Source organism: Mycobacterium sp. 852014-50255_SCH5639931, assembly GCF_001665605.1.
In the GTDB taxonomy this organism is placed as follows: domain Bacteria; phylum Actinomycetota; class Actinomycetes; order Mycobacteriales; family Mycobacteriaceae; genus Mycobacterium; species Mycobacterium paraffinicum.
This window is the reverse complement of the sequence record NZ_LZSV01000039.1, coordinates 1-56,018: the sequence shown is the minus strand read 5'-3', so window position 1 is coordinate 56,018 and position 56,018 is coordinate 1. Positions and strand designations below refer to the sequence as shown.

Genomic DNA, 56,018 nt, shown 5'->3' with positions numbered 1-56,018 from the left:
GACCTCGACAAGTTCCTGGAATGGAAGGACGGCGTGATCCGCCCGGAGGGGGATTCCGGCTTCGACCGCCGCCACGACAGCTCCGCAGCAGTGGCGCAACAGATCTACGACTACTTCGACCGTGCCATCGACGACCACATCGCCAGCCCCCGCGACGACGTGCTGTCGGCGATGATCGCCGCCGACATCGCCGGGCAGCCGCTGTCGCGCGAAGAACTCCTGGACATCTGCTTCCTGTTCCTGATCGCCGGCCTGGACACGGTCACCGATTCGCTCGACTGCTTTTTCGTGTACCTCGCGCGCCACCCCGACCACCGTCGTCAGCTGGCCGAGCAGCCCGACGTGTTGCCCGGCGCCATCGAGGAGTTGCTGCGCTGGGAGACACCGGTGCCCGGCGTCGCTCGAGTCGCCATCCAAGACGTCGAGGTGGGCGGGTGTCCCATCAGCAAGGGCGAACGGGTCAGCCCGCTACTGGGCGCCGCCAACACCGACCCCGCCGAGTTCACCGACCCGGAGCTGGTGGACTTCACCCGCAACCCGAACCGGCACCGCGCATTCGGCGGCGGCCCGCACCGCTGCCTCGGCTCGCACCTTGCCCGCATGGAGCTGCGGGTGGCGTTACGCGAATTCCACCGGCGCATACCGGATTACGAGATCAAGCCCGGCACCCAGCTGACCTACACCGCCGCGCTGCGTTCGGTGGAGTCGCTGCCGCTGGTGTTTCCGGCGCCATGACCCGGATACTCGTCGACGCCGACCGTTGCACCGGGCACGGGCGCTGCTACACCCTGGCGCCCGACGTCTTCGACGCCGATGAGGTCGGCCACTCAGTCGTGCTCGTCAACGAGGTGTCCGGCGAGCTCGAGGCGCAGGCCGTCACCGCGGAGCAAAACTGCCCCGAAGGCGCCATCTCCCTAACCCGTTGAAGCAGAACGTGACTCCGGTGGCCGCCGCGCCGTCAAACGAGCGGATGATCGCCGGGGTCGCCGCCGCGGCCGTCGCGCTCGGGGTAGCCCAGCTGGTGGGCATCCCATTCGGTGCGCGGGCCGACGCGCGGGCCGCGATCGGCGCGGCCGTCGTCGACCTGACACCGGGCCCGGTCAAAGAGTGGGCGATTCAGACCCTGGGCTCGCTGGACAAACTCTTCCTAGCCGTGGCCGTGCTGGTGGCGATCGCCGCAATCGCCGCCATTACCGGCACGTTCGAGACCCGGCGCCGTCCAATCGGTAGCGCCGTGATCGCCGCGGCGGGCGCACTCGGATGCGTCGCGGTGCTGTCGCGGCAGGGCGCGACGGTGCTTGACACGATCCCGACCATCGCGGGCGCGGCCTGCGGCGTCGCGGCCCTGCGCCTGCTGACCCGTCGTTTTCGGCCGGTCCCCGAAGACACCGGCGACCACGACGAGCCGGATACCGGCAGGCGCAGGTTGGTCGTGCTCGGCGTGCTCGGATTCGGAGTCGTGAGCGGCGTGGCGGGCGCGGTCATCACGCGGTTGGTGCATTCGGTGGCCGCGGACCGCACCAGCTTCACGCTGCCCAGACCGCGCACCTCGGCGCCCCCGATACCCACCGATGTGCAGCCGAAAGGCGTTGCGCTGCCGAGCTTCGTCACCCCCAGCGCCGACTTCTACCGGGTGGACACCGCGCTCACCGTTCCCCAACTCAGCCACTCCGACTGGCGGCTGCGCATTCACGGCATGGTGAACCGGGAAGCCACCTACACCTTCGCCGACCTCGCCGGCTTTGACGTGGTCGAAAAGGTGACGACGCTTACCTGCGTGTCCAATCCCGTTGGCGGCAAACTCATTTCGACCGGGGTCTGGATGGGCTATCGAATGGCCGATCTGTTGGCCGCGGCCGGTGTGCGTCCGGAGGCCGACATGGTGCTGTCGACGTCGATCGACGGGTTCACCGCCGGCACGCCGGTGGATGCGCTCACCGATGGCCGCGACGCGCTGCTGGCGGTCGCCCTCAACGGTGAGCCCCTGCCGATCGAGCACGGCTATCCGGCCCGGCTGATCGTGCCCGGGCTCTATGGGTACGTGTCGGCCACCAAGTGGGTCGTCGACATGGAGCTGACCCGCTTCGACAAGGCGGAGGCCTACTGGACGCGGCAGGGCTGGGCACCGCGCGCACCCGTCAAGACCGAGTCGCGGATCGACGTGCCGAAAAGCGGTCAGCGGGTGCCGGTGGGTCCCGTGGTTTTCGGCGGTGTCGCGTGGGCGCAGAATCGCGGCGTGCGGCTCGTGGAAGTCCGCATCGACGACGGCGCGTGGCAGGCCGCCGAACAGGGCACGAGCTACTCCAACGAGACGTGGCGGCTGTGGAGCTTTCCCTGGCAGGCGACGAGCCCTGGGCAGCACACCATCACGGTACGCGCCACCGACAACACCGGAGCCACTCAGACTGCGGATCGGGCCGCGACGGTCCCCGACGGCGCCACCGGCTGGCACACGGTGGACTTCACCGTGACGGGGACGTGACGGACTATTTTGACGAGAGTTTCCGCCAGCTGACTACCGCGATCACGATGCCGATCACCGCCGTGATCGGACCGATGACCGACCACGTCGTGGTGTTGCTCATCGGGCTACCACCAAGCACCCCGAATCCCTGAAGTGCCCAGATCAAACCGAACAAGGCGACGATCAAACCGAAGGCTAATGTCGCGACGAATGTCCTTCTCATAGGCGGATGGTACGACCAGGCTCACCGGCGGGCCAGCGCGTGCCATGCCATGTCGACGATGGCGGCGCAATAGTCGTCGTCGACGGGGACGTCGGAGTACAGGGCCCGAATGTTGAGCGGCGCCAGCAGGATCTGAACCGCCGCCAGGGTGTTGACGCCGTCGCGCAATTCGCCCCGCCCCCTGGCCCGGTCCACGACCGCGCGCATCGCAGCGAAATGTGCCCGCCAGAACCTCACGCGGGTGAGTTCGTCGTGCCCCCCACGGCGGTCCATCACCAGCGCGCGCAACAGTGTGCAGCCGACTTCAGTGTTGATCCGATTGGTCACATTGCGGGCCAAGGCCTCTAAGTCTCCCCGCAATGAGCCGGTGTCGGTTCCCGAACTCACCTTCTCGACATCGGAAAGAACCGCGTCGACGATGAGTTGGCGCCGATCTGCCCAGTACCGGTACACCATCGCGGGGTCCAAGTGATGCCGCTCGGCCAACGCCTCGATGCTGAACCGCTCGACGCCCCATCGGGTCAACTCGTCGAGCACGGCCGGCATCACCAGCGCCCGAACGTCCGCAGGAATCGAATCTCCTGATGGTTGAGACGGCCGCATGAGTTCTCCTTGACGCCTACAGGTAGCCCGTCTGGTTCACCAAACGCACAGAAGAGGCCCCGTCAGAATAGAACTCCGCAATGCTCAGAGACGCGAGGTCGAGGTGCAACCGGTACAGGATTCCCGGCCCCGCCTCCAGCGCGAGCCGCAGCAGCATCTTGATCGGCGTCACGTGGGACACCACCAGCACCGTCGTGCCCTGGTGCGCGGCGATGATGCGCTCGCGGGCCTTCAGGACCCGGTCGAGCACGTCGTCGAAGCTTTCACCGCCCGGCGGGGTCGTGCCGGTGTCCCGCAGCCAGCGCCCGTGCAGCTCCGAGTCACGCTCGGCGGCTTCGGCGAACGTCAACCCCTCCCAGGCGCCGAAGTCGGTCTCGATCAAGTCGTCGTCGACGGTCACGTCCAGGCCGAGCGCCTTGGCGGCCCTGGCCGCGGTGTCGTAGGCCCGCTGCAGCGGTGAGGCGAACACGGCCGAGATTCCCCCGCGCTGCGCCAGATAACGCGCCGCGGCATCGGCCTGCCGGCGCCCCACTTCGGTCAGGGCCGGGTTGCCGCGGCCCGAATAGCGGCGCTGCGCCGACAGCTCGGTCTGGCCGTGTCGCAACAACAGCAGCCTGGTCGGCGTCCCGCGCGCGCCGGTCCATCCGGGCGCCTGCGGGGATGGCGAGGACTGCGCCGCAGCGGTTTTCGCGGGCTCGGCCGCGGCCTGCCCGGGATCCTCCCCGGGGTCGCTGGCGGCGGCCGCGTCCATCGCCTCGTTGGCCAGCCGATCGGCGTACGAGTTGCGGTCCCGCGGAATCCACGTGTAGCCGATCCGATCGAACCGCGCCGCCAGCTTTCGGGCCTGGCCGTGCAGCTCGACCAGGTCGGGATGCTTGACCTTCCACCGCCCCGACATCTGCTCCACCAGCAGCTTGGAATCCAGGAAAACCGCGGCCTCGGTCGCACCAACCCGCAGGGCGTCGTCCAAACCGGCCAGCAGGCCACGATATTCGGCCACGTTGTTCGTGGCCCTGCCGATCGCCTGCTTGCTCTCCGCGAGCACCGTGGAGCGGTCCTCCGTCCACACCACGGCGCCGTATCCGGCCGGGCCGGGATTGCCGCGCGACCCCCCGTCGGCCTCGATCACCACCTTCACTGGTCGAACCCCTTGACCCGCAACAGGATCGCGCCACACTCCGGGCACCGCACCACGTCGTCTTCGGCGGCGGCGGAGATCCGCGACATTTCGCCGCGGTCGATCTCGAGGCGGCAGGCACCGCACCGGCGCCCGAGCAACGGCCCGGCGCCCGGGCCTCCCCCGGCGCGCTGGCGTTCGTACAACGCGGACAGGGCGGGGTCCAGCGTCGCGCTCAGCGTTTCGCGCCGCGACGAATGAGCCTGCCGGGTCTCGCTGATTTCGGCGAGCGCGGCGTCGAGAGCCCGCTGGGCTTCGGCCAATTCGGCCTCCAGCGCTTCGACCTTGCCCTGTCCGTCATCCAGCTGGGACTGCAGCTCCTCGCGGCGCTCCATCACATCGAGCAGCGAATCTTCCAGGCTGGCCTGGCGGCGCGTCAGGGTCTCCAGCTCGTGCTGCAGATCCGACAGTTGCTTCGCGTCGGTGGCACCGGACTGTAGCAACGACCTGTCGCGGTCCTCGCGCTGCCGGACCGCCTCGATTTCGGACTCGAACCGCGACACCTGAACGTCGATGTCCTCCAACGCGATCCGAATGGCGCCCAACCGGTCACCGGCGGCGCTGAGTTCCTCCTGCAGCCGCTCGCAGGCCTGTTGCTCCGCCAGATGGCTGGCCCGGTGCGTGATGCGGGACAGCTCGGCATCCAGCTTCGACAGCTCGAGCAGCGAACGCTGCTGAGCGACTTCGGCCTTCATCAGTGGTCACCCTCCATTTGCCCCATATTCCATGGGTCGGTGCGAATCGTGCATACCCGCACCGGCAGCGCGGCGCCGAAACGGGACCGCAGCAGGTCGGCGGCCTGGTCGCACCAGGGGAATTCACTCGCCCAGTGCGCCACGTCGATCAGCGCCACGCCGGAGGCCCGGCGATGCTCGTCGGCCGGATGGTGCCGCAGGTCGGAAGTCAGGTAAGCCTGCACGCCCGCGCCGGCCGCCGCCGCGAGCAGCGAGTCCCCGGCGCCGCCGCAAACGGCGACCCGGGATACCGGCAGGTCGGGATCGCCGGCCGCGCGCACGCCCCACGCCGTGCGCGGCAGGGCGGCTTCGACGCGGGCCACGAAGTCGCGCAGCGGTTCGGGCCGGGGCAGGGCGCCGATGCGGCCCAACCCGGCGTCACCGGGTGGGGGCAGCAACGCGAAGACGTCGAACGCGGGCTCCTCGTAGGGGTGGGCGGCGCGCATGGCCGCCAGCACGGAGGCCCGGATCCGAGCGGGCGCGACGACCTCGAACCGGTCCTCGGCCACCTTCTCGACGGCTCCGACGCTGCCCACCGCGGGCGACGCCCCTTCGTGCGGCAGGAACTGCCCGATGCCGCTGACGCTCCAGCTGCAGTGCGAGTAGTCGCCGATGTGCCCGGCGCCCGCCTCGAACACGGCCGCCTGCACCGCTTCCGCGTTGTCGCGCGGCACATAGATGACCCACTTGTCCAGGTCGGGCGCGGCCGTTCGCGGCTCCAGGGCGGCTTCGACAGTGAGGCCGAGGGCCTGGGCCAGCGCATCGGACACGCCCGGTGAGGCCGAGTCGGCGTTGGTGTGCGCGGTGAACAGCGAACGCCCCGTTCGGATCAGGCGGTGTACCAGCGCGCCTTTGGGGGTGCTGGCCGCCACGGTGTCAACCCCGCGCAGCAGTAAGGGGTGGTGGGCCAGCAGCAGGTCACCCTCGGGAACTTCGTCGACGACCGCGGCCGTCGCGTCGACCGCCACGGTCACCGACTCGATCGCATCGTCGGGGTCGCCGCACACCAGGCCCACCGAGTCCCACGATTCGGCGAGCCGCGGCGGGTAGGCCTCGTCCAGCACGTCGACGACGTCGGCCAGCCGCACGCTCACCGGCGCACCTCCGCGATGGCCTGAACCAGCAGCGGCCACTCCCGGCGCACCGTGGCCCGCAGGTAGCGCTCGTCCAAGCCGACGAACGTATCACAGCGACGGATGGCAATCCCCCTGTCCTGCAAGGTTTTTCGAATCTCAACGGCGTCCGCCCTGCGGAACAGCACGAACGGGGCCCGGCCGTCGACCACCTCGGCGCCGACCGACGTCAGGCCGGCCACCATCTCGGCGCGCAACTCCGCCAGGCGCATGGCACCGGCCGCCGCCTCGGCGACGGCCTGCCGGCCGCAACACGCCGCGATCGCCGCCAGTTGCAGCGTCCCCACCGGCCAGTGGGCACGCTGAGAGGTCAATCGGGTCAGCAGTTCCGGGGAGCCCAGGGCGTAGCCCACCCGCAATCCCGCCAGCGCCCACGTCTTGGTCAGGCTGCGCAGCACCAGCACGTCGGGTAGCGAGTCAGCGGCCAGCGACTCCGGTTCGCCCGGGATCGAATCGGCGAACGCCTCGTCGACCACCAGGATCCGGCCGGGCCGGCGCAACGCGAGGAGCTGCTCGCGGGTGTGCAGCACCGAGGTGGGATTGGTGGGGTTGCCCACCACGACCAGGTCGGCGTCGTCGGGAACGGTCACCGCGTCCAGGCCGAAGGGCGGCTCGAGCACCACGTGGTGCACGGGCACCCCGGCCGCGCTGAGGGCGTCCGCCGGCTCGGTGAACGAGGGCGCGACGATCGCCGCCCGCGCCGGACGCAGGTTGCTCAGCAACGCGAACCCCTCCGCGGCCCCGGCCAGCGGCAGCACCTCGTCGCGTCGTCGGCCGTGCCGCTCCGCGACCGCGTCCTGCGCCGAGCGCACGTCCTGGGCGCTCGGGTAGCGCCCAAGATCGGGCAGCCGCACGGCCAGCCGCCGCACCAGCCATTCGGGCGGTTGCGCGTGACGGACGTTGACGGCGAAATCCAGCATCCCGGGTGCGACGGCCTGATCACCGTGATAGCGCGTCGCAGGCGGGCTCAGGTTCAGACTCGCCATCCGAGAAACACTAGTGGGCTGCTTGGGCGCGTGGCAGCGACACCGTCACACCCGGACGCGACCATCGAGGACAATGGTGAGGTGACAGGCACAACGTCCACCGATCGCCCTTCGCCCGGCCGCACCACCGAGCTGGTGATCTTCGACCTCGACGGCACCCTCACCGACTCCGCGGAGGGCATCGTGGCCAGCTTTCTGCATGCGCTCGAGCACGTCGGCGTCGCGGTGCCCGACGGTGACCTGGTGGCGCAGATCGTGGGCCCGCCGATGGAAGACACCTTCCGGTCCATGCTGGGCGAGGACGCCGAGCAGGCGATCACCGCCTTCCGCGCCGAATACGGCAGCCGGGGCTGGTCGATGAACACGCTGTTCGACGGCATCGAGCCGCTGCTGGCCGATCTGAGCGCCGCCGGTGTCCGGCTTGCCGTGGCCACCTCGAAGCTGGAACCGACGGCCCGGCGCATCCTGGCCCATTTCGGGCTCGACCGGCATTTCGAGGTGATCGCCGGGGCCAGCCCCGACGGCTCCCGCAAGACCAAGGTCGACGTGCTGGCGCACGCATTGGAGCAGTTGCAGCCGCTGCCCGAGCGGGTGCTCATGGTCGGCGACCGCAGCCACGACGTGCACGGCGCGGCCGCGCACGGCATCGACACGGTGGTGGTGGGCTGGGGCTACGGGCGGGACGATTTCGCCGACGGGTTCAGCGTCACCGGCGTGACGCACGCCGCGACCATCGACGAGCTGCGGGCGGCGCTCGGTGTCTGAGCCGCTGCACGTCACCTTCGTCTGCACGGGGAACATCTGCCGGTCGGTAATGGCCGAGAAGATGTTCGCCGACCAGCTGCGCCGCCGCGGCCTGGCCGACGCCGTTCGGGTGACCAGCGCGGGCACCGGCAACTGGCACGTCGGCCAATGCGCCGACGACCGGGCGACCGAAGTGCTGCGCGCCCATGGCTACTCCACCGACCACCGCGCCGCTCAGGTCGACGCCGACCATCTGGCGGCCGACCTGGTGGTGGCGCTGGGCCGCAACCATCTTCGGATGCTGCGCGAGCTGGGTGTCGACGACGAGCGGGTGCGAATGTTGCGGTCCTTCGACCCCCGTTCGAGCGCCCACGCCCCCGACGTCGAGGATCCCTACTATGGCGACGCGCAGGACTTCGAGGATGTGTTCGCCGTCATCGAGGCCGCGCTGCCCGGCCTGCACGCCTGGGTGGACGACCGACTCGACGGGAACGGATCGCCCTGATGCCCCGGGTGATGCGTCGGCTGACGTTCCTGCTGCGACCCGGCTGGATCGCGCTGGCGCTGGTGGTCATCGCCTTCACTTACCTGTGTTTCACGGTGCTGGCACCCTGGCAGCTGGGCAAGCACAACCGGACGTCGCGGGAGAACCGTCAGATCGAGTATTCCCTCAATACCGACCCCGTTCCTCTTAAAACGCTGCTGCCGCAACAGGATTCGTCAGCCCCGAACGCGCAATGGCGCCGCGTGACGGCCACCGGGCACTACCTGCCCGACGTTCAGGTGCTCGCCCGGTTGCGGGTGATCGAGGGCAAGCCGGCGTTCGAGGTGCTGGCACCGTTCGTCGTCGACGCCGGACCCACCGTGCTCGTGGACCGGGGCTACGTGCGGCCCGAACAGGGATCCCATGTCCCGCCGATCCCCCGCCCGCCCCGGGACACGGTCACCATCACCGCGCGGCTGCGCGACTCCGAGGCAATCGCGCCGGGCAAAGACCCCTTCACCCAAGACGGTGTGCAGCAGGTGTACTCGATCAGCACCGCACAGGTCTCGTCGCTGACCAAGGTCCCGCTGGCGGGCTCGTATCTCCAGTTGACCGAGGACCAGCCCGGCGGGCTCGGCGTGATCGGCGTGCCCCACCTGGACGCCGGGCCCTTCCTGTCCTATGGCATCCAGTGGATTTCCTTCGGCATCGTCGCGCCACTCGGGTTGGGCTACTTCGTATATTCCGAGATCCGCGCGCGCCGCCGGGAAAAGCAACAGCATCCCGCGGCCGAGGCGGCGCCGGGTCCGGAGGCCCCGAAGACCGTGGAGGCGAAACTCGCCGACCGCTACGGCCGCCGCAGGTAACACAGCAGCACCGCCAGCAGCGCGGCACCCGCTTGGACCGTCCGCGACAGCGCCACCGCACGGCGCAGGTCGGCCACCGTCGGCTCGCGGCCGTCGCCCAGGGTCGGCCGGATCTGCAACTCGTGGCGGTACTGGGTGGGGCCGCCGAGTCGCACCCCCAGCGTCCCGGCGAAGGCCGCCTCGACGACACCGGCGTTGGGGCTGGGGTGACGGGCGGCATCACGGCGCCAGGCCCGTACCGCACCCGAGGGCGACCCGCTGACGAAAGGCGCGAACATCACCACCAACACCGCCGTCGCCCGCGCGCCCACGTAGTTGGCCGTATCATCCAATCTCGCTGCGGCCCAACCGAATCGGGTGTAGCGGGCCGATCGGTAACCGATCATCGAGTCCAGCGTGTTGACGGCGCGGTACGCCAGCACCGCGGGCGTCCCGCCCATCGCCGCGCACAGCAGCGGCGCCACCTGGGCGTCGGACGTGTTCTCCGCGACCGATTCCAGCGACGCACGCGTCAGGCCGGCGCCGTCCAGCCAGGCCGGGTCGCGCCCGCACAGCGACGGCAGCAGCCGGCGCGCGGCCTCGATGTCCCCCCGCTCCAGCAGTTCCGCCATCGCCAAGCCGGTGCGCGCCAAGGATGTCCCGCCCACCGATACCCAGGTGGCCGCTGCGGTGGCGGCGATCGACCAGGGCGGGCCACCGCGATCGGCGGTCCGTTGCAGCGCGGCGCCGAGCACGCTGACGGCCCCGACCAGCACGCCGACGTGCACCACCCCCGCCATTCTGCTGTCGCGGTAGGTCACCTTCTCCAACTCGGCGGCGGCCCGCCCGAAGGCCGCGACCGGATGCCCCCGCACCGGGTCGCCCAGCGCGACGTCGGCCAGGTAGCCGGCCAGCACGCCGGCCAGCCGGGTCCGCGTCGCCCACACCCTGGCAGCGTCTCACACGGAGCGCGCCGGTTAGACGATCAGCGCGGCCTACGCCATCGCGAAGATGGCCGCGACGATCACCGCGGCGATCAGCACGACGATCACCCACCACATCAGCAGGGATGACTCGAACGCGCCCGTCGACATTGCCGCCCGGTGGCGCGGCGGCCCGGAAGCCGGGACGCCGAATTGGGTACTCATCTGCCCAGGCGTGCCCGTTTTCGGCCGGTTCTAACGTCTCGGCTGCGGTACGTGGTTCACTCGACGACATGGCGTCGTCCGCGATGAAGCGGCCCGCGACCCGGGTCGCCGACCTGCTGAACCCGGCGGCACTGTTGCTCCCGGCCGCGAACGTGATCATGCAGTTGTCCCTGCCCGGCGTCGGGTACGGCGTGCTGGAAAGCCCGGTGGACAGCGGCAACGTCTACAAGCATCCGTTCAAGCGGGCCCGCACCACCGGCACCTACCTCGCGGTCGCCACCATCGGGACCGAGTCCGACCGCGCGTTGATCCGCGGTGCCGTGGACATCGCGCACCGGCAGGTCCGCTCCACGTCGTCAAGCCCGGTGTCCTACAACGCCTTCGACCCCAAGCTGCAGCTATGGGTGGCCTCGTGCCTGTACCGCTATTTCGTCGACCAGCACGAGTTCCTCCACGGCCCGCTCGACGACGACACCGCCGACGCGGTCTACCTCGACGCCAAGCGGCTGGCCACCACGCTGCAGGTGCCCGATCGCATGTGGCCGCCGGACCGGGCGGCGTTCGACGAGTACTGGAAGCGCACCCTCGACGAGCTGCGCATCGACCCGCCGGTGAGGGAGCATCTGCGCGGCGTGGCGTCGCTGGCGTTCCTGCCGTGGCCGTTGCGCGTCCTGGCCGGCCCGTTCAACCTGTTTGCGACGACTGGGTTTCTGGCTCCGGAGTTTCGCGCGCTGATGCGGCTGGACTGGTCGCAACGCCAGCAGCGCCGGTTCGAGTGGCTGCTGTCCGCGCTGCGGCTGTCAGACCTCTTCCTGCCGCACGGCGTCTGGCTCCTCGGGTACCAGAGCTACTTGTGGGACATGCGATTTCGCGCGCGACGGGGTTGGCGGATCGTCTAGGAGCGCACAGTCGCAAAAAACGTGCGGACGTCCTCGACGAACAGCTCCGGTTGTTCGAACGCGGCGAAGTGCCCGCCGCGGTCCATCGTCGTCCAGTGCGTGATGTTGTAGACCGGCTCGCACCAGCTTCTGGGCGCCTTCAGCAGCTCGCCCGGGAAGGCCGCGACGCCCGTGGGCATTTCGACGCGATCCATCTGCCCCCACACCCGGAAGCTCTCCCAGTACAAGCGGGCCGACGATGCGCCGGTATCGGTCACCCAATAGACCATCACGTTGTCCAGCAGCTCATCGCGGGTGAACACATTCTCCGGATGACCGTCGCAATCTGCCCACGCCCAGAACTTTTCGACGATCCACGCCAACTGCCCCACCGGCGAATCGGCCAGCCCGTAACCCAGCGTCTGCGGCCGGGTGGACTGCTGCTTGGAATAGCCGGTGCCCCACTTCCGGTGCTCGGCGAGCGCGGCAAGTGCCCGTTGCTCCTCTTCCGTCGGGTTCTTCAGGGACTCCGGCGTGGGCCGCCCGATCGGCATGTTGAGGTGAATGCCCGCGCAGTGACCGCCGTTTCGGCCGATCTGCGTGGTCACCGCGGCGCCCCAGTCGCCACCCTGCGCGCCGTAGCGGTCGTAGCCCAGGCGCAGCATCAGCGTCTCCCAGGCCTCGGCGATCTTCTCCACACCCCAGCCCGTGCGCGTCGGTTTGCCGGAAAACCCGTAGCCCGGCAGCGACGGGCAGACCACGTGGAAGGCGTCCTCGGCGCGCCCGGACGCCGGGTTCGTCAGCGGCTCGATCACCTTGTGGAACTCCACGATCGAGCCGGGCCAGCCATGGGTGATCAACAGCGGGAACGCGTCGTCGTGCGGCGACCGCTGGTGGATGAAATGGATGTCGAGCCCGTCGACCTCGGTGATGAACTGGTCGAAGCGGTTCAGCGCCGCCTCGCGGGACCGCCAGTCGTATTCGTCGGCCCAATAGCCGGCCAGGTCGCGGGTGTAGGCCAGCGGCATGCCCTGGCTCCAGTCGTCCACGCATTCGGCTTCCGGCCAGCGGGTGCGGGCCAGCCGCGATTGCAGGTCTTCCAGGACGTCGTCGGGGATATCGATGCGAAACGGTTCCACGGGTTCACCAGCCACGCCCCTGAGGCTGCCACACCGCCGCGGGCCACAGAAGTCCGCCATCAACCCAGCCATGTGCCATCATTCGGGCGTGTCCCTTCGTGCCCGCGCCGCGGCCGCCTGGCACATCCTCGGGCCGGGGTTCGTCACCGGATCGTCTGACGATGACCCATCGGGCATCCAGACCTATAGCCAAACCGGTGCCCAGTTCGGCTATGCCCAGCTGTGGGTCGCCGCCTGGACCTACCCGTTCATGGGCGCGATCCAAGAGATTTGCGGACGGATCGGCATGGTCACCGGCCGCGGCCTGGCGGCGGTCCTGCGCGAGCACTATTCGCGCCGCGTGCTCTACGTGGCCGTGTCGCTGTTGCTGATCGCCAACACCGTCAATGTCGGGGCTGACCTCGGCGCGATGGCGGCGACCGGTCAGTTGCTCGTTCACGCCCCGCTGTTGGCGTGGTTGGCGGTGATCGTCGGGATTTCGCTGGCGCTGCAGATTTCGGTGCCCTACCCGGCGTACGCGCGGTTCCTCAAGTATGCGTGCCTGAGCCTGTTGGCCTACGTGGTGGCAGCGTTCGTCGTCCACCATCCGTGGTGGCCCACGGTGGCGCTCAGCGCGTTCACCCCGCATGTCGAATGGTCGCGCGACTACGCGCTCAACATCGTGGCAGTGCTGGGGACCACGATCACGCCTTACTGCTTTTTCTGGGAGGCCGACCAGGAGGCAGAGGAGGATTTCGCCCGCGGCCGGATGCAGTTCTACGGCAAGGGCGTGCCGGTCGTGCTCGGAAGCGACATCCGCGAAATGCGGGCCGACACCGCCGTCGGGATGGGCTTCTCCAACATCGTGCAGTTCTTCATCATCCTGACGTGCGCGTCCGTACTGCACCCGGCGGGCGTGCTATCGGTCGACACCCCCGAGCAGGCAGCACTGGCTCTGCGGCCGCTGGCCGGCGATCTGACCTACCTGCTGTTCGCGGCCGGGATCATCGGCGTCGGCTTCCTGGCCGTGCCCACGCTGAGCGGCTCGGCCTCCTACGCGTTATCGGAAGCGCTGGGCTGGAAAGCGGGCCTGGGCTACAGATTCCGCGAGGCGCGCGCCTTTTACTTGGTGATCGCCATGGCGACGCTCGTGGGAGTGGCGCTGAACTTCATCGGGATTCCCCCGTTCCGGATGCTCTACTACGCCGCCGCGGTCAATGGCGTGCTTGCCCCACCCTTGATGGCGATGATCACGCTGGTCGGCAACAACCGGGCAATCATGGGCCGGCACACCAATAACTGGTTCGCCAACGTCATGGGATGGGCAATCGTCGCGATCATGGGCGTGTGCGCCCTGGCCCTGATCGCGTCGCTGCTCCTCGGGCCGTGAGCGAGTAGAAAGCCGACGGGTTCGATGGTGGGCGCGGACGGTATCGAACCGCCGACCGCTGGTGTGTAAAACCAGAGCTCTACCACTGAGCTACGCGCCCGTGCCCGAGGCAGGCTACACGCACAACGCCCGAGTACCCAAAACTCTCAGCCCCGCAAAGCCGCCAGCGCGTCGGTCCAGAGCCGCTGGTTGCGGGATTCGCCGGGTTGTTTCATCTCCGCGAACCGGATCACGCCGGAGCGGTCGATGACGAAGGTGCCGCGATTGGGGTAGCCGGCCTCGTCGTTGAACACGCCGTAGGCCTGACTGACTTCGCCGTGCGGCCAGAAGTCGGACAGCACCGGGAACGTGAACCCGCTCTCCAGCGACCAGATCCGGTGCGTGGGCGGCGGTCCCACCGAGATGGCCAGCGCCGCGCTGTCGTCGTTCTCGAAGTCGGGCAGGTGATCGCGCAGCTGATCCAGCTCTCCCTGGCAGATGCCGGTGAAGGCCAGCGGGAAGAACACCAACAGGACGTTCTTGGCGCCGCGGTAGGCGCTCAGGCTGACACGCTGTTGGTTCTGGTCGCGCAGTATGAAGTCCGGGGCGGTGGCGCCAACGGGCAGCATCAACGCTTCCCGGCTCGCGACTTCGGCTGCACCAGTCGGCTGGCGCTCCAGTCGCCCAGGTTGACCGAGGAGGTCGGCATCAGGCCGGCGGTGGGGGCGGCCTCGGCGATCTCGGCGGGCAGCACGTGGCCGGGCTTGCCGGTCTTGGGGGTCAGCACCCAGATCACGCCGTCCTCGGCCAGCGGGCCGATCGCGTCCATCAGGGTGTCCACCAGGTCGCCGTCCCCGTCGCGCCACCACAGCAGCACGACGTCGACCACCTCGTCGGTGTCCTCGTCGAGCAACTCGGCGCCGCACGCTTCCTCGACGTCAGCGCGGATTTCGTCGTCGGCGTCCTCGTCCCAGCCCCATTCCTGGACAACTTGGTCTCGTTGGATGCCCAGTTTGCGAGCGTAGCTCGAGGCGTTATCCGCCGCGACCACCGTAAAGCCTCCTTAAAACGTCCAGCGCCGTGCGATGGGCATTATCGTCGCACAGCCGCAACCGCGTCGACACTCGCGCCTCACGAGGCGCCTCAGAAGGACGCCAGGCAAAGTTTCAGTGCCTTCGTCTTGGCGTCGTTGAGCCGGTCCACCCGCCTGTTGAACTCCCCCGTCGGCGCGTGGGTGCCGATCGCGTTGGCCACCCCGCGAGCCGCGTCGATATACGAGTTGAACGCGTCCTTTAGCTCCTGGGACAGCGCATCGTTGAAGCTGTTGGTCACCGTGTCAGCGCTGTTGTTCAGCGCGTCGATGGCGGGGCCCTCAGTGGGACCGGTGCCGCGGCCGGCGTTGAACGCGCCGACGAAGATGTTCACCTTGTCGATCGCGTCCTTGCTCGTGGTGGCCAGCGTGTCGCACGAGGTGCGCACCGCCCGGGTGGTCAGCGACTGCTGGCGCTGAGACTCGCGGACCCGCGACGTCGCCGACGACGCGGACACCGACGCGGACACCGACTGCCGGTAGGCCGGGGCCACCTGGGTGTCGGGTGCGGCCGTGCCGTTGGTGACGGTGGTACACCCCACGATCCCCATCAGCGTCGCCGCAATACACCCGAGCGCCAGAGCGCCTCGCCTGGGAGAGCTCCCCGCAAGAACGGCACGCCATCCGATGAGCACGGCTCCTGACGTTACCGGTTGGCTTTGCCGATCGTCCCGCTACGCACGAGTTCGTGTCCGCCGGGTGAACCCGCGCCGGCTACCGACGTCGGCTAGCCCCGCCGAACGCTGGTGCGGCACGATAGAGGGAGACGGTGCACAGCACCCCGAGGGCACAAGCCCCGACAACTACAGGAGCAGTGCGTTGACAACCGAGTTCGCACGCCACGATCTGGCCAAAACCCCTAGCAGCGCAAGCGAACCCGACCGCGTTCGGGTGATTCGCGAAGGTGTCGCGTCGTACCTGCCCGACATCGACCCCGAAGAGACCTCGGAGTGGCTGGAGTCGTTCGACGAACTGCTGGAGCGCTCCGGGCCGGCGCGGGCGCGCTACCTGATGCTGCGGCTGCTCGAACGGGCCGGCGAGCAGCGTGTCGCCATCCCGTCGCTCACATCAACCGATTACGTCAACACGATCCCGACGGAACTGGAACCGTGGTTCCCCGGCGACGAGGACGTCGAACGGCGCTTCCGGGCGTGGATCCGGTGGAACGCCGCCATCATGGTGCACCGCGCCCAGCGCCCGGGAGTCGGCGTGGGCGGCCACATTTCGACCTACGCGTCCTCGGCCGCGCTGTATGAGGTCGGCTTCAACCACTTCTTCCGGGGCAAATCGCATCCCGGCGGCGGCGACCAGATTTTCATCCAGGGCCACGCGTCCCCGGGGATTTATGCGCGCGCGTTCCTCGAAGGCCGGCTCAGCGAGGATCGGCTCGACGGCTTCCGCCAGGAACACAGCCATGCCGGCGGCGGGCTGCCGTCCTACCCGCACCCGCGGCTGATGCCCGACTTCTGGGAGTTCCCCACCGTGTCCATGGGCCTGGGCCCGCTCAACGCCATCTACCAGGCGCGGTTCAACCACTACCTGCATGACCGGGGCATCAAGGACACCTCCGACCAGCACGTGTGGTGCTTCTTGGGCGACGGCGAGATGGACGAGCCGGAGAGCCGCGGGCTGGCGCACGTGGGGGCGCTCGAGGGCCTGGACAACCTGACGTTCGTCATCAACTGCAACCTGCAGCGCCTCGACGGCCCGGTGCGTGGGAACGGCAAGATCATCCAGGAATTGGAGTCGTTCTTCCGCGGGGCGGGATGGAACGTCATCAAGGTGGTCTGGGGCCGCGAGTGGGACGCCCTGCTGTACGCCGACCGCGACGGCGCGCTGGTGAATCTGATGAACACCACCTGCGACGGCGACTATCAGACGTACAAGGCCAACGACGGCGCCTACGTGCGCGACCACTTCTTCGGCCGCGACCCGCGCACCAAGGCGCTCGTCGAGAACATGACCGATTCGGAGATCTGGAATCTCAAGCGCGGCGGCCACGACTACCGCAAGGTGTACGCGGCCTACCGCGCCGCCGTCGACCACAAGGGCCAGCCGACGGTGATCCTGGCCAAGACCATCAAGGGCTACTCGCTGGGTGCGCACTTCCAGGGCCGCAACGCCACGCACCAGATGAAAAAGCTTGCGCTGGAAGACCTTAAGTGGTTCCGGGACTCCATGCGGATCCCGATCAGCGACGCGCAGCTGGACGAGGACCCCTACCTGCCGCCCTACTACCACCCCGGTCCGGACGCCCCGGAGATCCGCTACATGCTCGACCGTCGCCGCACCCTGGGCGGCTTTCTGCCCGAGCGCCGCACCAAGGCCAAGGCGCTCAAGCTGCCCGGCCGCGACATCTACTCCGCGCTGAAGAGGGGATCGGGCACCCAGGAGGTCGCCACCACCATGGCGACCGTGCGCACCTTCAAGGAAGTGTTGCGAGACAAGGAGGTTGGCCCGCGAATCGTGCCGATCATTCCCGACGAGGCGCGCACGTTCGGCATGGACTCGTGGTTCCCGTCGCTGAAGATCTACAACCGCCTCGGCCAGCTGTACACCGCCGTCGACGCCGAGCTGATGCTGGCCTATAAGGAAAGCGAAGTCGGGCATATCCTGCACGAGGGCATCAACGAGGCGGGCTCGGTGGGCTCGTTCATCGCGGCCGGCACGTCGTATGCGACGCACAACGAGCCGATGATCCCGATCTACATCTTCTATTCGATGTTCGGGTTCCAGCGCACCGGTGACGGGCTGTGGGCCGCCGCCGACCAGATGGCCCGCGGCTTCCTGCTCGGGGCCACCGCGGGGCGCACCACGCTGACCGGCGAGGGCCTGCAGCACGCCGACGGCCACTCGCTGCTGCTGGCCAGCACCAACCCGGCGGCGGTCGCCTACGATCCCGCGTTCGCCTACGAGATCGCCTACATCGTGGAAAGCGGGCTGGCGCGGATGTTCGGGGACAACCCCGAGGACGTGTACTTCTACATCACCATCTACAACGAGCCGTACGTGCAGCCGCCGGAGCCGGAGAACTTCGATCCCGAGGGCGTGCTGCGGGGCATCTACCGCTACCGCGCCGCGACCGAACAGCGCGCGAACACCGCCCAGATCCTGGCCTCCGGGGTGGCGATGCCGTCGGCGCTGCAGGCGGCCGAGATGCTGGCGGCCGAGTGGGACGTCGCCGCCGACGTCTGGTCGGTGACCAGCTGGGGTGAACTCAACCGCGACGGCGTGGCTGTCGAAAAGGCGAAGCTGCGCCACCCCGACCGGCCGGCCGGGACCGCCTACGTGACCCAGGCGCTGTCGGGCGCCGGCGGCCCGGTGATCGCCGTGTCGGACTGGATGCGTGCCGTGCCCGAGCAGATCCGGCCGTGGGTGCCCGGCACCTTCGTCACCCTGGGCACCGACGGCTTCGGTTTCTCGGACACCCGGCCCGCCGCGCGGCGCTACTTCAACACCGACGCCGAGTCGCAGGTGGTCGCCGTGCTGGAGGCGTTGGCGCGCGACGGTGAAATCGACCCGTCGGTGCCGGTCGCGGCCGCCCGCCAGTACAGAATCGACGACGTCCAGGCCGCGCCCGAGCAGACGTCTGACCCCGGGGTGGCCTAGAGCGGGCCATGCCCCGCCAGCGTCTCTCGCCGCCGCAATGCCAGGCAAGGCGCGAAACCGCCCGTCTCTTTGGCGGATAGGTCCAAAATATGGCGTAGGTTTTAGGGGTGAATGACAACCCGTTCGCCGGCCCCTTCGCCAAGCAGCCCCGGTCGCCGCTCGAACTGCTGGACACCGTGCCGGATTCCGTCCTGCGCCGGTTGAAGCAGCACTCCGGCCGGCTGGCCACCGAAGCGGTCTCGGTCATGCAGGACCGGTTGCCGTTCTTCGCCGACCTGGAAGCCTCCCAGCGGGCCAGCGTGGCCCTGGTGGTGCAGACGGCCATCAACAACTTCGTCGAGTGGATGCAGGACCCCCACAGCAACGTCAGCTACACCGCACAGGCCTTCGAGCTGGTGCCCCAGGACCTGGCCCGCCGGATCGCGTTGCGGCACAGCGTGGACATGGTGCGCGTCACCATGGAGTTCTTCGAAGAGGTGCTGCCGCTGGTGGCCCGCTCCGAGGAGCAGTTGGCCGCCCTGACCGTGGGCGTCCTGAAGTACAGCCGCGACCTCGCCTTCACCTCCGCCTCGGCCTACGCGAACGCGGCCGAGGCGCGCGGCTCCTGGGACAGCCGGATGGAGGCCAGCGTCGTCGACGCGGTGGTCCGCGGCGACACCGGCCCCGAGCTGTTGTCCCGGGCCGCGGCGCTCAACTGGGACACCACCGCCCCCGCGACGGTCGTGGTCGGAGTCCCCGCGCCGGGCCCCGGCGGGTCGACCGGACCCGGCGACGACCAGCGGGCCAGTCAGCACGTTCGCGACATCGCCGCCCGGCACGGCCGCGCCGCCCTCACCGATGTGCACGGCACCTGGCTGGTCGCTGTCGTGTCGGGCCAACTGTCGCCCACCGACAAGTTTCTCGGCGACTTGCTGGACGCGTTCTCCGACGGCCCGGTGGTCGTCGGGCCGACGGCGCCCATGCTGACCGCGGCGTACCACAGTGCCAGCGAGGCGATCTCCGGGATGAACGCCGTCGGCGGCTGGCGGGGGGCACCCCGGCCCGTGCCGGCGCGGGAACTCCTGCCCGAGCGCGCCCTGATGGGGGACGCCTCGGCGATCGTGGCGTTGCACACCGACGTCATGGGGCCGTTGGCCGCGGCGGGCCCCACGCTCATCGAGACTCTTGACGCTTACTTAGATTGTGGCGGCGCGATTGAAGCTTGTGCCAGAAAGTTGTTCGTTCATCCAAACACGGTCCGCTACCGGCTCAAGCGGATCACCGACTTCACCGGACGCGATCCCACGCAGCCCCGCGACGCATATGTGCTGCGAGTGGCGGCGACGGTCGGCCAGCTCAACTACCCCACAGCTCCCGCTAGCGTCGGCACCAACGCGATGCCTCCGGTTCCGCTGCCGGTCAGGGCGGCTATCGGGGGTCAATCCGAGGCGTAGTGACCCAGGCCACAGGTCGCGGCGCGGTATCGAACATGTAGCTTACGGAGCTATTTTGTGGGGACTACACAAAAACCTAAGACGAGGTTCATAATCTGTTACACCCGCCAAAACCGTTTCCACAGTGTTCTCTTAAACACGTGATTGCATTGCTTGCGCCCGGACAGGGTTCACAGACCGAGGGGATGCTCTCGCCGTGGCTCGACCTGCCGGGTGCCGCGGACCAGCTCGACTTGTGGTCGAAGGCCAGCGGCCTCGACCTGGTCCGGCTGGGCACCACCGCGTCGACCGAGGAGATCACCGACACCGCGGTCACCCAGCCCCTGGTCGTCGCCGCCACCCTGCTGGCCCACCAGGAGCTCACCAAGCGCGGCCTGTTGTCCTCCGAAACCAAGAATGCGGAACTCATCGTGGCGGGCCACTCCGTCGGCGAGATCGCGGCCTACGCGATCGCCGGTGTGATGGCCGCCGATGACGCTGTCGCGCTGGCCGCCACCCGCGGCGCCGAAATGGCCAAGGCCTGCGCCATCGAGCCGACCGGCATGTCCGCGGTGCTCGGCGGCGACGAGGCCGAGGTGCTGGCCCGTCTCGAGCAGCTCGACCTGTTCCCCGCCAACCGCAACGCCGCCGGCCAGATCGTCGCCGCCGGCCCGCTGACGGCGCTGGAGAAGCTGGCCGAGGACCCGCCGGCCAAGGCCCGGATCCGCGCCCTCGGGGTGGCCGGGGCGTTCCACACCAAGTACATGGCTCCGGCCCTCGACCGCTACGCCGCCGCGGCGGCCGCCGTCGCGACCGCCGAGCCCACCGCCACGCTGCTGTCCAACCGCGACGGGCAGCCCGTCGCGTCGGCGGCGGCGGCGATGGACGCGCTGGTCGCCCAGCTCACCCAGCCGGTGCGCTGGGACCTGTGCACGGCAACCATGCGTGACAGGGAAATCACGGCGGCCGTGGAGTTCCCCCCTGCGGGCACTCTCACCGGCATCGCCAAACGCGAACTTCGGGGGGTTACGACCCGCGCCGTCAAGGCACCCGCAGACCTGGACGCACTGACCGAACTCTAGAAGCCGCATCCAGTACAACCACATACCGCTCTAAAGAACGTTCTGCTCGACTAACACAACACATTACGAAGGGAAGACGCTGTGGCCGTCACTCAAGAAGAAATCATTGCCGGTATCGCGGAGATCATCGAAGAGGTCACCGGTATCGAGCCGTCCGAGGTCACCCCGGAGAAGTCGTTCGTCGACGACCTGGACATCGACTCGCTGTCGATGGTTGAGATCGCGGTTCAGACCGAGGACAAGTACGGCGTGAAGATCCCGGACGAGGACCTCGCCGGTCTGCGCACCGTCGGTGACGTCGTCGCCTACATCCAGAAGCTCGAGGAAGAAGACCCCGAGGCCGCCGCAGCGCTGCGCGCCAAGCTGGAGTCGGAGAACCCTGACGCCGTTGCCAACGTCAAGGCGAGGCTGGAAGCGGACAAGTGAGCAAGCCTTCCACTGCTAATGGCGGTTACCCCAGCGTTGTGGTGACCGCCGTCACGGCGACGACATCGATCGCGCCGGACATCGAGAGCACGTGGAAGGGTTTGTTGGCCGGCGAAAGCGGCATCCGCGTCCTCGAAGACGAGTTCGTCACGAAGTGGGACCTGCCCGTCAAGATCGGCGGTCACCTCAAGGAGCCCATCGACGAGCACATGAGCAGGCTCGACCTGCGGCGTATGTCCTACGTCCAACGGTTGGCCAAGTTGCTCGGCACTCAGCTGTGGGAGTCGGCCGGCAGTCCGGAGGTCGACCCCGACCGGTTCTCGGTCGTGGTCGGCACCGGGCTCGGTGGCGCCGAAAGGATCGTGGAGACCTACGACCTGATGAACGAAGGCGGCCCCCGCAAGGTGTCGCCGCTCGCCGTTCAGATGATCATGCCCAACGGCGCCGCGGCGGTGGTGGGCCTGCAGCTCGGTGCCCGCGCCGGGGTGATCACCCCGGTATCGGCCTGTTCGTCGGGCTCGGAAGCGATCGCCCACGCCTGGCGGCAGATCGTCATGGGTGACGCCGACTTCGCCGTCTGCGGCGGTGTCGAGGGTCCCATCGAGGCGCTGCCCATCGCGGCGTTCTCCATGATGCGGGCCATGTCCACTCGTAACGATGAGCCCGAACGTGCGTCGAGGCCCTTCGATAAGGACCGCGACGGCTTCGTGTTCGGCGAGGCCGGGGCCATGATGATCATCGAGACCGAGGAGCACGCCAAGGCCCGCGGTGCCAAGCCGCTGGCCCGGTTGATGGGTGCCGGCATCACGTCGGACGCGTTCCACATGGTCGCGCCGGCGGCGGACGGCGTGCGCGCCGGCCGGGCTATGCAACGGTCGCTCGAGTTGGCGGGGTTGTCCCCCAAGGACATCGACCACGTCAACGCTCACGGGACGGCGACGCCGATCGGCGACACGGCCGAGGCCAACGCCATCCGGGTCGCCGGCTGCGAGCGAGCAGCGGTGTACGCGCCGAAGTCGGCGCTGGGCCACTCCATCGGCGCGGTCGGCGCGCTGGAATCTGTCCTCACGGTATTGAGCCTTCGGGACGGCGTGATACCGCCAACACTGAATTACGAAACGCCAGATCCGGAGATCGACCTTGATGTGGTCGCGGGCGAACCTCGCTACGGCGACTTCCGTTACGCGATCAACAACTCGTTCGGCTTCGGTGGCCACAATGTGGCGCTCGCCTTCGGGCGGTACTGAGCACGGCGTCCGGCGACGATGCGGGCCGCGAGCGGCCCGAGGAGAAGCGGGACAAGTACGGAAGGAACCTTCGCAAGAACCATGACAGAGCTGGTTACCGGGAAAGCGCTCCCGAACGTGGTCGTCACGGGCGTGGCCATGACGACCGCAGTCGCACCCGACGCGGAGAACACGTGGAAGTTGTTGCTTGACGGCCAAAGTGGAATCCGCACCCTAGAGGACCCGTTCATCGAGGAGTTCGACCTGCCGGTCCGCATCGGCGGGCACCTCGTCGAGGAGTTCGACAGCCACCTGACGCGCATCGAGTTGCGTCGTCTGTCATATCTGCAAAAGATGTCCACCGTGCTGGGCCGGCGAGTATGGGAGAACGCCGGGTCGCCCGAGGTGGACACCAACCGGTTGATGGTGTGCATCGGCACCGGGATGGGCTCGACCGAGGAGCTCATCTGGGGTTATGACTCGCTGCGCGAGCGCGGTACCAAGGCGTTCAACCCGCTGGGCGTGCAGAAATACATGCCCAACGGGGCGGCCGCGACGGTCGGCCTGGAGCGGCATGCCAAGGCCGGGGTATGCGCCCCGGTTTCGGCGTGTGCGTCGGGCGCCGAAGGTATCGCCCAGGCCTGGCGGCACATCGTGTTCGGCGAGGCCGACATCGCGATCTGCGGTGGCGTGGAAACCAAGATCGAGGCAGTGCCGATCGCGGCGTTCGCCGCCATGCGGATCGTGTTGTCCACGACGAACGACGACCCGGCCGGCGCCTGCCGCCCGTTCGACAGGGACCGCAACGGATTCGTATTCGGCGAGGCCGGCGCACTGATGGTGATCGAGACCGAGGAACATGCGAAGGCCCGTGGCGCCAACATCCTGGCTCGGGTGATGGGAGCCAGCATCACATCGGACGGCTTCCACATGGTGGCGCCGGATCCCGATGGCGAACGCGCCGGCCATGCGATCTCGCGAGCGATCCAGCTCGCGGGCATCACTCCCAGCGATGTCGACCACGTCAACGCCCACGCCACCGGTACCCAGGTCGGCGACGTGGCCGAGGCCAAGGCCATTAACAATGCCCTGGGCAGCCACAAGCCGGCGGTCTATGCGCCCAAGTCCGCTCTCGGTCACTCGGTCGGCGCGGTGGGCGCGGTCGAGTCGATCCTGACGGTGCTCGCCCTGCGGGACCAGGTGGTTCCGCCGACGCTGAACCTGGAAAACCTCGACCCCGAGGTCGATCTGGACGTGGTGGCGGGTAAGCCGCGTCCGGGCAACTACGAGTACGCCGTCAACAACTCGTTCGGATTCGGCGGGCACAACGTCGCTATCGCCTTCGGGCGGTACTGATCACCGCTTCCTCACCAGAGAGCACACCCGGAACAAGGAGACCTGCGATGACAATCATGGCCCCCGCGTCGGTCGGCGAGTCGCTCGACCCCAGGGACCCGTTGCTGCGTCTGAGCAACTTCTTCGACGAGGGCAGCGTCGAGCTGCTGCACGAGCGTGACCGCTCGGGTGTGCTTTCGGCGTCGGGCACCGTGAACGGTTTGCGCACCATCGCCTTCTGCACCGACGGAACCGTGATGGGCGGTGCCATGGGCGTCGAGGGGTGTGCCCACATCGTCAACGCCTATGACACCGCCATCGAGGAGCAGAGCCCGATCGTGGGCATCTGGCACTCCGGCGGGGCGCGCCTGGCCGAGGGTGTGAAGGCGTTGCACGCGGTCGGGACGGTGTTCGAGGCGATGATTCGCGCGTCCGGATATGTCCCGCAGATCTCGGTGGTCGTCGGTTTCGCCGCCGGGGGCGCCGCCTACGGCCCCGCGCTGACCGACGTCATCGTGATGGCGCCGGAAAGCCGGGTGTTCGTCACCGGGCCCGACGTGGTGCGCAGCGTCACCGGGGAGGACGTGGACATGGCGTCCCTCGGCGGCCCGGAGACCCACCACAAGAAGTCCGGCGTGTGCCACATCGTCGCCGACGACGAGCTCGACGCCTACGAGCGTGGCCGCCGGCTGGTCGGATTGTTCTGCCAGCAGGGTCATTTCGACCGCAGCAGGGCCGAGGCCGGCGACACCGATATCCACGCGCTGCTGCCCGAATCGGCTCGGCGGGCCTACGACGTGCGTCCGATCGTGACCGCGATCCTGGACGACGAGACGCCGTTCGACGAGTTCCAGGCCAACTGGGCACCGTCGATGGTGATCGGGCTGGGCCGGCTGTCCGGCCGCTCGGTGGGCGTCCTGGCGAACAACCCGTTGCGACTGGGTGGCTGCCTGAACTCCGAAAGCGCCGAGAAGGCAGCACGATTCGTGCGTCTCTGCGACGCGTTCGGCATCCCGCTGATCGTCGTCGTCGACGTGCCCGGCTACCTGCCCGGCGTCGACCAGGAGTGGGGCGGCGTGGTGCGCCGCGGCGCGAAGCTGCTGCACGCGTTCGGCGAGTGCACGGTTCCGCGCGTCACGCTGGTCACCCGAAAGACTTACGGCGGGGCCTACATTGCGATGAACTCCCGGTCGCTCAACGCGACGAAGGTGTATGCCTGGCCCGACGCCGAGGTGGCCGTGATGGGGGCCAAGGCCGCCGTCGGCATCCTGCACAAGAAGAAGCTGGCCGCCGCGGCCGATCACGAGCGCGAAGCGCTGCACGACCAGCTGGCCGCCGAGCACGAGAAGATCGCCGGTGGTGTGGACAGCGCCATCGAGATCGGTGTGGTCGACGAGAAGATCGACCCCTCGCACACCCGCAGCAAGCTCACCGAGGCGCTGGCGCAGGCGCCGGCTCGCCGCGGTCGGCACAAGAACATTCCGCTGTAAGCCACCTTCTAGGCCGAGCAGACACAAAATCGCACGCGCGGTGCCCGCGCAGTGCGATTTTGTGTCTGCTCGCGAAAGCTAGCGACCCAGGATCGTGGTAAGCGCCTGGCGCAGTTCGCCTTCGGGGTCCTCAGGCAGCGTATCGGCACGCCAGCCGACGAAATCGTCCGGACGGATCAACAGCGCACCTTCGGGAGCGAGTCCGGTGACTGCCGACCACTCGTCGCTGTGGATGCGATGCGCGGCGACCGATACCGAAGCCGCAGCGGCACACCAGCGTTCGTCGCCGGTGAGCACGGTGAATCCGGGCCCGAGCAGGTCGAGCGTCGACACACCGTCGCGCACCCACACGTGGGGAACCCGGGTGCCGGGCTGAGCGCGCAACTCCGAGACCAGTTGCAGGGTGTCCGGCTTTGCCGGTCCGTTCACCACCGCCGCCGAGCGGTATTGGTAACCGATGAGCAGTTCGAACATCGAGCACTCCTCGTCGGCCGGCAATCGCGGTCCGTCCTCGCTCAAGGGCAGCACGGCGAGCGTCGGGCCGGTCAGCGACTGCCGGGCGGCGAACCGCCCCACCGGGTGCCGCTCGGCCTGGTAGGTGTCCAGCAGCGCCGGTTCGGCGGTCCCGTCCAAAACGGCCGCCAGCTTCCAGGCCAGGTTGTGCGCACTCTGGATCGCGGTATTGGCTCCCCCGGCCTTGAACGGCGGCATGGTATGCGCCGAATCGCCGACGAGAAAGGCTCGGCCACATCGGAATTGGTCGGCCACCTGCTCATAGGGCTGCCAGGCCGCGACCTCGATGACGTCGATCTCGATCCGCTCGCCGATCGCGCTGGTGAGCACATCCCGGCAGCGTTGCGGCGTGAACTGCTCCGCCGACTCACCCTTGCGGGGGAAGTACATGGTGATGAACATCCCCAGGTCGCCGTCGACCAGCAGAAAGATGCCGTCCACGTCAGCGTTCTTGACCTGCACGGCATCCCCATCGGCCAAGTGCGAGACGAACTTCGTCCAGGGGGCCCGGAAGTAGATGAACACGACGAAGATCGGTAACGCGCCATAACCAGACGTGTTGATGCCCAACCAGTTCCGGACCGGGCTGTGCACGCCGTCGGCGCCGACGAGGTAGTCGGCGCGAACAGTCTCGGACTTCCCGGTGTCCCGGTCGCGGACCACCGCGGTGACGCCGGCCCCGTCCTGCTCGAGCGACACCACTTCCGTCCCGTACTGCACCTCGCTTCCCCGCCGCCGCGTTTCGCCGAGCAGAATCGGCTCCAGCCTGCTCTGCGGGCAATACTGCGCGGCGGGCTCCGGGCTGAGCCCGTCGAGTCCCGCGAAGATCGCGTTGACGTCGATGGCCAGTCGTTCCTCGGCGCTGTTGAGCGTGGGCCTGACCGTCAGGGCCGAAACATGGTCGGCGACCGCATGTACCTCGTCGCCGAGCCCCAGGCCGCGCAGGATTTCCAGGCTGCGGAAGCTCAGATTGCGGGCCTTCGGATAGATGAAGGTCTCGCGCCGCTTCTCCACCAGCAGCGAATGGATCCCGTGTTTGGCCAGCAGCGCGGAGGTGGCCAGACCGGCGGCGCCGGCACCGACGATGAGCACGGGAACGCGGATGGTCGTCATCTACAAAATGGTAGTCGCTGTCATTCGATATTTACAGTCAGATCGCTCCGCCTCGGCGTGTCGTGGAAAATGAGGTCGTGACTCTCCCGGCGGCGATGATGGACGTCGCGTTCGACGAGGCGCGGGCCGGGCTGGCGGAGGGCGGCATCCCGATCGGTGCCGCGCTGTTCACCGCCGACGGCGTGCTGCTGGGGCGCGGCCGCAATCGCCGTGTGCAACAAGGCGATCCGTCGCTGCACGCCGAGGTCGACGCGTTTCGCGCGGCCGGCCGGCAGCGCGACTATCGCTCCACGGTCATGGTGACGACGCTCTCGCCCTGCTGGTACTGCAGTGGGCTGGTGCGGCAGTTCAACATCGGATCGTTGCTGGTCGGCGAATGCCGGACGTTCAGCGGCGGACACGACTGGCTGGCCGACAACGGGGTTGAGGTCACGGTGCTCGACGACGACCGCTGCGTGGCGATGATGTCGGCGTTCATCGCCGAGCACCCCGACCTGTGGCACGAGGACATCGGCCTGGCGCCCTAGCCGAATTGCGCCACGAACTCCTCCGCAACGGCCACCGTCCGCTCGCGATCGGATTCGACCAATCCGATGCGCGTCCGCCGATCCAGGATGTCCGAGACATCCAGCGCGCCCTCATGGGTGATCGCGTACTCGAATTCCGCACGGGTCACGTCGATGCCCTCGGCGACCGGCTCGCCCGGACGCTTGCAGCTGGCGGCGGCGGCGACCCTGGCCGCCTCGGCGCCGTAGCGCTGCACCAGCGACACCGGCAATCCGGCAACCGAACCCGGGCCGACCGACCCCGGGTTGGCGGGCGCGCCGATCAGCGGCAGGTTGTGGGTCCGGCACTTCGCGGCGCGCAGGTGCCGCAGGCTGATTGCGCGATCCAGCACATCCTGTGCCATGTAGCGGTATTCGGTCAGCTTGCCGCCGATCACGCTGATGATCCCGGACCCCGACTCCACGACGGCATGCTCGCGCGAGACGTCGGCGGTGCGGCCCTCCCCGGTGTCGATCAGCGGCCGCAGGCCCGCGTACGCACCGATGACGTCGGCGGGGCCGAGCGCGACCCCCAACGCGGTGTTGACCGTCTCCAACAGGAACGTGACCTCGTCCGCCGACGGCGTCGGCACGTCCGGGATCGGGCCGGGAGCGGCTTCGTCGGTCAGCCCCAGGTAGACCCGGCCCAGCTGCTCGGGCATGGCGAACACGAACCGGTTGAGCTCGCCGGGTATCGGAATCGTCAGCGCCGCAGTGGGATTGCCGAAGGCTTTGGCGTCGAACACCAGATGGGTGCCGCGGCTGGGTCGCAGCCGCAACAGGCCGTCGATCTCGGCCGCCCACACCCCGGCCGCGTTGATGACGGCCCCGGCCGAGACATCGAACGACTGCCCCGTGCGCTGGTCGGTCAGCCGCACCGAGGTGCCGGTGGCCTTCGACGCCGCCACGTACGTCAGGATCCGCGCGCCGTGCTGCGCCGCGGTGCGCGCGACCGCGGTGACCAGGCGGGCATCGTCGATCAACTGCCCGTCGTAGGCCAGCAGGCCCCCGTCCAGCCCGTCACGACGAACGGTGGGCGCCATCTGCACGACGCGCTCGGGCCCGATTCGGCGCGACCGCGGCAGCGTCGCCGACGACGTGCCCGCGAGCATCCGCAGCGCATCCCCCGCCAGGAATCCCGCGCGCACCAACGCGCGCTTGCCCCGCCCCATGGACGGCAGCAGCGGAACTAGTTGCGGCATCGCATGAACGAGATGAGGGGCGTTGCGGCTCATCAGGATTCCGCGTTCGATGGCGCTGCGCCGGGCGATCCCCACGTTGCCGGTCGCCAGGTAGCGCAGGCCGCCGTGCACCAACTTGGAACTCCAGCGGCTGGTGCCGAAGGCCAGGTCGTGCTTTTCCACCAGCGCAACCCGCAACCCCCGCGACGCGGCGTCCAAAGCGATGCCGGCGCCGGTGATGCCGCCGCCGATCACGACGACGTCCAGCGGTTCGCCGTCGGCCAGCGCCGTCAGGTCGGCCGCGCGGCGGGCGGCGTTGAGCGCGGTGGGGTCGGGTATCACGACAGGTATCCGTTCAGCGAGTAGGCGAGTTCGCCGGCCAGCGTTTCGGCGTCCAGGAGCGGTTCGACGATCTGCGCCGACTGAATGGTCGACTGGGCGATCAGCAACACCATGGTTGCCATCTGGACCGGGTCACCGGCGCGGACGCTGCCACTGCGCTGGGCGACTCGCAGCCGGGCGGCGAGGGCGTCGATCAGCATGTGCTGGCTGGTCCCGAGGCGCTCGGTGATGTAAATCGGCGCGAGCTCGGAATGCAGCACGGACATCACGAGGCGGTCCCGGCGCAGCAGATCGGCCACCGTAACGATCTGTCGGACAAGCGATTCCCGGTCGTCACCGAGCAGGGGCGCGTCACGCATCACCTCGGTGACGTGCCGGGTCAACAGCGCCGCCACGATCGACTGAGTGTCCGGCCAGCGCCGGTACACCGTGGGCCTGCTGACGCCCGCGCGTCGAGCGATCTCGGCCAGGGTCACCCGGTCCACCCCGAAATCGACCACACAGCTGGCTGCTGCCGCGAGGATGCGCTCTCCAGTGTCGACCTGAGAGCGAGCGTTACTGATTGACAGCATGTGTAATACTGTAACGCATGACGCAACCCGAGGGCCTCCTCCCCCCAATGAAGTGGAACGCTTGGGGCGGCCCCGCCGCGGCCAAGCCGCTCTCCGAGGGGATCCGGGCGCTGTTGAAACAGGCTGTGGGCGTGGAGGATTCCGGCGCCGCCGAGCTGGCGCCCGACCAGGTGCGGCTCCGCCCGTCGGCGTTGGCGCAGGCGCACCGCGACGGGCTGGGCGAGATCGTCGGTGCCGCGTACTGCCGCACCGACGACCGGGATCGGCTGCTGCGCGCCGGCGGCAAGTCCACGATCGACCTGCTGCGCCGCAAGGACGCGGGGGTACAGGACGCGCCCGACGCCATCCTGCTGCCCGGCGACGAAGACGCCGTCGCCACGGTCCTGCGCTACTGCTCCCACCACCGCATCGCCGTCGTTCCGTTCGGCGGCGGCACCAGCGTGGTCGGCGGTTTGGATCCCATTCGCGGCGAGTTCCAAGCCGTCGTGTCCCTCGACCTGCGCCGCCTGGACCAACTGATCTCGCTCGACGAGGTCTCGGGCCAGGCCGTGTTCGGGGCCGGCGTCACCGGCCCGGAGGCGGAACGCTTGCTTGGCGCTCAAGGCTTTTCACTCGGGCATTTCCCGCAGAGCTTCGAATACGCGACGATCGGCGGCTTCGCCGCGACGCGCTCGTCCGGGCAGGACTCGGCGGGCTACGGCCGATTCAACGACATGGTGCGCGGCCTGCACGTGGTCACCCCGGTGGGCACCCTGGACGTGGGCCGCGCGCCCGAGTCCGCCGCCGGGCCCGACCTGCGTCAGATGATGATCGGCTCGGAGGGCGTCTTCGGGGTCATCACCCGGGTGCGGCTGCGGGTGCACCGCACCCCGGAAGCCGTCCGCTACGAGGCGTGGTCCTTCCCCGACTTCCAGACCGGGGCCGCGGCCCTGCGCGCCGTCACGCAAACGGCCACCGGCCCCACCGTCATCCGGCTTTCCGACGAGGCCGAGACGGGAGTCAACCTGGCCACCACCGAGTCGATCGGCGAAAGCCAGATCACCGGCGGCTGCCTGGCGATCACGGTGTTCGAGGGCAGCAGGGAACATGTCGAGAGCCGCCACGCCGAAACCAGCGCCCTGCTGGCGGCGCAGGGCGGAACGTCGCTGGGCGAAGCGCCTGCGCGGGCCTGGGAGCACGGACGGTTTGGCGCACCGTATCTGCGCGACTCGCTGCTGTCGGCCGGCGCACTCTGCGAGACGCTCGAGACCGCCACCGACTGGTCCAACATTCCCGCACTCAAAGCCGCTGTGGCGCAAGCGCTTACCGATGCGCTGGCCGATACCGGCACGCCGGCGCTGGTGATGTGCCACATCTCGCACGTCTACCCCACCGGGGCGTCGCTGTACTTCACCGTCGTCGCCGGCCAGCGCGGCAATCCGATCGAGCAGTGGAAGGCCGCGAAAAAGGCCGCTTGCGACGCGATTATGGCCACCGGCGGCACGATCACCCACCACCACGCGGTCGGTGCCGACCACCGGCCCTGGATGGCCGACGAGGTGGGCGAGCTGGGGGTGCAGGTCTTACGCGCGGTCAAGGCGACCCTGGACCCCGCCGGAATCCTCAACCCCGGCAAGCTGATTCCATGAATCGGCGCGAGATCGCGAAAGTGATCGCGCTGACCAATCCGGTCTCCGGGCACGGCGCCGCGATCCGGGCGGCGGAGCGTGCGATCGCGCGGCTGCACCACCACGGTGTCGAGGTCGTCGAGATCATCGGCGACGACGCGCAAGACGCGCGCTACCTGGTGAGCGCGGCACTGGAGAAGGGCGCCGACGCGGTGATGGTGACCGGCGGTGACGGCGTCGTCTCCAACGCGCTGCAAGTGCTCGCGGGCACCGACGTTCCGATCGGCATCGTGGCGGCGGGGACGGGTAACGACCACGCCCGCGAATTCGGGCTTCCCACAAAGGATCCGGAAGCCGCCGCGGACATCATCGTCGACGGCTGCACGGAAACCATCGACCTGGGCCGGATTCGCGACGAGAACGGGGCCATCAAGTGGTTCGGCACGGTGGCGGCCACCGGATTCGACTCCCTGGTGACCGATCGGGCCAACCGGATGACCTGGCCGGACGGGCGGTTGCGGTATTACATCGCGATGCTCGCCGAGCTATCGCAGTTGCGGCTGTTGCCGTTTCGCATGGTCCTCGACGGGACCCGAGAGATCGATGCCGACATCACGCTGGCGGCCTTCGGCAATACTCGCAGCTACGGGGGCGGCATGCTGATCTGTCCCCACGCCGATCACACTGACGGTCTGCTCGACATCACCATGGTGCACTCGGCGTCGCGGACGAAGCTGGTCCGCCTCTTCCCCACCGTGATGAAGGGCACCCACGTCAACCTCGACGAGGTGAGCACGACTCGGGCCCAATCCGTTCACGTCGAGTGCCCGGGCATCAACGTCTACGCCGACGGCGACTTCGCCTGCCCGCTACCCGCCGAGATCAGCGCTGTTCCGGGCGCGCTGCGGATCCTGCGCCGAGCCGAGGACCGATAGCGGCTAGCCGACTCCCCGGCTGAGCCAGGTCACCTCGCCGACCTCGCCGCCGTCGCGGTACGCCTCGAGGGCGTCGTCCCACGCCGTGCCGAGGACCGTGTCCAGCTCGGCGGCCAGGGTATCGGCGCCCTGCGCCATCAGCGCCCGCAGCCGCATCTCCCCGACCATGACGTCACCGTTGGCGCTCATCGCCCCGCTCCAGAGGCCGAGCTGCGGGGTGTGGCTGAATCGCTGGCCGTCCACTCCCGGGCTGGGGTCCTCGGTGACCTCGAACCGCAGCACCGACCAGGAGCGCAAGGCGTTGGCCAGCCTGGCGCCGGTGCCGACCGGCCCGACCCAGTTGGTGACCGCGCGCAGTTGCCCGGGCATGGCCGGCTGCGGCGTCCAGGTGAGGTTCGCCCTCGCCCCAAGGGTCGACGACAACGCCCACTCGACATGCGGGCATACCGCCGCCGGCGAGGCGTGCACGTACACCACGCCAGTCGTCACGTCGGCGAATTGATTCGACGCACGCATATCCTGCTCCTTCGGTTCCACGAGGGACGTCTTCCCCAACGACCTGGTGGGACCTGTAGGCAGGATCTGCTAACTATTTGTGTGTCGTGCGTGTCTATTGTGCCTTGTGATGCCCGTGTTGCGCTAGTGTGCATTTTCCATTAGCCGTATTCGGCTATCACGGCATCGGAAAGCGCAGGCCAGGGCCGCAGCGCCCACTCCCCGAAATCGCGGTTCGTGAGGGCCACCAGCGCCAGGTCACGTTCGGGATCTGCCCAGATGAAGCCGCCCGCCTGGCCGAAATGGCCGTACGTTCGCGGCGAGTTGCGCGCGCCGGTCCAGTGCGGCGATTTGGCGTCCCTGATCTCGAAACCCAGCCCCCAGTCGTTGGGCCGCTGCACGCCGTAGCCGGGCAACACCCCGTCCAGGCCCGGAAATTGCACCGTGGTCGCCTCGGCGTGCAGTTCGGCCGAGACGGTCGACGGGCGCAGCAGGTCGACGGCGAAAGCCGCCAGGTCCGCCACCGTGGACGTCGCCCCGAACCCGGCAGCCGGCGCGCCACCGTCCAACCGGGTGGCGGCCATGCCCAGGGGTTCGCAGACCGCTTCGGCCAGGTAGCTTCCGAACTCGATGCCGGATTCGCGCTCCACGACCTGGGCCAACACGGTGAAGCCGTGGTTGGAGTAGATGCGCCGCGCCCCGGGGGCGGCCAGCACGTGATCGTTCTGCAGAGCCAGGCCCGACGCGTGCGCCAGCAGGTGGCGGATCGTGGCCCCCGGCGGGCCGGCAGCGGTGTCCAGGTCGACGACACCCTCTTCGACCGCTACGTGCACGGCGCGGGCGACCAGCGGCTTGGTCACCGAAGCCAGCTCGAACACCCGCTCGATGTCGCCGTGGCTGGCCAGCACCCCGTCGGGTCCGATCACCGCCGCGGCGGCGACCTCGACCGGCCAATCAGCGAGCGCGTCGAGGGCCGCCATCACTTCCGAGCGATGTAGTAGTTGTTGATCGGGTCGGACTCGATCTCTGCCACCCGCACGTCGTCGAACCCGGCATCGCCGAGCATCTCGGTGGCCAGCTGTGTCCCCCAGGCGGTGCCCAGCCCGGCGCCGTCCAGCGCCAGCGACACCGTCATGCAGTGCATCAGCGAAGTGGTGTACAGGTAGGTGCTCATCGGGATGCCGACGTTGTCCTCGAGCCGGCTCGACGCCTTGATGTCGGCCATCAGCAGGACGCCGCCGGGACGCAGGGCGCGGTGGATGTTCTCCAACACCTGCGCCGGGTGGGCCTGGTCGTGGATGGCGTCGAACACGGTGATGACGTCATAGGCGTCCCGCTTGTCCAGCTCCGCCAGGTTGTGGCGTTCGAAGGTCGCGTTCGCCAGACCGAGGTCGGCCGCCTCGCGGGCGCCGACGGCGATCGCCTCGTCGGAGAAGTCGATGCCGGTGAAGCGGCTGGCCGGGAACGCCCGCGCCATCACGTTGACCGCGTGGCCGCTGCCGCAGCCGAAGTCCGCCACGTCGGCCCCCGAGCGCAGGCGTTCGACGAGACCGTCGACCAGCGGCAGCACCACATCGACCAAAGCGTTGTCGTACACCACGCTGCTCTGCTCGGCCATCAGCGCGTGGAACCGGGGGAACTCGCTGTAGTGCAAGCCGCCGCCCTCGCGGAAGCAGCCGATGATTTTCTGTTCGACTTCGGCGAGCTGCGGAACGAACAGGGCCACCAGGGCCAGGTTGTCCGGCCCGGCCGCCCGGGTCAGCACGCCGGCGCGGTGCGCGGGCAGCGAATAGGTGGCGGAGTCGGGGTCGTACTCGACGACGCGCCCGGTCGTCATGCCGGCCAGCCACTCGCGCACGTAGCGCTCGTTGAGGCCGGCCGCTTCGGCGATCTGCGCGCTGGTGGCGGAAGCCAGGCCCGCCATCGTGTCGAGCAGGCCGGTCTGGTGCCCGATGCTCAGCAGTAGCGTCAGGCCGGCGCCGTCGATGGCCGCGGCGATTCGTCCGCTGAACTCGTCACTGGATTCCGAGGCGATCTCGGGTGCCGTCATGGTCAGCGACGGTACACCGTAGGTTGATGGCCATGAGTCAGACAGTGCGCGGCGTGATTTCACGAAAGAAGGGCGAGCCCGTCGAACTGGTGGACATCGTCGTCCCGGACCCCGGGCCCGGCGAAGCCCTGGTCGACATCATTGCCTGCGGGGTGTGCCACACCGACCTGACCTACCGCGAGGGCGGCATCAACGACGAATACCCCTTCCTGCTCGGCCACGAGGCCGCCGGCCGGGTCGAGGCGGTCGGCCCCGGCGTGACCGCGGTCGAGCCCGGTGACTTCGTCATCCTGAACTGGCGGGCCGTCTGCGGCCAGTGCCGGGCCTGCAAGCGCGGCCGCCCCCACCTGTGCTTCGACACCTTCAATGCCGCGCAGAAGATGACGCTGACCGACGGCACGGAGCTGACCCCCGCGCTGGGCATCGGGGCGTTCGCCGACAAGACCCTGGTCCACGCCGGCCAGTGCACCAAGGTCGATCCCGCCGCCGACCCCGCCGTCGCCGGCCTGCTCGGCTGCGGGCTGATGGCCGGCATCGGCGCGGCGATCAACACCGGCGGCGTCACCCGCGACGACACCGTCGCGGTGATCGGCTGCGGCGGCGTCGGCGATGCCGCGATCGCCGGTGCCGCGCTGGTCGGGGCCCGGCGCATCATCGCCGTCGACACCGACGACACCAAGCTGGACTGGGCCCGCGAGTTCGGCGCCACCCACACCATCAACGCCCGCCATGCCGACGTCGTGGAGGCGATCCAGGACCTCACCGACGGGTTCGGGGTCAACGTCGCCATCGACGCCGTCGGCCGGCCCGAAACCTGGAAGCAGGCCTTCTACGCCCGCGACCTCGCGGGAACCGTTGTGCTGGTGGGTGTTCCGACGCCCGACATGAAGCTCGAGATGCCGCTGATCGACTTCTTCTCGCACGGCGGGTCGCTGAAGTCGTCGTGGTACGGCGATTGCCTGCCCGAACGCGACTTCCCCACCCTGATCGACCTCTACCTGCAGGGCCGGCTGCCCCTGGAGAAGTTTGTCTCCGAGCGAATCGGGCTAGACGACGTCGAGGAGGCTTTTCACAAGATGCACGGGGGCAAGGTGTTGCGTTCGGTGGTGGTGCTCTGATGGTGAACATCGAGCGGGTGGTGACCCACGGCACCTTCGAACTCGACGGCGGCAGTTGGGAAGTCGACAACAACATCTGGCTGATCGGCGACAACTCCAACGTGGTGGTGTTCGACGCCGCCCACGACGCGGCGCCGATCGTCGAGGCCGTGGACGGCCGCCACGTGGTCGCGGTGGTGTGCACGCACGGTCACAACGACCACGTGACCGTCGCGCCGGAACTGGGCAAGACCCTCGACGCGCCGGTTCTGCTGCATCCGGCCGACGAGGTGCTCTGGCGAATGACGCATCCGGACAACGACTTCCGCTCGCTATGCGACGGCGAGACGCTGAGCATCGGAGGGACCGAGCTGCGGGCAATGCACACCCCGGGCCATTCCCCGGGTTCGGTGTGTTGGTATTCCCATGACCTGGGCGTCGTGTTCAGCGGGGACACCCTGTTCTCCGGCGGCCCGGGCGCGACCGGCCGCTCGTATTCGGATTTCCCGACGATCCTGCAGTCCATTTCCGAGCGGTTGGGCAAGCTGCCCGGCGAGACGGTGGTGCACACCGGCCACGGCGACAGCACCACCATCGGCGACGAGATCGTCCACTACGAGGAGTGGGTGGCCCGCGGCCACTGAGCCCGCGCCCGCGCCGTAGGGCCACGGCCGTCACACCAGCACCAGTTCGGCACCACCATGCGGTCGAGCGTCGTCGATCGGCCGGAAACGGACGCGTGCCTCACTGTCGCGGCAGATTGGCGGCCACCACCGCGCGGCGCCGGGTACGGCCCAACCACAAACCGGACATGATCGAATCGGCCAGCCCCACCACGAACAGCCCGACGAACAGCCACACCAGAAAGTCCACGGAACTCTTGTGCCCGAAGGCCAGTCGCGGGTTGATATAGCCGTTGACCTGCCCGTCGGTCGTGATGTTGTAGGTGCCGCCGGCCGCAATCCGAGCCACCCACACCCGCACGTGCGCGTCGTTGTTGACCGTCGTTGTGCTGCCGATGCTTTCGGTCACCACGGGCTGCGCCACGCCGTCGGGTGGCGCGAGGGTGACCCCCAGCGGCGGCACGGGCAGCCCGCGGTCGGGACTGCTGATGACGACGGTGTGCAGGCTGATGGTGACGTCACCGGCGGGCAGGTAGAGGCTGCCGGAGCCCGGGACCGGCACCTCGCCGTACGCGTTGTACTTGTCCAGGAAGAACGCGTTGAGCACCAGGGCGACGATGAAGCCGCCCACCGACACGACCATCAGCGTGACGGCGGCGGCCAGCGAGATCTTGGCGAGCCGCCTGCTGTTCATCCGAGCAGTGTGGCACCGCGGGCCGGGCGCTGCCAGCGTACGAGCGCAACGCCGAGGACGACGAAGGCCAGTATCGGTACCCAGTCCCCCAGCCGTTGGTAGGGCGTGACACGCGATCCCAACGGCACGCTCACCACGGTCACGCCCCGGAAGTCCGACGGGCACCACGCCAGCCGGTGGCCTCGCGCGTCGAAGGCCGAACTGTCGCCGGACAATCCGGCGTGCACGGCCGGGCGGCCCGCCTCGACGGCGCGCACCGCCACCTGGGCGGCCAGCTGCGGCTGCGCCCAAGTCCCCTGGTACGACGACGTGGAGCTCTGATACACCAGCAGCTCCGCACCGAGTCGCGCCTCCCGGCGGGCTAGGTCGGAGAACAGGGTCTCGTAGCTGACCAACGGGCCGATCCCCAGTGCGCCGGCGTGCAACATGACGGGCCCGGTCCCACGTTGCCGGTCCTCGGCTGCGGCCCTGCTGTGGCGGGTGATCCAGCCGAAAAGCGGTCGCAGCGGCACGTATTCGCCGAACGGCACCAGCCGGGTCTTCCGGTACGTGCCCAACGATCCGCCCGGCCCGATGAGGACCGCCGACTTGTAGATCCCGCCGCCGGGCGCGGGCGCGTCGACGTTGACCAGCAGGTCCGCCCCCACCCGCCGGGACAACTCGGCAAGCCGCGCCAAAACCTCCGGGTGACCGGCGAGATCGGAGCCCACGCTGCTTTCACCCCAGACCACCAAGTCCGGACGCTGAGCCGCAACCGAAGCGGTGAGCTCCTCGGCGAGGGCCTGGCGCGCGCCCGAGTCGGCGATGTCGCCCGGTTGCACCAGCGCCACCCGCACCGCGGCGCCGCCCGCGGGCGACGGGCCCAGCAGGTACCAGGCCGGACCAAGGGCCGCGCAGGCCGCCGCGCATCCCAGCGCGACGAGCCGGCGGGATATCTCGCGGTGCACCACCACGCCCACCAGAGCCGTATTGACGGCCGCCACAAGGAAACTCGTCAACCACACCCCGCCCAGCGACGCCGAGGCCAGCGTGACGGGCTGAGCGGACTGCGACGCGCCCAGCGACGCCCACAGGCCACCCAGCGGCGGCCACGACCGCACGGCCTCGGCCGCCACCCACGCGCAGGGCAACACCACCACCGCGGCGACCGTCCGCCCCGGGCCAACGGGCGCGGACAGCAATCGATGCGCCAACCACCCCCACGGCAGCCAGAGCGCACCGAAAGCGACGGCCATCACCGCGAGCAACGGGCCGACGAACGTCAGCAGCCAGTACTGGGTGGCCAGCACGAATCCGGCGACGCCGAGCCAGGCCCGCACGCAAGCCTGAACCGGCGTTGAAGCGGCCCGCACCAACAGGAGCAACGGCACCAGACCGAACCAGGCCAGCCACCACCACGACGGCGCGGGAAAGGCGAGCGCGGGCAGCGCGCCCACGACCAACGCGGCCGCCCAGCCACGGATGCGCTGTCGACGAGCCGACACAAAGAGCACACTATGACGGGGCGCACACGAAGGGAGCGATACGTATGGCCAACGATCTTGTCGCCACGGTGCCCGATCTGTCGGGCAAGCTGGCAATCGTCACCGGCGCCAACAGCGGCCTGGGGTTCGGACTGGCCAGGCGTCTCGCGGCCGCCGGTGCCGACGTCGTCATGGCGATCCGCAACCGCGCCAAAGGGGAAAAGGCGATCGCGGAGATCCGCGACACCGTCCCCGACGCCAAGCTGACCATCAAGTCGCTGGACCTGTCGTCGCTGGCCTCGGTCGCCGCGCTGGGGGAACAACTCAACGCCGAGGGCCGCCCCATCGACATCCTGATCAACAACGCCGGCGTCATGACCCCGCCGGAACGCGACACCACCGCCGACGGTTTCGAATTGCAGTTCGGCAGCAACCATCTCGGGCATTTCGCCCTGACGGGGCACGTGCTGCCGCTGCTGCGCGCGGCGGGCAAGGCGCGCGTCGTCTCGCTGAGCAGCCTGGCCGCCCGCCAAAGCGGCAAGATCCACTTCGACGACCCGCAGTTCGAGAAGTCCTACGCGGCCATGTCGGCATACGGCCAGTCGAAGCTGGCGGTCCTGATGTTCGCCCTCGAGCTGGACCGGCGCAGCCGCGCGGCCGGCTGGGGCATCATGTCCAACGCCGCGCATCCCGGCCTGACCAAGACCAACCTGCAGATCGCCGGACCCTCGCACGGGCGCGAAAAGCCCGCGCTGATGGAGCGGCTGTACAAGGCGTCCTGGCGCTTCACGCCGTTTTTGTGGCAGGAGATCGACGAGGGCATCCTCCCGGCGCTCTACGCGGCCGCCGCGCCGCACGCCCAGGGCGGCGCGTTCTACGGGCCCCAGGGCTTCTACGAGGCCACCGGCGGCGGGGTGCGGCCGGCCAAGGTGCCCGCGCCAGCCCGCAACGAGGCTGACTGTCAACGACTTTGGGAGCTCTCCGAGCAGCTCACCGGCGTCAGCTACCCGAAGCCGACCTGACGACTATCGTTGGGACATGCGGCCTGAGCCTCGGATGCCCGAATCGAGCATTGTGGTCCGGCCGGAGCCCGTTTATACGCAGTCGTCGCGGCTGCAGGCCGCCGGGTTGGGCCCGGCCATCGCGTTGTTCGAGCGGGCCGCCGAGCAGGTGCCGCTACCCAAGCCCCCGCAGCCCATCGTCATCGCCGACTACGGCGCCGCCAACGGGCACAATTCGCTCAAGCCGATGTCGGCGGCGATCGCGATCCTGCGTCGGCGCACCCGGCACGACCACGCAATCCTGGTGGCGCACACCGATATTCCCGACAACGACTTCTCGGCGCTGTTTCACACCCTGTCCGACGACCCGGAGAGCTACCTGCACCTGGACGCGGCGACGTTCGCGTCGTCGATCGGCCGGTCGTTCTACGACCAGATCGTGCCGTCCAAGACCGTCAACCTGGGCTGGTCGTCGTGGGCGGCGCAGTGGCTGAGCACGATGCCCGCCGAGGTGCACGATCACTTGCACATCTCCTACAGCCACGACGACGCCGCGCGCGCGGCGTACGCCGAGCGGGCGGCCCTGGACTGGCACAACTTCGTGGCGTTCCGCGGCCGCGAACTGGCCCCCGACGGGCGCCTGGTGGTGATGACGATCGCCCTCGACGAGGACGGCACATCCGGCTTCCCGACGCTGCTCGACGCGATGATCGAGGCGCTGCATGCACAGGTCCGGGACGGGCTGCTGCACCAGGAGGAGCTGCGCCGGATGACCATTCCCACATTCGCCCGCAGCGAGAAGGACTTTCGCGCCCCGTTCGCGCCCAGCGGACGCTTCGAAGGCCTGACCATCGACCATCTCGAGATGTTCAACGCCGAGGATCGATTCTGGGTTCGGTTCCAGGCGGACCGCGACGCCGAGGCCTTCGGCGCTCAGTGGGCGGCCTTCGCCCGGGCGGCGCTGTTCCCCGCGCTGGTGCGCGGGCTGGATGAGGGAGTGCGCGACGCGCGGGCTGGCGAATTCGTCGACCAGCTTCAGGGCGCGGTCGCGGCGCAACTGTCAAGCGCACCCGAGCCGATGCGGATTCCTCTGGCGCTGGTCGAGCTGGTCAAGCGCGAACGATCCCTCTCGTGAGAGTTTCGACACAACGCCGCAACGGGTAACCCCTGCAAATCGCGACCTGCGATGGCGAGGGGGTAGACGCATGAGCGTGCAGGACGATAAATCGGCCGACCAGCACACCGATCAGGAACCGGATCAAGACACCGATCAGAAGCTGACGGAAAAGCCGGAGCCGGACGAGGACGACAAAAAGAAGGCCTCCGAGATGATGGAGGCCTACAAGGAGAAGCCCACCATCGTGCTGCCCGGCACCGGCGGCAGCGTTTCGGGCACTGCGGTCAACGACTGGTTGGACGAGGACGGCAATCCCAGGCACGAAGTCCCCGACAACGCCGGTTCCGGTGACCAGGCCAAGGCCGACGAAGGCCAAGCCGAAGCCGACGAGGGTCGCGACGAGCAAGCTCTGAAGGACCAGATCGAGAAGGACAAGGCCCTGAACGAGAAGCTCAAAGAGGCCGCGAAAGCGGAGAACAAGGGCGAAAAGGACTGACCTACCGGGTCGTTCCCAGCTGAGGGCCCAATTGGGGGATGCCGCTGATGCCCAAGTCGCCCCCGATCCCTTGAATGAGTTGATTGATCCGGTCCAGCCCCGGGATGGATTCGTTCAGGCCGGGCACCGGCGGGACGGGCGGTACCTGCGGAATCGCCGGACGCGCGGGCGCGGCCGCCAGCGGCGGCGCATGCTGCGGTTTCGCTGACGGGACGCTGGTAGACGGCGTCTCGGTCTGGGCGGGCGGATTGGTATCCGTCGTCGACGGCGCGGGTGCCTCTTCGCTGGGCGGGGGCGCCTGAGCGGTCGCGGTGTTGGCCGGCGGAGCGGGGACCGGACTGCTGGTCACGCCCGGCGCCGGGGTCGTCGCCGATTTGTTCGCCGAGGTCAGGCCGATCGTGACTGCGGTCCCGACGAGCGCCACCCCCGCGGCCGCCCCGACAATTGCCGCCAGCACCGGCAGGCGAAACAGGCGGCGCTTGCGCGTCGCGCTCGCGGAATCGGCAGCGGGTTCGTCGGCGACGGCGGGCTCCACCTGCGCGGCGGTCGCCGCTTGGGGTTGGTTGCCGGTCTGCGACCACGCTTGCACGGGCGCGGCGCCGGCTGTCGGCCAGGCGGGCGCCGCCTGCGCCGTCGCGGTCGCTTCGGGCGGCCGGGTGCTTGGGACCGCCCGCGCGGTCGCCGTGGCGGGCGCGGCCGGGGCCGACGCCGTCGCGGCGCTCTCACCGGGCCCATGCGCCGCCCGCAACGCGGCGCCGGTGGCCGCCGTCAGCTGCGGGCGCGGCGTGGTGATGACCGGGACGCGGAAGTACTGCGACAGCGTGGTGGTTATCGCGGGGATGTTCGCTCCACCGCCGGTGGACACCACCGCTACCAGGTCCTGAATGCCATTGCGCGCCAACGCGTTTTCCAACACGGCCACGAACCTGTCCAGCGGGGTGCGGATCGCCTCGTCAAGCTCGTCGCGGGTGACGCGGACTTCGCCGGTCAGCCCGTCGCTCAGCGTGGCCGCCGTGGTCGAGGACAGCTCCTCCTTGGCGCTTCGGCACGCGGTGCGCAGCCGGCTCAGCGAGCCGATCGCCACGGTGCCCGCCGGGTCGAAGGCGGCGGTGCTCGGCATGTTGGAGATGACGGCGCTCAGCAGGGCCTGGTCGATCAGGTCGCCCGAGAAATCGTGCAGCCGCAGGGTCGGGGCCAGCGCCTGATAGTCACCGTCGGCGCGCATGAACGTGACGCTGGTGCCGCTGCCGCCGAAGTCGCACACCGCCACCGTCCCGTGGGCCGGTATGCCGGGGGCGGTTCGCACGGCCAGCAGCGTCGCCGCGGCGTCGGGAATCAGCATCAGCGGCCGCGCCCGGTTGGACCATTCGGCCACCGAGCTCAGCGCGGTGCCCACCGCGTCGACCGCCGGCGACGGCCAGTGGGCGGGATAGGTGACGGCGACGCTCTCGGGCAGGGTGCGCCCGCCGGTCACGCTGTAGGCCAGCGCCCGCATGGCGTCGGCGATCAATTCCTCGCTGCGGCGTACCGACCCGTCGGCCGCCACCACTCCGCGGGGATCGGAGATGCGATTGACGAACCCGGTGATCACCAGGCCGGGCTGGTTGAGCCGCGGGTTTTCCGCGGGGATGCCGACCTCCGGCGCGCGCTCCGGATACAGCGTCAGGACGGGCTTGCGGGTGATGGCCTTCTCGGCGGCGACCGCCGCCAGGTTGGTAGTCCCGATCGACAGGCCCAGCGCGGTCCCAGCTCCATTGGCCATATGTCCCAACCCCAACTTCAGCAACTCGCAAACCAGGCTAGCCGTTAGTGTGCCGCCGAAACCTGTACCGAGTCTCTGCGGCACCTATGTGCACGCTGTGCGCCGGTCACCGGATGTTGCCCGCCCCGGCGATTAGGGGCAGGTCAAGCGGCGTGATCCAGCCCGGCCGCAGCTCGTTGACGGCCGGCACGGCGTTGAGGGCCCGCATCCCGGTCGCCAGGCAGCCGGCCGTGGCCGCGTCGCGGCCCGAGCCGTCGGTGAACCGGAACGCCGTTTCCTGGAAGACGCTCGGCGTGCCCTCGATCTCCACCCGGTAGACGTCGTTGTCGTGGCCGGAGGGCCAGTCAGGGGCGGCGTCAAGGCCGATCCGGTTGACGTGTTCAAGCTGAATCCTGGTCTCGCCCTTGTAGATTCCGTTGATGGTGAACCTGACGGCCGCCACGTGCCCGGGTTTGATGACGCCCTTGACGGTGTTGCGCTCGGTGGGCGTCACCCATTTGTCCCACGTGGTGGTGATCTCGTCGAGCATGATGCCGGCCGCGTGGGCGATCATCGGGACCGTGGCGCCCCACGCGAAGATCAGCATGTTGGAGTCCTCGAGCAACGGGCTGTATTCGGGCTCGCGGCCGATGCCCATCTCGACTTCGTAATCGCCCTCGTAATTGGTGTAGTCCAGCAGTTCGGACGCCCGCACCCGGCTCACCTCCGAGCACAGGCCCATCAGCGTCATGGGGAACAGGTCGTTGGCGAATCCGGGGTCGATGCCGGTCGTGAAGCAGGACGACTCCCCCAGCTCGCACGCCTCGGTGATGGGCGCGATCCACTGCGGCGGGTTGAGGTGCATGGTCGGCCACACCCACGGGGTCATCGCCGTCGAGCACACGTCGATGCCCGCGCGGAGGAAGCGGGTGATCAGCGCGATGTTCTCCTTGGCGTGCATCGCGGTCGGGCCGTAGTGCACCAGCGCGTCGGGCTTCAGCGCGATCAGGGCATCGATGTCGTCGGTGGCGATGATGCCCGTCGGCCCGGGCAGCCCGCCGATGTCGCCGACGTCGCGCCCGACCTTGTCGGGATTGCTGACGCCGACCCCCACCAACTCGAACAGCGGATGCTTGACGATTTCGGCGATCACCATCTTGCCGACGAAGCCGGTGCCCCAGACCACCACACGCTTTGAGCCGTGTTCCGACATACTCACCTTTCCGTAGCAGCCCCCGTGGGACTAACACTAGAACGGCTTTCGTTAGGGCGGAAAGCTTCCGTAGCACCGCGCGTGGTGACACGATGCAAATCATGACGAAGCATGTGCGCGGGCTTTCGATCCTGTTCGCCGTGGGCGTCGGTTGCGCAGGGACGGTCCCCGGCGTGGCCCACGCGATCCCCGAGATGCCCCACGCCCGTTACGAGGTGACCGGCGCCGGCGTCGCGCAGTACCTCGTGTATCAAACGGACGCCGGTCAACTCCACCAGGTCAACGCGCCGCTGCCCTGGTCGACCGAATTCACTTCATTCGGGGGCCAGGTGTTCGTGATCAGCGCGCAGGGGGTGGGCCCCATCCGCTGCCGCATCCTGCTCGACGGCAACGTGGTCGCCGATGCGCAATCGGCCGGCGGCAGGACCGTCTGTGCGCACTAGCGGTTTCCTAGGAGGTAATCGGTGAGTCTCAAGACGGGTATCGCGACGCGAACCAACGGGGCGCCACCGCCCGAGGTGCCCCTCTCCGAGATTCACCTCGATTCGCTGGACTTCTGGGGGCTCGACGACGACTTCCGCGACGGCGCCTTCGCGACCCTGCGCCGGGAGGCCCCGCTGTCGTTCTGGCCCGCGATCGAGATGGAGGGATTCGAGGCGGGCGAGGGCTATTGGTCGCTCACCAAGCACGACGACGTTCACTTCGCCAGCCGTCATCCGGAGATCTTCAGCAGCACGCCGAACATCACGGTCAACGACAACGCACCGGAGATCGCCGAATACTTCGGCTCGATGATCGTGCTCGACGATCCGCGACACCAGCGGCTGCGCTCGATCGTCAGCCGGGCATTCACCCCGAAGGTGGTGGCCCGCATCGAGGCGTCGGTGCGCGAGCGGGCCCGCCGGCTGGTTTCGTCGCTGATCACCAACCACCCCAACGGGGAAGCCGATCTGGTCACCGAGCTCGCCGGGCCGCTGCCGCTGCAGATCATCTGCGACATGATGGGGATCCCCGAGGAAGACCATCAGCGAATCTTCCACTGGACCAACGTGATTCTCGGGTTCGGCGACCCCGACCTGACGACCGACTTCGACGAATTCCTGAAGATCTCGATGGACATCGGGGCGTACGCCACCGCGCTCGCCGAGGACCGCCGCGTCAACCACCACGACGACCTGACCACCAGCCTGGTCGAAGCCGAGGTGGACGGCGAACGGCTGTCGTCGGCGGAGATCGCGTCGTTCTTCATCCTGCTGGTGGTGGCCGGCAACGAGACGACGCGCAACGCGATCAGCCACGGCGTGCTGGCGCTGTCCCGCTACCCCGACGAGCGCGACAAGTGGTGGGCCAACTTCGACCGGCTGGCGCCGACGGCGGTCGAGGAGATCGTGCGGTGGGCCTCGCCGGTGGTCTACATGCGACGGACCCTGACCCGCGACTTCAAGCTGAGCGGCACCAAGCTGGCGGAGGGCGACAAGGCCGTGCTGTGGTACAACTCGGCCAACCGCGACGAGTCGACGTTCCCCAACCCCTGGCTGTTCGACGTGGCGCGCACACCCAACCCGCATTTCGGCTTCGGCGGCGGCGGGGCGCATTTCTGCCTGGGCGCCAACCTCGCCCGCCGCGAGATTCGGGTGATATTCGACGAGTTGCGCCGCGAGATTCCCGACATCGTCGCGATCGACGAACCCGCGCGCCTGCTGTCGCAATTCATCCACGGCATCAAAGCCCTGCCGGTCGCCTGGACCCCGCCGCGCGGTTAGCCGTTCATGACCATTCCCGCGTTCCCGCCCGCGGAGGTGCTGGCCGCCCGCGAGAAGCTCGTGCTCGACCATTTTCACGACGAGGTCCGCCAGGCGTGGGACGACGTGCTGTCGACCTTCCCGCATCCGCGCTACGAGCTGATCCCGCAGATGATCGTGCACGACGGCGACACCGCGGTGCGCGACTACTACGCCTAGACGCGGACCGCGTTTCCCGATCAGGACCACGAGATCATCGCGCTGCGGCACAGCGCCGACGCGGTGATCGTCGAGTTCTGGTTGATGGGCACGCATCTGGGTTACCTGGGCAAGGTTCCGCCCACCGGCAGCCGGTTCCGGGTCCGCATGACCGCCTACTTCGTCTTCAGTAACTTTCAAGACACCGAAACGCTTGTCTGCGAACGCATTTACTTCGACACACTGACCATGATCAAACAGCTGCTCGGCGGCCTCGACATGAAGAGGCCGGCGAACTGGCTGCTGGCCGCGCGCTGCGCTTGCGGATTCCTCTCGATGTCCTCGGAAAAGCCCGACCCCGCGCTGGTGAGTGCCTAAACTGCACTGCATGCGGGCCCTTTACCCGGCCTGCGGCCTGACCGCCGCGGCGATGTTGGGTTTGTGCGCGACGGCCACCGCCGCGCCGTCGCCGCCGGGCTCGCACACCGAGAAGTGGATCGACCTGCAGACCGGCCAGTGCGTGGCCGACCTCCCGCCGCCCGACCTGAGCCGCGTGACCGTCACCGTAGTCGACTGTGCGACGGCACATTTGGCCGAGGTGTACCTGCGCGCGCCGATGGCCGTGGACACCGCGGTCGCCAGCATCGCGAACCGGGATTGCGCCGCCGGGTTCGCCCCGTATACCGGGAGACCCGTTGGCGGCAGCCTGTTTTCGATCACCTACCTGATCGACTCGAATCAGGATCGCACCGGGGCCAATCCCACGCCCAGCACCGTCATCTGCCTGCTGCAGTCGGCCAACGGGCAGCCGCTGACAGGGTCGGCGCACCGCTGATCAGCAGCCGAGTTGCCGTGCGAGGTCGAGGAAGTCGGACGCGTTGATGTCGAACTCGTCGGAATAGACAACGTCGGCCTCGCCGTCGACACCGAACTCCAGCGGCCGCGCGACGAAGGCGGTCCGGAAGCCCAGCCGGCCCGCGGCGCGGATGTCGTACTTGTGGCTGGCGACCATCATGATCTCGTCGGGGCTCAGGCCCAGGTAGGTGGCGGCCATCCGGTAGATCGCCGGGTCGGGCTTGAACACCCCGGCCATCTCCGCGGCGAAGACCGCGTCCCAGGGCAGGCCCGCGCGCTTGGAGATCTCGATGACCGTCGACACGTCGGCGTTGGACAGGGTGGCCAGCGTGTAGGCGGTTCGAAGCCGGGTCAGCCCAGGGATCACGTCCGGCCAGGGCTTCAGCCGCCGCCAGGCCAAGGTGAGTTCGTCGCGTTCGGCGTCCGAAAACGGGACGCCGCAATCGTCCAGCGCCCGCCGGTACACCGAGTGCACCGACACCCATCCGGTCTGCCGACCTTGGGCGTCCTCCAGCGCAGTGAAGTAGCCTGCGCGCCAACGCCGCACCACGTCGGGCCAGTCGACGTCGGGGTGGCGGCCCGCGCTGATCCGCCGCGCCTCGTCGCAGACGGTCGAATGAAAGTCCGTCGCCGTGCCTTGCACGTCGAACAGCAGCGCCTTGACCACACGCGCAATCATGCAACCTCGGGCGCTGATGAATCTACGATGTCCTGGTGGCCGACTCCGCCGACGAGCACGAGCCCGACTACCGGCTCACCTTCGCCAACGAGCGGACGTTCCTGGCCTGGCAGCGCACCGCGCTGGGCCTGCTCGCCGCGGCCGTCGCCGTCGTCCAGCTGGTCCCGGAGTTGGGGGTGCCCGGCGCGCGCCGCGCGCTCGGCGCGGGTCTTGCGCTGCTGGCCATTCTCACCAGCGGGATGGGGCTGCTGCGCTGGCAGCAGGCGGATCGCGCCATGCGCCGCGGCGCCCCCTTGCCCCGTCATCCCTCACCGACCTACCTCGCCGTGGGTCTGACCGTGGTGGGGCTGATCGCGCTCGCGTTGGTGATCGCCAAGGCGGTCATGGATTGAGCGGCTCGACGGCCGATCGCGGCAGCCAGGCCGAACGGACGACGCTGGCCTGGACACGGACGTCCTTCGCCTTCCTGGGTAACGGCGCCCTGCTGATGATCAAGAACCTGCACGGTTCGGTCGGGCCAAACGCATTCATCCCCGCCGCTTTGGCCGGCGCCGTGGCCCTCGCGACGTTCGTGATCGCCGTGCGCCGGCAACGCACGCTGCAGCGGCAGCCCCTGCCGAAGCGACTCACACCCCGGCGCCAGGTGCACGTCATCGGAATGGCCGTGCTGACCCTCATCGTGGTGACCACGCTCGCGCAACTCATCTAGCCGGGTGTTCGCCCGCACAGCGGACCGAAGCGTCCGCGCGGTCTTGGGCTACGAATCACGGGAGTGAACAGCTGCCTGGCGCTAGGCTACCGATCGATGACGGGACCGCCCACGCCCAGCAAGGACCTGGACGCGCTGCTGCAGAAGGTCGCGCGCGGGGACCGCGACGCGTTCGCCGCGGTTTACGACCTCACAAAGAGTCGGGTGTACGGAATGGTCATGCGGGTCCTGCGCGATTCCGGCTACAGCGAGGAGACCACCCAGGAGGTCTACTGCGAGGTGTGGCGGACGGCGCCAGGCTACGACGCCAGCAGAGGCTCGGCTCTGTCGTGGCTGCTGACCATCGCGCACCGACGGGCGGTCGACCGGGTGCGGACCGAGGAGGCGTCCGGAAGGCGGGATACGCGCTACGCCGCGGCCAGCGCCGACCCCGCCAGTGACGTCGTCGCCGATTCGGCGATCGCCGGCGACGAGCGCCGCCGCGTCGTCGAATGCCTGGGCGCGTTGACCGACACGCAGCGGGAGTGTATTCAGTTGGCTTATTACGACGGGCTCACCTACAGCCAGGTGTCGGATCGCCTGGCCGCGAATCTGTCGACGATCAAGTCACGCATGCGCGACGCGCTGCGCGCCTTGCGTAACTGCCTGGAAGTGCCATGACCGAACCGAACGAATTCGAATTGCTCGAGCTCGCAACGCCATACGCGTTGGATGCCGTGTCGGATGAGGAACGCGCCGAAATCGAGCGACGGGTGGCGGCCGCGCCACGATCGGTGGCGGCGGCCTTCGACGATGAAGTCCGTGCCGTCCGCGAGACGATGGCGGTCGTCTCGGCGACGACGGCCGTCGAACCGCCGGCGCGCCTGCGGGCCGCGACGCTGGCGGCGATACCTGCACGCGATGAGCGCAAGTACGGTTGGCGCACCGCAGTTTTGGCGTCCGCGGCGGCAGCGGTGGTGGTCGGTGCCGCCGCATTTGGCGTCGGGATCCTGATGCGCCCGCACCCGCCGTCGACCATCGCCGAGCAGGTTTTTGCGGCCCCGGACGTGCGCACCGTCTCCGGCCCGCTCGGCAATGGCACTGCCACCGTTGTCTTTTCCCACGACCGCAACGCCGGTGTGCTGGTGATGAACAACGTTCCACCGCCGAAGCCGGGGACCGTCTACCAGATGTGGTTGCTGAGCGACAAGGGCCCGACGTCGGCCGGGACGATGGGCACCGCGGCGGTGGCGCCGTCGACCACCGCGACGCTCACCAACCTCGGATCGTCTACCACCCTGGCGTTCACCGTCGAACCCGGTACCGGGTCGCCGCGGCCGACCGGAACGATACTGGCCGCGTTGCCCCTCGGCTGAATCTCAACTCTGACCCGTCCGCGGCCTCGTCGTCTCCGAATCACTCCTGTCCGGTCGAAAGGCGGCGCTAGGAGCCGCTTATGGAGAAGGAGTAGAAACGCGATGATCAGCGTTCGGGGCAGGACAATCGCCGCGGCAGGGCTCGCGACGATTGCGGTAGTCGGTTTCTCGGGGTGTTCGAACAACAAGTCGGCGTCTGAGCCGATGACCAGCAGCAGCATGGCCACAGTCACCAGCAGCATGGCGGCTCCGGCGACGACGTCGGCCGCGGCCGATCCGGCGGCCGACCTCATCGGTGCGGGCTGCGGCGACTACGCCAAGCAGAACCCCAGCGGCCCCGGGTCGGTCGCCGGGATGGCTCAGGACCCGGTCGCCACGGCGGCTTCCAACAACCCCATGCTGACCACGCTGACGTCGGCGCTGTCGGGCAAGCTGAACCCGAACGTCAACCTGGTCGACACGTTGAACAACGGCCAGTACACGGTTTTCGCGCCGACCAACGCCGCGTTCGACAAGCTGCCGGCGGCCACCATCGACAATCTCAAGACTGACTCGCAGCTGCTCAAGAGCATCTTGACTTACCACGTGGTGCAGGGTCAGGCAAGCCCGATGAAGGTCGACGGTGACCACACGACCCTGCAGGGCGCCAAGCTGACCGTGACAGGTCAGGGCAACGACCTCAAGGTCAACAACGCCGGGTTGGTGTGCGGCGGGGTGCACACCGCCAACGCGACGGTGTACATGATCGACACGGTGCTGATGCCGCCAGGCCAGTAGCTCGCCTGCGAATCAGGGATGAACAGCCCGGCTTCGGCCGGGCTGTTTTTCTCTGCGGCGGAACCAATCCGCGGCGCCCCTGGCAGCGAATGACTCTCATGCTCACCATTGCGCTGATCGGCTTCGTCGGAGGTCTCATCACCGGCGTATCGCCGTGCATCCTGCCGGTACTGCCGGTGATCTTCTTCGCCGGCGCGCAGGGTCGCGCCGATGACCCTGCCCCACAACCGGTTTCCGGCGCAGGCGTAAATGTCGCGGTCAGGCCGGAGCGCACGTCGCGCAGTGCGCGCCCCTACCTCGTCATCGGCGGTCTGGTGCTCAGCTTCACCGCGGTCACGTTGGCCGGCTCGACACTGCTGTCGCTGGTGCACCTGCCGCAGGACGCTATCCGCTGGGTCGCCCTGGTCGCCTTGGTTGCCATCGGTCTCGGCCTGATCTTCCCGCGGGTCGAGCAATTGTTGGAGCGTCCGTTTGCGCGTATCCCGCAAAAGCAGTTGGGGTTTGGTGGCGGCGGGTTCGGTCTCGGTCTGGCGCTGGGCGTGCTGTATGTCCCGTGCGCCGGGCCCATTCTCGCCGCGATCGTGGTGGCCGGCGCCACGGCTCCCCTCGGCCTGCGCACCGTGGTGCTGACTAGCACCTTCGCGCTGGGCGCCGCGCTGCCGTTGTTGGTCTTCGCGTTGGCGGGCCATCGGGTGGCTCAACGGGTGGGAGCGTTTCGACGCCGGCAGCGCCAGATCCGGGTCGCGGCCGGGATCGTGATGATCGCGCTCGCGGTCGGACTGGTGTTCAATGTTCCCGCGGCTCTGCAACGGGCCGTTCCCGACTACACCAGCGGGATGCAGCAAAAGTTGGCCACGGACCGCGGGGTCCAAGAGAAGCTCAACCTTGGCGGCATCGTCAACGACCAGAACGCGCAGTTGTCCAATTGCAGCGACGGCGGTCGGGAGCTCGAAAGCTGCGGCCCGGCACCCGATCTCAAGGGCATCGCCGGTTGGCTGAACACGCCCGGCAACCAACCGATCAGCCTCGCGTCCCTGCGCGGCAAGGTCGTGCTCATCGATTTCTGGGCGTACTCCTGCATCAACTGCCAACGCGCCATCCAGCACGTCGTCAACTGGTACAACGCCTACCAGGGCGACCGTTTCGAGGTCATCGGGATCCACACCCCTGAGTACGCGTTCGAACAGGTGCCCGGCAACGTCGCCAAAGGGGCCGCCGACCTGAGCGTCACATACCCGATCGCCTTGGACAACGGCTACTCCACGTGGACGAACTACCGCAACCGTTACTGGCCCGCGGAGTATTTGATCGACGCCACCGGCCAGGTGCGCCACATCAAGTTCGGCGAAGGCGACTACAACGTCACCGAGGATCTGATCAGGCAGCTGCTCGTGGCGGCGCATCCCGGGCTCAAGCTGCCGCCCCCCTCAGATGCGAGCAGCTCGACCCCACAGGACAAGACCACACCCGAGACCTACTTTGGCGTCGGGAAGGCCGTCAACTACGGCGGCGGCGGGATATACGACGAAGGCACAACCACTTTCGATTATCCGCTCACTCTGGCCGCCGATAGCTTCGCTCTGAAAGGTCCGTGGTCGCTGGATTACCAAGGCGCCACCGCAGCCGGCAACCAGTCCAGCATCAGGTTGAATTACCACGCCAAGAACGTCTACATCGTCGTCGGTGGCACGGGATCCCTCACGGTCACCCGTGACGGACGATCCGTCGCGATTCCGATCAGCGGGCCGCCGACGTCGCACCAGATCGTCTCCGGCGAGCAGCCGCAATCGGGGACTCTTGAGGTTCGCCCCGACCAAGGGCTGCAGGTGTATTCGTTCACGTACGGCTGAAACTTCCAACCCCGCACCAATCCGAAGGTGTCCGGGCTCCGAATGACTCATCAAATGTCCGACAAACCAAAGGAGTCAAAGGCGATGAAATCACACAGGACGTCGGTTGCAGCGAAAGGATTCGCGGTAGCGGCGATGCTCGGTCTGGGTGTGGTGACCGCTCCAACGGCGGCGGCGGCCGACCTGGTGGGCCCCGGCTGCTCTGACTACGCGGCGGCCAACCCCAGCGGCCCGGCATCAGTGGAGGGAATGTCGCAGGTTCCGGTGACCGTAGCGGCGTCCAACAATCCGGCGCTGAGCACCCTGACCTCGGCGCTGTCGGGCAAGCTGAACCCGAATGTCAATCTGGTTGACACGCTGAACAACGGCCAGTACACGGTCTTCGCGCCGACCGACGCCGCATTCGGCAAGCTGCCGGCACAGACGATCGACGAGCTGAAGACGGATTCCAGGTTGCTGACCAGCATCCTGACCTATCACGTAGTGCCGGGCCAGCTGAGTCCGGCCAGGGTCGCCGGCTCTCACAAGACCGTTCAGGGCGCGAACGTCACCGTCACCGGACAGGGCAACGGCCTCAAGGTCAACAACGCGGGTCTGGTCTGTGGTGGCGTGCCCACCGCCAACGCGACGGTGTACATGATCGACACGGTGCTGATGCCGCCGGCGTGAGCACGTAATGGCTCACCATTCGCCACACCAGTCTCGCCGAGCAGTGACGTATCCGATCACATCCCGGGTCGAGGCTGGTGTGGCGGATTCTGCACAGCGCTGGGCAGCGACTGGTGTGTGGCCGAGTCGGCGACCGAACGCGCGGGGGCGCCGAGGTCCCCCAGCACGAAGGCAAATGTGATCGCTAGGCAAGCGCATCCACGGCACAGTGTTTCCATTGGGCCACTTCGTCTTTCGCATCGGTTGCGGGCGCAGTCCGCGTTTTCTGCTAACGACCCGGTTACCCCGCTCCTGCGCGAGTAAACAGCACGGTGTGAGTTCGCAAGAATCGCCACGAGTCCCATCCGCCACATCCGTCGCTGGAAGCAGGCGATGCCCTCTTTGCCCGCCTCACAACGACAAGATGACGAGCGCCCGCGTTGTCGCTCAGAGGCGGGCAAACAGCCGACCGCTTCCCGGGCCGGGGCTGCTGCGGCAGATGTGACGCTAGGCCATCACGTAATCGCTGAGCGGGAACCTCTCGGCTTCCCGCACCGAGTTCAAGGTCGACGTCGGCCGCAGCAGTGATGCCTCACCGCCGGGGCTGAAGTAGTACGAGCGCGACGTGGCGCAGTTGCCGGAGTAGAACACCGAGCTGTCCAGCCGTTTGGTCATCCGCTTCATGAACTGGTCCATGGCCTCTTCGGTCACCTCGAAGGTGGTCGCACCGCGGCGCTTGACCTCGCCGAGCAGGCGGCCCATGTGCCGCATCTGGTATTCGATGGTGTGGAAGAAGGACAGTCCGGAAAAGGCGAACGGGCTGGCCAGGCTCAGGTAATTGGGGAAGTACGGCATGGTAACGCCCTGATAAGCCTGGAACCTGGTCTCCCGCCACCACTTTCCGAGGTTGCGGCCCTTGCGGCCGACCACCTCGATAGCCGGGAAGTTGGCCTCCCACAGGTCAAAGCCGGTCGCCAACACCAGGGTGTCGATGACGGTCTTACGCCCGTCGACGGTGACGATGCCGTCGGCCTCGATCCGTGCGATCGAGTTGGTCTCCAGGTGCACGTGCGGCTTGGTGAACGCGCGGTAGAACTCGTTGGAAAAGGTTGGCCGCTTGCAGCCGAGGTCGTAGTCCGGCGTCAACCTGGCGCGCAGTTCCTGGTCCCGGATCCACCGGAATCGGTTGATCTTGGCCAGGTCGGCGGCGGAGATGTTCCCCCGCCCGCGGAACTCCCGGACGTGCAGCGCGCAGACCACCATGATGATCTCGAGGATGACGTCGGTCACCCACCGCAGCGCGCGCTGCGCCGCCGGCACCCGCGCAAACAGGCGCCGCACCGCGGGGGGAAACCCGAAGTCGAACTTGGGCATCACATGGGTCGCGGTGCGTTGGTACACGGTCAGTTCCGCAGCCCGTTCGGCCAACTCCGGAATGACCTGTACCGCGGACGCCCCGGTCCCGATGACCGCGATCCGGCGGCCCCGGTACCGGAAGTCGTGGTCCCAGGCGGTCGTGTGGACCACCTTGCCCTCGAAGCTCGCGATCCCCGGGATGTCCGGCATGCGCGGCTGCGACAGGAAGCCCGTCGCGGTGATCAGGAAGCGGGTCGCCAACGTTTCGCCACCGGCCAGCGCTACCCGCCAAACTTCGGCGTCCTCATCCCACTGGGCGCCTTCCACCGTCGAGTTGAACCGCATGTGGCGGCGCACGTCGTACTTGTCGGCGACGTCCGCGGCGTACTGCTTGACCTCGCGGCCCGGCGCGAACAGCCGCGACCAATCCGGCTTGGGCTCGAACCAGTACGAGTACGTGGTCGACGGGATGTCTACGGCGATGCCCGGGTAATGGTTGACATGCCAGGTGCCGCCGAGGTCATCCTCTCGGTCGAGGATGACGAAGTTGTCATAGCCCAGGCGCTTGAGCTGGATCGCGGCACCGATGCCGCCGAAGCCCGCGCCCACGATGACTGCGTCGAAACGGTTCGTGTCCACAACCCTGCTCCGTGCTTACTAGCTCCGCTTATACCCAAAGAACTTTGACTAATCTTACGGAATTCTAATAAAGCGTGGCGCGACACGCACACCGTGTGACCTTACTGACACCGTCGCGCGCAACTGGCAAACGACCCGTTCCTTCGCGGTTGCCCCCCAGTGCTGGTCACACGCATGCGGTTAACCATCGCTGACGTGCACGCCGACGGCTGCCGGGCTGGGCGTGCCCGGGCACCGGCCGGGGCGAAAGTCACCTCTTTGAAACCTGTTTCACCCGTGGCCATGTCGTCACCTTCCCGCGTCTGCGATGTTGCGATTTCAAGCGGTCGCCGGTCCGGTTACCCTTGTCAACGGCACCCAAACGACGGCTCAAGCTTTTCCGCTACGTGGCTCCCGGCCGTTCGGATGGATGCCATTTCGGTGCATCGACACGCGGCCCTCATCCGGCGCTTGTCGACGCGCCGCGTTATACAGGAAACGATGGCGGGTCTTTGACCGAATGACAGTTGGGGAGGCACTCCTATGGGCATCAGTCGCCGCGGCATGATCGCACGTCAATTCATCCGTTCCCTTGCTCCCGCAGTGGTTGCGGCTTCCGGCCTCGGCGCGTCGGCCATCACCGGCTCTGCCCTCCCCTCCGCCGCCGCCCAGTGTCCGGACGTGCAGGTCGTGTTTGCCCGCGGCACCGGTGAAGCCCCCGGCGTCGGCCCCACCGGACAAGCGTTCGTCGACGCCCTGCATTCGCGCATGGGAACCAAATCCTTCGACGTCTACCCGGTCAACTACCCCGCCAGCGACCAATGGGACACCGGCGTCGACGGCATCAGAGACGCCGC

58 protein-coding genes, 1 tRNA gene and 1 pseudogene (1 of these 60 running past the window's edge) are annotated in these 56,018 nt (G+C 68.4%); 35 read left to right on the top strand and 25 right to left on the bottom strand.

The window, feature by feature from the left end:
* The 3 genes in view from A5758_RS23815 to A5758_RS23805 are tightly spaced (at most 44 nt apart) and all read left to right on the top strand, a layout consistent with a single transcriptional unit that may run on beyond the window.
* On the top strand, window positions 1–735 hold the 3' portion of the coding sequence (locus A5758_RS23815) for a cytochrome P450 (protein WP_067200988.1). Its footprint begins 435 nt before the window's first position; 735 of the gene's 1,170 nt are visible here — the last part of the coding sequence; its start codon lies beyond the left edge, outside the window; its stop codon occupies window positions 733–735.
* Entirely contained in the window at window positions 732–926 is a 195-nt protein-coding gene (locus A5758_RS23810; RefSeq protein WP_067200989.1) for a ferredoxin, read from the top strand. Before A5758_RS23815 ends, A5758_RS23810 begins: the two co-directional genes overlap by 4 nt.
* 44 nt (window positions 927–970) lie before the next feature.
* The gene (locus A5758_RS23805) at window positions 971–2,482 is read left to right on the top strand and encodes a molybdopterin-dependent oxidoreductase (protein ID WP_067745325.1); all 1,512 of its coding nucleotides are present in this window, start codon (window positions 971–973) and stop codon (window positions 2,480–2,482) included.
* A gap of 4 nt (window positions 2,483–2,486) precedes the next feature.
* Here A5758_RS23805 and A5758_RS23800 read toward each other — a convergent pair whose 3' ends face one another.
* From A5758_RS23800 to cobC, 6 genes are read right to left on the bottom strand one after another with little or no spacing between them, the layout of a single operon-like run.
* Window positions 2,487–2,687, bottom strand: coding sequence for a hypothetical protein (locus A5758_RS23800; RefSeq protein ID WP_067200991.1), 201 nt, complete (start codon window positions 2,685–2,687; stop codon window positions 2,487–2,489).
* Between the two features lie 21 nt (window positions 2,688–2,708).
* Window positions 2,709–3,290, bottom strand: a complete 582-nt coding sequence (locus A5758_RS23795; protein ID WP_067745218.1) for a TetR-like C-terminal domain-containing protein — start codon at window positions 3,288–3,290, stop codon at window positions 2,709–2,711.
* 16 nt (window positions 3,291–3,306) lie between these two features.
* A complete protein-coding gene (locus A5758_RS23790; RefSeq protein ID WP_067200995.1) occupies window positions 3,307–4,428 on the bottom strand; it encodes a bifunctional RNase H/acid phosphatase in 1,122 nt (373 codons plus the stop codon).
* The gene (locus A5758_RS23785) at window positions 4,425–5,162 is read right to left on the bottom strand and encodes a zinc ribbon domain-containing protein (protein ID WP_067745215.1); all 738 of its coding nucleotides are present in this window, start codon (window positions 5,160–5,162) and stop codon (window positions 4,425–4,427) included. The genes A5758_RS23790 and A5758_RS23785 overlap by 4 nt, the downstream gene beginning before the upstream one ends.
* Window positions 5,162–6,295: a Nif3-like dinuclear metal center hexameric protein gene (locus A5758_RS23780; RefSeq protein WP_067745212.1), complete on the bottom strand. Its 1,134-nt coding sequence runs from the start codon at window positions 6,293–6,295 to the stop codon at window positions 5,162–5,164. The genes A5758_RS23785 and A5758_RS23780 overlap by 1 nt, the downstream gene beginning before the upstream one ends.
* Window positions 6,292–7,320 (bottom strand): Rv2231c family pyridoxal phosphate-dependent protein CobC, encoded by a 1,029-nt coding sequence (gene cobC, locus A5758_RS23775; RefSeq protein WP_067745209.1) that lies wholly within the window; start codon window positions 7,318–7,320, stop codon window positions 6,292–6,294. The genes A5758_RS23780 and cobC overlap by 4 nt, the downstream gene beginning before the upstream one ends.
* An 81-nt stretch (window positions 7,321–7,401) precedes the next feature.
* On the opposite strand from cobC, the gene A5758_RS23770 reads away from it, so the two are divergent.
* Genes A5758_RS23770 through A5758_RS23760 form a run of 3 tightly spaced genes read left to right on the top strand, consistent with a single transcriptional unit; the run spans window position 7,402 to window position 9,414 of the window.
* A complete protein-coding gene (locus A5758_RS23770) occupies window positions 7,402–8,085 on the top strand; it encodes an HAD-IA family hydrolase (protein ID WP_197504050.1) in 684 nt (227 codons plus the stop codon).
* Window positions 8,078–8,569, top strand: a complete 492-nt coding sequence (locus tag A5758_RS23765) for a low molecular weight protein-tyrosine-phosphatase (RefSeq protein WP_067745206.1) — start codon at window positions 8,078–8,080, stop codon at window positions 8,567–8,569. Before A5758_RS23770 ends, A5758_RS23765 begins: the two co-directional genes overlap by 8 nt.
* Before the next feature lie 11 nt (window positions 8,570–8,580).
* Window positions 8,581–9,414 (top strand): SURF1 family protein, encoded by an 834-nt coding sequence (locus A5758_RS23760; RefSeq protein ID WP_067745319.1) that lies wholly within the window; start codon window positions 8,581–8,583, stop codon window positions 9,412–9,414.
* On the opposite strand, the gene A5758_RS23755 is transcribed toward A5758_RS23760, so the two are convergent.
* A complete protein-coding gene (locus A5758_RS23755) occupies window positions 9,396–10,340 on the bottom strand; it encodes a cobalamin biosynthesis protein (RefSeq protein ID WP_067745203.1) in 945 nt (314 codons plus the stop codon). The two genes, A5758_RS23760 and A5758_RS23755, sit on opposite strands and share 19 nt — an antisense overlap.
* A 48-nt stretch (window positions 10,341–10,388) precedes the next feature.
* Window positions 10,389–10,541 carry a hypothetical protein gene (locus A5758_RS25955; protein WP_156622767.1) on the bottom strand — a complete coding sequence of 51 codons (153 nt, stop codon included), beginning with the start codon at window positions 10,539–10,541 and terminating at the stop codon, window positions 10,389–10,391.
* An 83-nt stretch (window positions 10,542–10,624) separates the two neighbouring features.
* Between A5758_RS25955 and A5758_RS23750 the strand changes: the two genes are divergently transcribed.
* On the top strand, window positions 10,625–11,440 hold the full coding sequence (locus A5758_RS23750) for an oxygenase MpaB family protein (RefSeq protein ID WP_067745316.1): 816 nt from the start codon (window positions 10,625–10,627) through the stop codon (window positions 11,438–11,440).
* On the opposite strand, the gene A5758_RS23745 is transcribed toward A5758_RS23750, so the two are convergent.
* Entirely contained in the window at window positions 11,437–12,558 is a 1,122-nt protein-coding gene (locus tag A5758_RS23745; RefSeq protein WP_067745200.1) for an epoxide hydrolase family protein, read from the bottom strand. The two genes, A5758_RS23750 and A5758_RS23745, sit on opposite strands and share 4 nt — an antisense overlap.
* A gap of 88 nt (window positions 12,559–12,646) precedes the next feature.
* Here A5758_RS23745 and A5758_RS23740 point away from each other — a divergent pair, with 88 nt between their 5' ends.
* Window positions 12,647–13,927 carry an NRAMP family divalent metal transporter gene (locus A5758_RS23740; RefSeq protein ID WP_197504049.1) on the top strand — a complete coding sequence of 427 codons (1,281 nt, stop codon included), beginning with the start codon at window positions 12,647–12,649 and terminating at the stop codon, window positions 13,925–13,927.
* Between the two features lie 25 nt (window positions 13,928–13,952).
* On the opposite strand, the gene A5758_RS23735 is transcribed toward A5758_RS23740, so the two are convergent.
* From A5758_RS23735 to A5758_RS23720, 4 genes are all read right to left on the bottom strand, one after another.
* Window positions 13,953–14,027 (bottom strand) — tRNA-Val (locus A5758_RS23735).
* A 46-nt stretch (window positions 14,028–14,073) separates the two neighbouring features.
* A complete protein-coding gene (locus A5758_RS23730) occupies window positions 14,074–14,535 on the bottom strand; it encodes a peroxiredoxin (RefSeq protein WP_067209269.1) in 462 nt (153 codons plus the stop codon).
* On the bottom strand, window positions 14,535–14,957 hold the full coding sequence (locus A5758_RS23725) for a DUF3052 domain-containing protein (RefSeq protein WP_066951594.1): 423 nt from the start codon (window positions 14,955–14,957) through the stop codon (window positions 14,535–14,537). The genes A5758_RS23730 and A5758_RS23725 overlap by 1 nt, the downstream gene beginning before the upstream one ends.
* 92 nt (window positions 14,958–15,049) lie before the next feature.
* Window positions 15,050–15,631 carry a hypothetical protein gene (locus tag A5758_RS23720; protein WP_067209273.1) on the bottom strand — a complete coding sequence of 194 codons (582 nt, stop codon included), beginning with the start codon at window positions 15,629–15,631 and terminating at the stop codon, window positions 15,050–15,052.
* Between the two features lie 184 nt (window positions 15,632–15,815).
* Between A5758_RS23720 and aceE the strand changes: the two genes are divergently transcribed.
* The 7 genes from aceE (at window position 15,816) to A5758_RS23685 (ending at window position 25,576) form a co-directional block, all read left to right on the top strand.
* Entirely contained in the window at window positions 15,816–18,605 is a 2,790-nt protein-coding gene (aceE, locus tag A5758_RS23715) for a pyruvate dehydrogenase (acetyl-transferring), homodimeric type (RefSeq protein ID WP_067745194.1), read from the top strand.
* A 107-nt stretch (window positions 18,606–18,712) separates the two neighbouring features.
* Window positions 18,713–20,038 (top strand): CdaR family transcriptional regulator, encoded by a 1,326-nt coding sequence (locus tag A5758_RS23710; RefSeq protein WP_067209281.1) that lies wholly within the window; start codon window positions 18,713–18,715, stop codon window positions 20,036–20,038.
* Window positions 20,039–20,178: 140 nt separating this feature from the next.
* Complete coding sequence (locus tag A5758_RS23705) at window positions 20,179–21,099, top strand: ACP S-malonyltransferase (RefSeq protein ID WP_067209285.1); 921 nt, start codon at window positions 20,179–20,181, stop codon at window positions 21,097–21,099.
* A gap of 81 nt (window positions 21,100–21,180) precedes the next feature.
* Entirely contained in the window at window positions 21,181–21,525 is a 345-nt protein-coding gene (gene acpM, locus A5758_RS23700) for a meromycolate extension acyl carrier protein AcpM (protein ID WP_066949723.1), read from the top strand.
* On the top strand, window positions 21,522–22,772 hold the full coding sequence (kasA, locus tag A5758_RS23695; RefSeq protein ID WP_067745191.1) for a 3-oxoacyl-ACP synthase KasA: 1,251 nt from the start codon (window positions 21,522–21,524) through the stop codon (window positions 22,770–22,772). Before acpM ends, kasA begins: the two co-directional genes overlap by 4 nt.
* Window positions 22,773–22,853: 81 nt before the next feature.
* Complete coding sequence (kasB, locus tag A5758_RS23690) at window positions 22,854–24,107, top strand: 3-oxoacyl-ACP synthase KasB (protein ID WP_067209293.1); 1,254 nt, start codon at window positions 22,854–22,856, stop codon at window positions 24,105–24,107.
* Window positions 24,108–24,154: 47 nt separating this feature from the next.
* A complete protein-coding gene (locus A5758_RS23685) occupies window positions 24,155–25,576 on the top strand; it encodes an acyl-CoA carboxylase subunit beta (RefSeq protein WP_067209296.1) in 1,422 nt (473 codons plus the stop codon).
* A gap of 78 nt (window positions 25,577–25,654) precedes the next feature.
* Here the strand turns inward: A5758_RS23685 and A5758_RS23680 are convergent, their stop codons facing one another.
* On the bottom strand, window positions 25,655–27,202 hold the full coding sequence (locus A5758_RS23680) for an FAD-dependent monooxygenase (RefSeq protein WP_067745188.1): 1,548 nt from the start codon (window positions 27,200–27,202) through the stop codon (window positions 25,655–25,657).
* 95 nt (window positions 27,203–27,297) lie between these two features.
* Here A5758_RS23680 and A5758_RS23675 point away from each other — a divergent pair, with 95 nt between their 5' ends.
* Entirely contained in the window at window positions 27,298–27,729 is a 432-nt protein-coding gene (locus A5758_RS23675) for a nucleoside deaminase (protein WP_067745312.1), read from the top strand.
* Here the strand turns inward: A5758_RS23675 and A5758_RS23670 are convergent.
* Together A5758_RS23670 and A5758_RS23665 are read right to left on the bottom strand one after the other, a co-directional pair.
* Window positions 27,726–29,270, bottom strand: a complete 1,545-nt coding sequence (locus A5758_RS23670) for a glycerol-3-phosphate dehydrogenase/oxidase (protein WP_067745185.1) — start codon at window positions 29,268–29,270, stop codon at window positions 27,726–27,728. The genes A5758_RS23675 and A5758_RS23670 overlap by 4 nt on opposite strands.
* Window positions 29,267–29,842, bottom strand: coding sequence for a TetR/AcrR family transcriptional regulator (locus tag A5758_RS23665; RefSeq protein ID WP_067745180.1), 576 nt, complete (start codon window positions 29,840–29,842; stop codon window positions 29,267–29,269). The genes A5758_RS23670 and A5758_RS23665 overlap by 4 nt, the downstream gene beginning before the upstream one ends.
* Before the next feature lie 47 nt (window positions 29,843–29,889).
* Between A5758_RS23665 and A5758_RS23660 the strand changes: the two genes are divergently transcribed.
* Window positions 29,890–31,470, top strand: coding sequence for an FAD-binding oxidoreductase (locus A5758_RS23660; protein ID WP_369816484.1), 1,581 nt, complete (start codon window positions 29,890–29,892; stop codon window positions 31,468–31,470).
* Window positions 31,467–32,384, top strand: coding sequence for a diacylglycerol kinase (locus A5758_RS23655; RefSeq protein ID WP_067209314.1), 918 nt, complete (start codon window positions 31,467–31,469; stop codon window positions 32,382–32,384). Before A5758_RS23660 ends, A5758_RS23655 begins: the two co-directional genes overlap by 4 nt.
* Before the next feature lie 3 nt (window positions 32,385–32,387).
* On the opposite strand, the gene A5758_RS23650 is transcribed toward A5758_RS23655, so the two are convergent.
* The 3 genes from A5758_RS23650 to A5758_RS23640 all read right to left on the bottom strand — a co-directional run bounded on the left by A5758_RS23650 (window position 32,388) and on the right by A5758_RS23640 (window position 34,929).
* Window positions 32,388–32,900, bottom strand: a complete 513-nt coding sequence (locus tag A5758_RS23650; protein ID WP_067209402.1) for a DUF3145 domain-containing protein — start codon at window positions 32,898–32,900, stop codon at window positions 32,388–32,390.
* 140 nt (window positions 32,901–33,040) lie between these two features.
* On the bottom strand, window positions 33,041–33,859 hold the full coding sequence (locus tag A5758_RS23645) for a serine hydrolase (RefSeq protein ID WP_067745174.1): 819 nt from the start codon (window positions 33,857–33,859) through the stop codon (window positions 33,041–33,043).
* Window positions 33,859–34,929 carry a class I SAM-dependent methyltransferase gene (locus A5758_RS23640; protein WP_067745173.1) on the bottom strand — a complete coding sequence of 357 codons (1,071 nt, stop codon included), beginning with the start codon at window positions 34,927–34,929 and terminating at the stop codon, window positions 33,859–33,861. Before A5758_RS23640 ends, A5758_RS23645 begins: the two co-directional genes overlap by 1 nt.
* Window positions 34,930–34,961: 32 nt before the next feature.
* Here A5758_RS23640 and A5758_RS23635 point away from each other — a divergent pair, with 32 nt between their 5' ends.
* Together A5758_RS23635 and A5758_RS23630 are read left to right on the top strand one after the other, a co-directional pair.
* On the top strand, window positions 34,962–36,047 hold the full coding sequence (locus A5758_RS23635) for an S-(hydroxymethyl)mycothiol dehydrogenase (protein WP_067745172.1): 1,086 nt from the start codon (window positions 34,962–34,964) through the stop codon (window positions 36,045–36,047).
* On the top strand, window positions 36,047–36,670 hold the full coding sequence (locus A5758_RS23630) for an MBL fold metallo-hydrolase (RefSeq protein ID WP_067209330.1): 624 nt from the start codon (window positions 36,047–36,049) through the stop codon (window positions 36,668–36,670). Before A5758_RS23635 ends, A5758_RS23630 begins: the two co-directional genes overlap by 1 nt.
* A gap of 100 nt (window positions 36,671–36,770) precedes the next feature.
* Here the strand turns inward: A5758_RS23630 and A5758_RS23625 are convergent, their stop codons facing one another.
* Together A5758_RS23625 and lnt are read right to left on the bottom strand one after the other, a co-directional pair.
* The gene (locus A5758_RS23625; protein ID WP_067209333.1) at window positions 36,771–37,343 is read right to left on the bottom strand and encodes a hypothetical protein; all 573 of its coding nucleotides are present in this window, start codon (window positions 37,341–37,343) and stop codon (window positions 36,771–36,773) included.
* Window positions 37,340–38,785, bottom strand: coding sequence for an apolipoprotein N-acyltransferase (lnt, locus tag A5758_RS23620; protein ID WP_067745169.1), 1,446 nt, complete (start codon window positions 38,783–38,785; stop codon window positions 37,340–37,342). Before lnt ends, A5758_RS23625 begins: the two co-directional genes overlap by 4 nt.
* 86 nt (window positions 38,786–38,871) lie before the next feature.
* Between lnt and A5758_RS23615 the strand changes: the two genes are divergently transcribed.
* From A5758_RS23615 to A5758_RS23605, 3 genes are all read left to right on the top strand, one after another.
* Window positions 38,872–39,828 (top strand): SDR family oxidoreductase, encoded by a 957-nt coding sequence (locus tag A5758_RS23615; protein ID WP_067745166.1) that lies wholly within the window; start codon window positions 38,872–38,874, stop codon window positions 39,826–39,828.
* A 16-nt stretch (window positions 39,829–39,844) separates the two neighbouring features.
* Window positions 39,845–40,942 (top strand): SAM-dependent methyltransferase, encoded by a 1,098-nt coding sequence (locus A5758_RS23610; RefSeq protein ID WP_067745163.1) that lies wholly within the window; start codon window positions 39,845–39,847, stop codon window positions 40,940–40,942.
* A gap of 70 nt (window positions 40,943–41,012) precedes the next feature.
* Window positions 41,013–41,420, top strand: a complete 408-nt coding sequence (locus tag A5758_RS23605) for a hypothetical protein (RefSeq protein WP_067745160.1) — start codon at window positions 41,013–41,015, stop codon at window positions 41,418–41,420.
* Between the two features lies 1 nt (window position 41,421).
* Here A5758_RS23605 and A5758_RS23600 read toward each other — a convergent pair whose 3' ends face one another.
* Window positions 41,422–43,182, bottom strand: a complete 1,761-nt coding sequence (locus A5758_RS23600; protein ID WP_067745157.1) for an Hsp70 family protein — start codon at window positions 43,180–43,182, stop codon at window positions 41,422–41,424.
* 106 nt (window positions 43,183–43,288) lie between these two features.
* The gene (locus A5758_RS23595; protein ID WP_067745154.1) at window positions 43,289–44,374 is read right to left on the bottom strand and encodes a dihydrodipicolinate reductase; all 1,086 of its coding nucleotides are present in this window, start codon (window positions 44,372–44,374) and stop codon (window positions 43,289–43,291) included.
* 101 nt (window positions 44,375–44,475) lie between these two features.
* On the opposite strand from A5758_RS23595, the gene A5758_RS23590 reads away from it, so the two are divergent.
* From A5758_RS23590 to A5758_RS23575, 4 genes and pseudogenes are all read left to right on the top strand, one after another.
* A complete protein-coding gene (locus A5758_RS23590; protein WP_197503900.1) occupies window positions 44,476–44,817 on the top strand; it encodes an MmpS family transport accessory protein in 342 nt (113 codons plus the stop codon).
* 21 nt (window positions 44,818–44,838) lie between these two features.
* Window positions 44,839–46,137, top strand: a complete 1,299-nt coding sequence (locus A5758_RS23585; RefSeq protein ID WP_067209360.1) for a cytochrome P450 — start codon at window positions 44,839–44,841, stop codon at window positions 46,135–46,137.
* Between the two features lie 6 nt (window positions 46,138–46,143).
* Window positions 46,144–46,692 (top strand): annotated as a pseudogene (locus tag A5758_RS23580) (ester cyclase).
* A 52-nt stretch (window positions 46,693–46,744) separates the two neighbouring features.
* Entirely contained in the window at window positions 46,745–47,149 is a 405-nt protein-coding gene (locus A5758_RS23575; RefSeq protein ID WP_231987387.1) for a hypothetical protein, read from the top strand.
* On the opposite strand, the gene A5758_RS23570 is transcribed toward A5758_RS23575, so the two are convergent.
* A complete protein-coding gene (locus tag A5758_RS23570) occupies window positions 47,150–47,848 on the bottom strand; it encodes a haloacid dehalogenase type II (RefSeq protein ID WP_067745148.1) in 699 nt (232 codons plus the stop codon). It lies immediately after the preceding gene.
* Between the two features lie 35 nt (window positions 47,849–47,883).
* Between A5758_RS23570 and A5758_RS23565 the strand changes: the two genes are divergently transcribed.
* From A5758_RS23565 to A5758_RS23535, 7 genes are all read left to right on the top strand, one after another.
* The gene (locus tag A5758_RS23565; RefSeq protein ID WP_231987385.1) at window positions 47,884–48,240 is read left to right on the top strand and encodes a YidH family protein; all 357 of its coding nucleotides are present in this window, start codon (window positions 47,884–47,886) and stop codon (window positions 48,238–48,240) included.
* Window positions 48,237–48,557, top strand: a complete 321-nt coding sequence (locus A5758_RS23560) for a DUF202 domain-containing protein (RefSeq protein WP_067745141.1) — start codon at window positions 48,237–48,239, stop codon at window positions 48,555–48,557. The genes A5758_RS23565 and A5758_RS23560 overlap by 4 nt, the downstream gene beginning before the upstream one ends.
* 96 nt (window positions 48,558–48,653) lie before the next feature.
* Window positions 48,654–49,217 carry a sigma-70 family RNA polymerase sigma factor gene (locus A5758_RS23555; RefSeq protein WP_067745137.1) on the top strand — a complete coding sequence of 188 codons (564 nt, stop codon included), beginning with the start codon at window positions 48,654–48,656 and terminating at the stop codon, window positions 49,215–49,217.
* On the top strand, window positions 49,214–49,912 hold the full coding sequence (locus A5758_RS23550) for an anti-sigma factor (RefSeq protein WP_067209384.1): 699 nt from the start codon (window positions 49,214–49,216) through the stop codon (window positions 49,910–49,912). The genes A5758_RS23555 and A5758_RS23550 overlap by 4 nt, the downstream gene beginning before the upstream one ends.
* A gap of 102 nt (window positions 49,913–50,014) precedes the next feature.
* Entirely contained in the window at window positions 50,015–50,689 is a 675-nt protein-coding gene (locus A5758_RS23545) for a fasciclin domain-containing protein (protein WP_067745133.1), read from the top strand.
* A 98-nt stretch (window positions 50,690–50,787) separates the two neighbouring features.
* Entirely contained in the window at window positions 50,788–52,539 is a 1,752-nt protein-coding gene (locus A5758_RS23540; RefSeq protein WP_067745130.1) for a cytochrome c biogenesis protein CcdA, read from the top strand.
* Window positions 52,540–52,623: 84 nt separating this feature from the next.
* Window positions 52,624–53,208 carry a fasciclin domain-containing protein gene (locus tag A5758_RS23535; RefSeq protein WP_067745127.1) on the top strand — a complete coding sequence of 195 codons (585 nt, stop codon included), beginning with the start codon at window positions 52,624–52,626 and terminating at the stop codon, window positions 53,206–53,208.
* Between the two features lie 486 nt (window positions 53,209–53,694).
* Here A5758_RS23535 and A5758_RS23530 read toward each other — a convergent pair whose 3' ends face one another.
* Window positions 53,695–55,182, bottom strand: coding sequence for an NAD(P)/FAD-dependent oxidoreductase (locus A5758_RS23530; RefSeq protein WP_067209395.1), 1,488 nt, complete (start codon window positions 55,180–55,182; stop codon window positions 53,695–53,697).
* Window positions 55,183–55,725: 543 nt separating this feature from the next.
* On the opposite strand from A5758_RS23530, the gene A5758_RS23525 reads away from it, so the two are divergent.
* A partial coding sequence (locus A5758_RS23525; protein WP_369816483.1) for a cutinase family protein occupies window positions 55,726–56,018 on the top strand: 293 nt, incomplete at its 3' end.

Coding starts and splice junctions, on each gene's coding strand:
- A5758_RS23810 (WP_067200989.1), top strand. CDS start 732: ATGACCCGGATACTCGTCGACGCCGACCGTTGCACCGGGCACGGGCGC.
- A5758_RS23805 (WP_067745325.1), top strand. CDS start 971: ATGATCGCCGGGGTCGCCGCCGCGGCCGTCGCGCTCGGGGTAGCCCAG.
- A5758_RS23800 (WP_067200991.1), bottom strand. CDS start 2,687: ATGAGAAGGACATTCGTCGCGACATTAGCCTTCGGTTTGATCGTCGCC.
- A5758_RS23795 (WP_067745218.1), bottom strand. CDS start 3,290: ATGCGGCCGTCTCAACCATCAGGAGATTCGATTCCTGCGGACGTTCGG.
- A5758_RS23785 (WP_067745215.1), bottom strand. CDS start 5,162: ATGAAGGCCGAAGTCGCTCAGCAGCGTTCGCTGCTCGAGCTGTCGAAG.
- cobC (WP_067745209.1), bottom strand. CDS start 7,320: ATGGCGAGTCTGAACCTGAGCCCGCCTGCGACGCGCTATCACGGTGAT.
- A5758_RS23760 (WP_067745319.1), top strand. CDS start 8,581: ATGCGTCGGCTGACGTTCCTGCTGCGACCCGGCTGGATCGCGCTGGCG.
- A5758_RS25955 (WP_156622767.1), bottom strand. CDS start 10,541: ATGAGTACCCAATTCGGCGTCCCGGCTTCCGGGCCGCCGCGCCACCGG.
- A5758_RS23750 (WP_067745316.1), top strand. CDS start 10,625: ATGAAGCGGCCCGCGACCCGGGTCGCCGACCTGCTGAACCCGGCGGCA.
- A5758_RS23730 (WP_067209269.1), bottom strand. CDS start 14,535: ATGCTGCCCGTTGGCGCCACCGCCCCGGACTTCATACTGCGCGACCAG.
- kasB (WP_067209293.1), top strand. CDS start 22,854: ATGACAGAGCTGGTTACCGGGAAAGCGCTCCCGAACGTGGTCGTCACG.
- A5758_RS23685 (WP_067209296.1), top strand. CDS start 24,155: ATGACAATCATGGCCCCCGCGTCGGTCGGCGAGTCGCTCGACCCCAGG.
- A5758_RS23680 (WP_067745188.1), bottom strand. CDS start 27,202: ATGACGACCATCCGCGTTCCCGTGCTCATCGTCGGTGCCGGCGCCGCC.
- A5758_RS23675 (WP_067745312.1), top strand. CDS start 27,298: ATGATGGACGTCGCGTTCGACGAGGCGCGGGCCGGGCTGGCGGAGGGC.
- A5758_RS23665 (WP_067745180.1), bottom strand. CDS start 29,842: ATGCTGTCAATCAGTAACGCTCGCTCTCAGGTCGACACTGGAGAGCGC.
- A5758_RS23660 (WP_369816484.1), top strand. CDS start 29,890: ATGAAGTGGAACGCTTGGGGCGGCCCCGCCGCGGCCAAGCCGCTCTCC.
- A5758_RS23655 (WP_067209314.1), top strand. CDS start 31,467: ATGAATCGGCGCGAGATCGCGAAAGTGATCGCGCTGACCAATCCGGTC.
- A5758_RS23650 (WP_067209402.1), bottom strand. CDS start 32,900: ATGCGTGCGTCGAATCAATTCGCCGACGTGACGACTGGCGTGGTGTAC.
- A5758_RS23645 (WP_067745174.1), bottom strand. CDS start 33,859: ATGGCGGCCCTCGACGCGCTCGCTGATTGGCCGGTCGAGGTCGCCGCC.
- A5758_RS23640 (WP_067745173.1), bottom strand. CDS start 34,929: ATGACGGCACCCGAGATCGCCTCGGAATCCAGTGACGAGTTCAGCGGA.
- A5758_RS23635 (WP_067745172.1), top strand. CDS start 34,962: ATGAGTCAGACAGTGCGCGGCGTGATTTCACGAAAGAAGGGCGAGCCC.
- A5758_RS23630 (WP_067209330.1), top strand. CDS start 36,047: ATGGTGAACATCGAGCGGGTGGTGACCCACGGCACCTTCGAACTCGAC.
- A5758_RS23625 (WP_067209333.1), bottom strand. CDS start 37,343: ATGAACAGCAGGCGGCTCGCCAAGATCTCGCTGGCCGCCGCCGTCACG.
- A5758_RS23615 (WP_067745166.1), top strand. CDS start 38,872: ATGGCCAACGATCTTGTCGCCACGGTGCCCGATCTGTCGGGCAAGCTG.
- A5758_RS23610 (WP_067745163.1), top strand. CDS start 39,845: ATGCGGCCTGAGCCTCGGATGCCCGAATCGAGCATTGTGGTCCGGCCG.
- A5758_RS23605 (WP_067745160.1), top strand. CDS start 41,013: ATGAGCGTGCAGGACGATAAATCGGCCGACCAGCACACCGATCAGGAA.
- A5758_RS23600 (WP_067745157.1), bottom strand. CDS start 43,182: ATGGCCAATGGAGCTGGGACCGCGCTGGGCCTGTCGATCGGGACTACC.
- A5758_RS23595 (WP_067745154.1), bottom strand. CDS start 44,374: ATGTCGGAACACGGCTCAAAGCGTGTGGTGGTCTGGGGCACCGGCTTC.
- A5758_RS23590 (WP_197503900.1), top strand. CDS start 44,476: ATGACGAAGCATGTGCGCGGGCTTTCGATCCTGTTCGCCGTGGGCGTC.
- A5758_RS23575 (WP_231987387.1), top strand. CDS start 46,745: ATGTTGGGTTTGTGCGCGACGGCCACCGCCGCGCCGTCGCCGCCGGGC.
- A5758_RS23570 (WP_067745148.1), bottom strand. CDS start 47,848: ATGATTGCGCGTGTGGTCAAGGCGCTGCTGTTCGACGTGCAAGGCACG.
- A5758_RS23555 (WP_067745137.1), top strand. CDS start 48,654: ATGACGGGACCGCCCACGCCCAGCAAGGACCTGGACGCGCTGCTGCAG.
- A5758_RS23550 (WP_067209384.1), top strand. CDS start 49,214: ATGACCGAACCGAACGAATTCGAATTGCTCGAGCTCGCAACGCCATAC.
- A5758_RS23545 (WP_067745133.1), top strand. CDS start 50,015: ATGATCAGCGTTCGGGGCAGGACAATCGCCGCGGCAGGGCTCGCGACG.
- A5758_RS23540 (WP_067745130.1), top strand. CDS start 50,788: ATGCTCACCATTGCGCTGATCGGCTTCGTCGGAGGTCTCATCACCGGC.
- A5758_RS23535 (WP_067745127.1), top strand. CDS start 52,624: ATGAAATCACACAGGACGTCGGTTGCAGCGAAAGGATTCGCGGTAGCG.